Annotated in this window: 54 protein-coding genes and 7 pseudogenes (1 of these 61 cut by a window edge); 25 read left to right on the top strand and 36 right to left on the bottom strand. The window is 67.8% G+C overall.

What is annotated here, in order from left to right:
* From ACWGDB_RS36635 to ACWGDB_RS36620, 4 genes and pseudogenes are all read left to right on the top strand, one after another.
* A protein-coding gene (locus tag ACWGDB_RS36635; RefSeq protein ID WP_453826444.1) for a hypothetical protein crosses the window boundary here: on the top strand, positions 1 to 260 show its 3' portion. Its footprint begins 37 nt before the window's first position; only the last 260 of its 297 coding nucleotides appear in the window; the start codon falls outside the window, past its left edge; the stop codon is at positions 258 to 260.
* A pseudogene (locus ACWGDB_RS36630) lies at positions 173 to 382 on the top strand (hypothetical protein); the annotation flags it as partial. The gene ACWGDB_RS36635 and the pseudogene ACWGDB_RS36630, both read left to right, overlap by 88 nt.
* An 88-nt stretch (positions 383 to 470) precedes the next feature.
* Positions 471 to 605: a hypothetical protein gene (locus ACWGDB_RS36625; RefSeq protein WP_453826442.1), complete on the top strand. Its 135-nt coding sequence runs from the start codon at positions 471 to 473 to the stop codon at positions 603 to 605.
* 569 nt (positions 606 to 1,174) lie between these two features.
* Positions 1,175 to 1,447, top strand: a complete 273-nt coding sequence (locus tag ACWGDB_RS36620; protein ID WP_453826412.1) for a TetR/AcrR family transcriptional regulator C-terminal domain-containing protein — start codon at positions 1,175 to 1,177, stop codon at positions 1,445 to 1,447.
* 93 nt (positions 1,448 to 1,540) lie between these two features.
* Here the strand turns inward: ACWGDB_RS36620 and ACWGDB_RS36615 are convergent, their stop codons facing one another.
* The 4 genes from ACWGDB_RS36615 to ACWGDB_RS36600 all read right to left on the bottom strand — a co-directional run bounded on the left by ACWGDB_RS36615 (position 1,541) and on the right by ACWGDB_RS36600 (position 5,265).
* Positions 1,541 to 3,472, bottom strand: coding sequence for a caspase family protein (locus tag ACWGDB_RS36615; protein WP_453826411.1), 1,932 nt, complete (start codon positions 3,470 to 3,472; stop codon positions 1,541 to 1,543).
* The gene (locus ACWGDB_RS36610; protein WP_453826410.1) at positions 3,459 to 3,845 is read right to left on the bottom strand and encodes an effector-associated constant component EACC1; all 387 of its coding nucleotides are present in this window, start codon (positions 3,843 to 3,845) and stop codon (positions 3,459 to 3,461) included. Before ACWGDB_RS36610 ends, ACWGDB_RS36615 begins: the two co-directional genes overlap by 14 nt.
* A 469-nt stretch (positions 3,846 to 4,314) precedes the next feature.
* Entirely contained in the window at positions 4,315 to 4,860 is a 546-nt protein-coding gene (locus ACWGDB_RS36605; RefSeq protein ID WP_453826409.1) for an AAA family ATPase, read from the bottom strand.
* 108 nt (positions 4,861 to 4,968) lie between these two features.
* Positions 4,969 to 5,265 (bottom strand): amidohydrolase family protein, encoded by a 297-nt coding sequence (locus ACWGDB_RS36600; protein WP_453826408.1) that lies wholly within the window; start codon positions 5,263 to 5,265, stop codon positions 4,969 to 4,971.
* Between the two features lie 137 nt (positions 5,266 to 5,402).
* Here ACWGDB_RS36600 and ACWGDB_RS36595 point away from each other — a divergent pair, with 137 nt between their 5' ends.
* From ACWGDB_RS36595 to ACWGDB_RS36585, 3 genes are all read left to right on the top strand, one after another.
* Entirely contained in the window at positions 5,403 to 5,651 is a 249-nt protein-coding gene (locus ACWGDB_RS36595) for a hypothetical protein (RefSeq protein ID WP_453826407.1), read from the top strand.
* A gap of 260 nt (positions 5,652 to 5,911) precedes the next feature.
* Positions 5,912 to 7,195, top strand: coding sequence for an ATP-grasp domain-containing protein (locus ACWGDB_RS36590; RefSeq protein WP_453826441.1), 1,284 nt, complete (start codon positions 5,912 to 5,914; stop codon positions 7,193 to 7,195).
* Positions 7,196 to 7,244: 49 nt separating this feature from the next.
* A complete protein-coding gene (locus ACWGDB_RS36585; RefSeq protein ID WP_453826406.1) occupies positions 7,245 to 9,281 on the top strand; it encodes a CocE/NonD family hydrolase in 2,037 nt (678 codons plus the stop codon).
* Positions 9,282 to 9,512: 231 nt separating this feature from the next.
* On the opposite strand, the gene ACWGDB_RS36580 is transcribed toward ACWGDB_RS36585, so the two are convergent.
* The 6 genes and pseudogenes from ACWGDB_RS36580 to ACWGDB_RS36555 form a co-directional block, all read right to left on the bottom strand.
* Positions 9,513 to 10,190, bottom strand: coding sequence for an HAD family hydrolase (locus ACWGDB_RS36580; protein WP_453826405.1), 678 nt, complete (start codon positions 10,188 to 10,190; stop codon positions 9,513 to 9,515).
* Positions 10,187 to 11,263, bottom strand: coding sequence for an iron-containing redox enzyme family protein (locus ACWGDB_RS36575; RefSeq protein WP_453826404.1), 1,077 nt, complete (start codon positions 11,261 to 11,263; stop codon positions 10,187 to 10,189). Before ACWGDB_RS36575 ends, ACWGDB_RS36580 begins: the two co-directional genes overlap by 4 nt.
* Complete coding sequence (locus ACWGDB_RS36570; RefSeq protein WP_453826403.1) at positions 11,260 to 11,508, bottom strand: CDGSH iron-sulfur domain-containing protein; 249 nt, start codon at positions 11,506 to 11,508, stop codon at positions 11,260 to 11,262. Before ACWGDB_RS36570 ends, ACWGDB_RS36575 begins: the two co-directional genes overlap by 4 nt.
* Positions 11,492 to 12,187 carry a HemK2/MTQ2 family protein methyltransferase gene (locus ACWGDB_RS36565; protein ID WP_453826402.1) on the bottom strand — a complete coding sequence of 232 codons (696 nt, stop codon included), beginning with the start codon at positions 12,185 to 12,187 and terminating at the stop codon, positions 11,492 to 11,494. Before ACWGDB_RS36565 ends, ACWGDB_RS36570 begins: the two co-directional genes overlap by 17 nt.
* A gap of 222 nt (positions 12,188 to 12,409) precedes the next feature.
* Positions 12,410 to 12,694: pseudogene (locus ACWGDB_RS36560) on the bottom strand (ATP-binding protein); the annotation flags it as partial.
* A gap of 703 nt (positions 12,695 to 13,397) precedes the next feature.
* Positions 13,398 to 14,420, bottom strand: coding sequence for an NAD(P)-dependent alcohol dehydrogenase (locus tag ACWGDB_RS36555; RefSeq protein WP_453826401.1), 1,023 nt, complete (start codon positions 14,418 to 14,420; stop codon positions 13,398 to 13,400).
* 130 nt (positions 14,421 to 14,550) lie between these two features.
* On the opposite strand from ACWGDB_RS36555, the gene ACWGDB_RS36550 reads away from it, so the two are divergent.
* Positions 14,551 to 15,216 (top strand): TetR/AcrR family transcriptional regulator, encoded by a 666-nt coding sequence (locus tag ACWGDB_RS36550; RefSeq protein WP_453826400.1) that lies wholly within the window; start codon positions 14,551 to 14,553, stop codon positions 15,214 to 15,216.
* Between the two features lie 105 nt (positions 15,217 to 15,321).
* On the opposite strand, the gene ACWGDB_RS36545 is transcribed toward ACWGDB_RS36550, so the two are convergent.
* The 4 genes and pseudogenes from ACWGDB_RS36545 to ACWGDB_RS36530 form a co-directional block, all read right to left on the bottom strand.
* A complete protein-coding gene (locus ACWGDB_RS36545) occupies positions 15,322 to 15,495 on the bottom strand; it encodes a hypothetical protein (protein WP_453826399.1) in 174 nt (57 codons plus the stop codon).
* Between the two features lie 65 nt (positions 15,496 to 15,560).
* The gene (locus tag ACWGDB_RS36540) at positions 15,561 to 15,728 is read right to left on the bottom strand and encodes a hypothetical protein (protein ID WP_453826398.1); all 168 of its coding nucleotides are present in this window, start codon (positions 15,726 to 15,728) and stop codon (positions 15,561 to 15,563) included.
* Positions 15,729 to 15,819: 91 nt separating this feature from the next.
* Positions 15,820 to 18,363: pseudogene (locus tag ACWGDB_RS36535) on the bottom strand (ATP/GTP-binding protein).
* Positions 18,364 to 18,452: 89 nt separating this feature from the next.
* Positions 18,453 to 18,983, bottom strand: a complete 531-nt coding sequence (locus ACWGDB_RS36530; protein ID WP_453826397.1) for a hypothetical protein — start codon at positions 18,981 to 18,983, stop codon at positions 18,453 to 18,455.
* Positions 18,984 to 19,219: 236 nt separating this feature from the next.
* Here ACWGDB_RS36530 and ACWGDB_RS36525 point away from each other — a divergent pair, with 236 nt between their 5' ends.
* Positions 19,220 to 19,471, top strand: coding sequence for a hypothetical protein (locus ACWGDB_RS36525; protein ID WP_453826396.1), 252 nt, complete (start codon positions 19,220 to 19,222; stop codon positions 19,469 to 19,471).
* A gap of 261 nt (positions 19,472 to 19,732) precedes the next feature.
* On the opposite strand, the gene ACWGDB_RS36520 is transcribed toward ACWGDB_RS36525, so the two are convergent.
* Positions 19,733 to 19,927: a Tn3 family transposase gene (locus ACWGDB_RS36520; protein ID WP_453826395.1), complete on the bottom strand. Its 195-nt coding sequence runs from the start codon at positions 19,925 to 19,927 to the stop codon at positions 19,733 to 19,735.
* 210 nt (positions 19,928 to 20,137) lie between these two features.
* Here ACWGDB_RS36520 and ACWGDB_RS36515 point away from each other — a divergent pair, with 210 nt between their 5' ends.
* Complete coding sequence (locus ACWGDB_RS36515; protein WP_453826394.1) at positions 20,138 to 21,094, top strand: hypothetical protein; 957 nt, start codon at positions 20,138 to 20,140, stop codon at positions 21,092 to 21,094.
* Positions 21,095 to 21,168: 74 nt separating this feature from the next.
* On the opposite strand, the gene ACWGDB_RS36510 is transcribed toward ACWGDB_RS36515, so the two are convergent.
* From ACWGDB_RS36510 to ACWGDB_RS36500, 3 genes are all read right to left on the bottom strand, one after another.
* Positions 21,169 to 22,623 carry a hypothetical protein gene (locus ACWGDB_RS36510; RefSeq protein WP_453826393.1) on the bottom strand — a complete coding sequence of 485 codons (1,455 nt, stop codon included), beginning with the start codon at positions 22,621 to 22,623 and terminating at the stop codon, positions 21,169 to 21,171.
* Positions 22,624 to 22,660: 37 nt separating this feature from the next.
* A complete protein-coding gene (locus ACWGDB_RS36505; protein ID WP_453826392.1) occupies positions 22,661 to 22,753 on the bottom strand; it encodes a DUF6233 domain-containing protein in 93 nt (30 codons plus the stop codon).
* 188 nt (positions 22,754 to 22,941) lie between these two features.
* Positions 22,942 to 23,541, bottom strand: coding sequence for a transposase (locus ACWGDB_RS36500; protein WP_453826440.1), 600 nt, complete (start codon positions 23,539 to 23,541; stop codon positions 22,942 to 22,944).
* Between the two features lie 89 nt (positions 23,542 to 23,630).
* On the opposite strand from ACWGDB_RS36500, the gene ACWGDB_RS36495 reads away from it, so the two are divergent.
* The gene (locus ACWGDB_RS36495; RefSeq protein ID WP_453826439.1) at positions 23,631 to 24,461 is read left to right on the top strand and encodes a hypothetical protein; all 831 of its coding nucleotides are present in this window, start codon (positions 23,631 to 23,633) and stop codon (positions 24,459 to 24,461) included.
* Positions 24,462 to 24,649: 188 nt separating this feature from the next.
* On the top strand, positions 24,650 to 25,201 hold the full coding sequence (locus ACWGDB_RS36490; protein WP_453826443.1) for a hypothetical protein: 552 nt from the start codon (positions 24,650 to 24,652) through the stop codon (positions 25,199 to 25,201).
* Between the two features lie 78 nt (positions 25,202 to 25,279).
* On the opposite strand, the pseudogene ACWGDB_RS36485 reads toward ACWGDB_RS36490, so the two are convergent.
* Positions 25,280 to 25,389 (bottom strand): annotated as a pseudogene (locus ACWGDB_RS36485) (IS21-like element helper ATPase IstB); the annotation flags it as partial.
* Positions 25,390 to 25,657: 268 nt separating this feature from the next.
* Here ACWGDB_RS36485 and ACWGDB_RS36480 point away from each other — a divergent pair.
* The gene (locus tag ACWGDB_RS36480; RefSeq protein WP_453826391.1) at positions 25,658 to 26,206 is read left to right on the top strand and encodes a DUF4262 domain-containing protein; all 549 of its coding nucleotides are present in this window, start codon (positions 25,658 to 25,660) and stop codon (positions 26,204 to 26,206) included.
* Between the two features lie 45 nt (positions 26,207 to 26,251).
* Here the strand turns inward: ACWGDB_RS36480 and ACWGDB_RS36475 are convergent, their stop codons facing one another.
* From ACWGDB_RS36475 to ACWGDB_RS36465, 3 genes are all read right to left on the bottom strand, one after another.
* Complete coding sequence (locus ACWGDB_RS36475) at positions 26,252 to 26,461, bottom strand: transposase (RefSeq protein ID WP_262375397.1); 210 nt, start codon at positions 26,459 to 26,461, stop codon at positions 26,252 to 26,254.
* On the bottom strand, positions 26,383 to 27,858 hold the full coding sequence (locus tag ACWGDB_RS36470) for an ISL3 family transposase (protein WP_453826438.1): 1,476 nt from the start codon (positions 27,856 to 27,858) through the stop codon (positions 26,383 to 26,385). The genes ACWGDB_RS36475 and ACWGDB_RS36470 overlap by 79 nt, the downstream gene beginning before the upstream one ends.
* 204 nt (positions 27,859 to 28,062) lie before the next feature.
* Positions 28,063 to 29,043 (bottom strand): ArsR family transcriptional regulator, encoded by a 981-nt coding sequence (locus ACWGDB_RS36465; protein ID WP_453826390.1) that lies wholly within the window; start codon positions 29,041 to 29,043, stop codon positions 28,063 to 28,065.
* Between the two features lie 84 nt (positions 29,044 to 29,127).
* Between ACWGDB_RS36465 and ACWGDB_RS36460 the strand changes: the two genes are divergently transcribed.
* The 4 genes from ACWGDB_RS36460 (at position 29,128) to ACWGDB_RS36445 (ending at position 32,935) form a co-directional block, all read left to right on the top strand.
* On the top strand, positions 29,128 to 30,258 hold the full coding sequence (locus ACWGDB_RS36460; protein WP_453826389.1) for an alpha/beta fold hydrolase: 1,131 nt from the start codon (positions 29,128 to 29,130) through the stop codon (positions 30,256 to 30,258).
* A gap of 275 nt (positions 30,259 to 30,533) precedes the next feature.
* Positions 30,534 to 31,052, top strand: coding sequence for a hypothetical protein (locus tag ACWGDB_RS36455; protein WP_453826388.1), 519 nt, complete (start codon positions 30,534 to 30,536; stop codon positions 31,050 to 31,052).
* A 702-nt stretch (positions 31,053 to 31,754) separates the two neighbouring features.
* Complete coding sequence (locus tag ACWGDB_RS36450) at positions 31,755 to 32,099, top strand: PadR family transcriptional regulator (protein WP_453826387.1); 345 nt, start codon at positions 31,755 to 31,757, stop codon at positions 32,097 to 32,099.
* A gap of 86 nt (positions 32,100 to 32,185) precedes the next feature.
* The gene (locus ACWGDB_RS36445; RefSeq protein ID WP_453826386.1) at positions 32,186 to 32,935 is read left to right on the top strand and encodes an HD domain-containing protein; all 750 of its coding nucleotides are present in this window, start codon (positions 32,186 to 32,188) and stop codon (positions 32,933 to 32,935) included.
* A gap of 309 nt (positions 32,936 to 33,244) precedes the next feature.
* Here ACWGDB_RS36445 and ACWGDB_RS36440 read toward each other — a convergent pair whose 3' ends face one another.
* The gene (locus ACWGDB_RS36440) at positions 33,245 to 33,403 is read right to left on the bottom strand and encodes a hypothetical protein (RefSeq protein WP_453826385.1); all 159 of its coding nucleotides are present in this window, start codon (positions 33,401 to 33,403) and stop codon (positions 33,245 to 33,247) included.
* 271 nt (positions 33,404 to 33,674) lie between these two features.
* Here ACWGDB_RS36440 and ACWGDB_RS36435 point away from each other — a divergent pair, with 271 nt between their 5' ends.
* A complete protein-coding gene (locus ACWGDB_RS36435; protein ID WP_453826384.1) occupies positions 33,675 to 34,502 on the top strand; it encodes a glycoside hydrolase domain-containing protein in 828 nt (275 codons plus the stop codon).
* A gap of 1,096 nt (positions 34,503 to 35,598) precedes the next feature.
* Positions 35,599 to 37,341, top strand: a complete 1,743-nt coding sequence (locus tag ACWGDB_RS36430) for a hypothetical protein (protein ID WP_453826383.1) — start codon at positions 35,599 to 35,601, stop codon at positions 37,339 to 37,341.
* Between the two features lie 75 nt (positions 37,342 to 37,416).
* Here ACWGDB_RS36430 and ACWGDB_RS36425 read toward each other — a convergent pair whose 3' ends face one another.
* The gene (locus ACWGDB_RS36425) at positions 37,417 to 38,076 is read right to left on the bottom strand and encodes a hypothetical protein (RefSeq protein ID WP_453826382.1); all 660 of its coding nucleotides are present in this window, start codon (positions 38,074 to 38,076) and stop codon (positions 37,417 to 37,419) included.
* 592 nt (positions 38,077 to 38,668) lie between these two features.
* Entirely contained in the window at positions 38,669 to 39,349 is a 681-nt protein-coding gene (locus tag ACWGDB_RS36420; protein WP_453826381.1) for a hypothetical protein, read from the bottom strand.
* Between the two features lie 392 nt (positions 39,350 to 39,741).
* On the opposite strand from ACWGDB_RS36420, the gene ACWGDB_RS36415 reads away from it, so the two are divergent.
* A complete protein-coding gene (locus ACWGDB_RS36415; protein WP_453826380.1) occupies positions 39,742 to 40,245 on the top strand; it encodes a hypothetical protein in 504 nt (167 codons plus the stop codon).
* A 589-nt stretch (positions 40,246 to 40,834) separates the two neighbouring features.
* Here the strand turns inward: ACWGDB_RS36415 and ACWGDB_RS36410 are convergent.
* The 3 genes and pseudogenes from ACWGDB_RS36410 to ACWGDB_RS36400 all read right to left on the bottom strand — a co-directional run.
* Entirely contained in the window at positions 40,835 to 41,386 is a 552-nt protein-coding gene (locus ACWGDB_RS36410; RefSeq protein ID WP_453826379.1) for a hypothetical protein, read from the bottom strand.
* Between the two features lie 303 nt (positions 41,387 to 41,689).
* Positions 41,690 to 42,648, bottom strand: a pseudogene (locus ACWGDB_RS36405) (IS110 family transposase); the annotation flags it as partial.
* Positions 42,649 to 42,833: 185 nt separating this feature from the next.
* Positions 42,834 to 43,092 (bottom strand): annotated as a pseudogene (locus ACWGDB_RS36400) (replication-relaxation family protein); the annotation flags it as partial.
* A 209-nt stretch (positions 43,093 to 43,301) separates the two neighbouring features.
* Between ACWGDB_RS36400 and ACWGDB_RS36395 the strand changes: the two are divergent.
* Positions 43,302 to 43,715 carry a hypothetical protein gene (locus ACWGDB_RS36395; RefSeq protein ID WP_453826378.1) on the top strand — a complete coding sequence of 138 codons (414 nt, stop codon included), beginning with the start codon at positions 43,302 to 43,304 and terminating at the stop codon, positions 43,713 to 43,715.
* A 24-nt stretch (positions 43,716 to 43,739) separates the two neighbouring features.
* Here the strand turns inward: ACWGDB_RS36395 and ACWGDB_RS36390 are convergent, their stop codons facing one another.
* Positions 43,740 to 44,264 (bottom strand): hypothetical protein, encoded by a 525-nt coding sequence (locus tag ACWGDB_RS36390; protein ID WP_453826377.1) that lies wholly within the window; start codon positions 44,262 to 44,264, stop codon positions 43,740 to 43,742.
* 671 nt (positions 44,265 to 44,935) lie between these two features.
* Here ACWGDB_RS36390 and ACWGDB_RS36385 point away from each other — a divergent pair.
* Positions 44,936 to 46,750: a hypothetical protein gene (locus tag ACWGDB_RS36385; protein WP_453826376.1), complete on the top strand. Its 1,815-nt coding sequence runs from the start codon at positions 44,936 to 44,938 to the stop codon at positions 46,748 to 46,750.
* A 223-nt stretch (positions 46,751 to 46,973) separates the two neighbouring features.
* On the opposite strand, the gene ACWGDB_RS36380 is transcribed toward ACWGDB_RS36385, so the two are convergent.
* The 5 genes from ACWGDB_RS36380 to ACWGDB_RS36360 form a co-directional block, all read right to left on the bottom strand.
* Positions 46,974 to 47,096, bottom strand: a complete 123-nt coding sequence (locus tag ACWGDB_RS36380) for a hypothetical protein (protein ID WP_453826375.1) — start codon at positions 47,094 to 47,096, stop codon at positions 46,974 to 46,976.
* A 97-nt stretch (positions 47,097 to 47,193) separates the two neighbouring features.
* A complete protein-coding gene (locus tag ACWGDB_RS36375) occupies positions 47,194 to 47,340 on the bottom strand; it encodes a hypothetical protein (protein ID WP_453826374.1) in 147 nt (48 codons plus the stop codon).
* A gap of 145 nt (positions 47,341 to 47,485) precedes the next feature.
* Entirely contained in the window at positions 47,486 to 47,671 is a 186-nt protein-coding gene (locus ACWGDB_RS36370; RefSeq protein ID WP_453826373.1) for a hypothetical protein, read from the bottom strand.
* A 426-nt stretch (positions 47,672 to 48,097) separates the two neighbouring features.
* Positions 48,098 to 48,688 (bottom strand): hypothetical protein, encoded by a 591-nt coding sequence (locus tag ACWGDB_RS36365; RefSeq protein WP_453826372.1) that lies wholly within the window; start codon positions 48,686 to 48,688, stop codon positions 48,098 to 48,100.
* A gap of 500 nt (positions 48,689 to 49,188) precedes the next feature.
* Positions 49,189 to 49,833, bottom strand: coding sequence for an isochorismatase family protein (locus ACWGDB_RS36360; RefSeq protein ID WP_453826371.1), 645 nt, complete (start codon positions 49,831 to 49,833; stop codon positions 49,189 to 49,191).
* A gap of 156 nt (positions 49,834 to 49,989) precedes the next feature.
* Here ACWGDB_RS36360 and ACWGDB_RS36355 point away from each other — a divergent pair, with 156 nt between their 5' ends.
* The 3 genes from ACWGDB_RS36355 to ACWGDB_RS36345 all read left to right on the top strand — a co-directional run bounded on the left by ACWGDB_RS36355 (position 49,990) and on the right by ACWGDB_RS36345 (position 55,031).
* Positions 49,990 to 50,967: an ArsR family transcriptional regulator gene (locus ACWGDB_RS36355; protein WP_453826370.1), complete on the top strand. Its 978-nt coding sequence runs from the start codon at positions 49,990 to 49,992 to the stop codon at positions 50,965 to 50,967.
* Positions 50,968 to 51,258: 291 nt separating this feature from the next.
* A complete protein-coding gene (locus ACWGDB_RS36350; RefSeq protein ID WP_453826369.1) occupies positions 51,259 to 54,450 on the top strand; it encodes an RHS repeat-associated core domain-containing protein in 3,192 nt (1,063 codons plus the stop codon).
* 98 nt (positions 54,451 to 54,548) lie between these two features.
* A complete protein-coding gene (locus ACWGDB_RS36345) occupies positions 54,549 to 55,031 on the top strand; it encodes a hypothetical protein (RefSeq protein ID WP_453826368.1) in 483 nt (160 codons plus the stop codon).
* A gap of 161 nt (positions 55,032 to 55,192) precedes the next feature.
* Here the strand turns inward: ACWGDB_RS36345 and ACWGDB_RS36340 are convergent, their stop codons facing one another.
* Together ACWGDB_RS36340 and ACWGDB_RS36335 are read right to left on the bottom strand one after the other, a co-directional pair.
* Positions 55,193 to 55,354 carry a DUF5959 family protein gene (locus ACWGDB_RS36340; RefSeq protein WP_453826367.1) on the bottom strand — a complete coding sequence of 54 codons (162 nt, stop codon included), beginning with the start codon at positions 55,352 to 55,354 and terminating at the stop codon, positions 55,193 to 55,195.
* Positions 55,355 to 55,410: 56 nt separating this feature from the next.
* A pseudogene (locus tag ACWGDB_RS36335) lies at positions 55,411 to 55,510 on the bottom strand (IS481 family transposase); the annotation flags it as partial.

Raw genomic sequence — 55,510 nt, 5'->3', positions numbered from 1 at the left:
ACCGGCGCCAACCACACGGCGACGAGCGCACCGTGCGGTTGCTGCACCCCGACGGCTCATGGGCCCGCGCTACAGCCACCGGGTTCCTCGACTCACCGACCGTCCATCAGAGCGGCACGCGACGGCTGTGGACCACGCTGGAACGCATTCGCAACCGCCTCAACCGGGAGGGATCCCTCCCCGCGTACGGCGCCCGCGTCACCATCACCCCCGACGGCGGGACCACCCTGAAGCGCGGCTCCTGGACCTTCACGCTATAGACCAGCCGTCCAACCTCCCCACGCGCCACCACCGACCCCACGCAGGCCCTCAGCGGCGCCACTCCGGCGTCGGTGACCTCCACGCCACCTGTGCCTCGCCGCTTTCCCGCAACACCACCTTCGGTGAACACCTTGGCCAGGGAATGACCGTCGAGGAGGCCACCCGCTGCCACCAAGCAGACCGCAGAGGGCGTCAAACCCTACAAAGCCATCCTCGAACTGGCCCGCCGCAACGGCGTCGAGATGTCCATCACCGAAGTCGTTGCCGCAGTGCTCGACGGCCGACTCACCGTCGAGGACGCGGCCAGCCACCTGATGTCCCGCACTCCCAAACCCGAGCGTTGAGACGCGACTTCACAGTGCGGTCCCCGACCGCGAGGCGCAGCCAATGGGACCCAGATGTCACCTAAAGTGCAGGGCCTGGGCGCCGGCGCGTGGGCGCCCCGCCACTGGGGCCTGCATGTCGCTGATCCGTCTTCCCAGGACTTACCGTGAGGCCCGGTCAGCACGATCAACACCCGGGGAAACACGGGATACCAGCGCAGCTTCCTTCGCCCCGTGACTTCAATGGTCGGCCGTCGTTAGGGTTCTCCGCGCTGTAACGCCCACGGGCCACGACGTGGAGCCGTGGTGGCACCCATCTAGCCCCGGCCTGACGCCTCTCCCCGGCCACTGCTCCAGGAGCTGGGGTGGAGGCTCCGCGAATCAGGCGACTCGGCCGAAACCAACGGTGGCCTGGTCATGCTCGCAGCGGGGTGAAGTCGACGTCGCGCTTCGTCTCGTACGCCTCCGGGCGGATGCCACGAGCCCCGGTTCGTAGGTCACTGCCACGCCCGGGAGACTTTCCAGCGGCTTGATCATCACGTCCGTGAGCTGCTCGCGGGACATCGGCGTCAGCGAAGAGTGTCTCCGCGATGCAGCGCGGGACCGAGGCTCGGGTGTCTGAGGGAGGCGTCGATGAAGTCGGCCCGGAGAGTGACCAGGACGCCGGGCGCGCCGGCCGGCCGGTCCGAGAGTGCGACGGCTGGAAGACCCGTCGACCGCTCGACGTGGAGGCTAGAACGTTCTGGAGCACCGTCCTCGGCGCGGTGCTGCTCGTCCGCGTCGGGGCACATGGCGCTACCGCCGACCTCGACCTCGACCTCGACGGAGTATCGAGCATTCAACACGAACTCAAGCCCGGCTAGCTCAGAGCGCGCAGAAACGTGGTGGCCTACACGAAACTGCCAGGGGTGATACTACGTCGTCTCCAGGGAGGGCGCGCCTTCTGTGTCGGCTCATCAGGGCGTGCCTCTGACCGACAAAGAGATCGCGCTGCTCCGGGGCTGGGGGATATCGAGAAGTACGGACGCGATTCCCGCGAGCGTCAACACCTTCCAGGGCGTGTATGCGATGCCGTTGGCCATGCGCATGGCTTGTTCGGGATCGGTGGCGGCGACCACGGGTGCGATGTCGGACAACGCCGCTTCCTGGTGATCGATGTCGCCGATCGTGGAGACGACTCTCAGGGCTTGGTCGAGATCCGTGGCGGCGACGGTTTGCGCGATGCGTGCGAGCGCCTCGGCTCGGCGATCGCGATCGCCCGTTCCGTCGGCGATGCGCAACGCTCGATCGGGGTCGGCAGCCGCGATTACTCGTGCGATGGCGACCAGCGCACGCGGATACGCAGGCGTGTCGGTGATCGGGAAGATGAGGCGCAAGGCTCGGTCAGGGTCGATGGTGGCGACGGCTCGCGCGACAGCCGCCAGTTTCCACCCGCTGGGCCGGCTTGCGATGAGGTGATCGGTGATGCGCGACGCTCGGTCGGGATCGGTAGCAGCTACCGTTGCGGCAATCCCTGACATGGCCTCCGTACGCGAGTGTTCCTCGGGAATGTCGGCGGCGATCTGTTCGGCCCTGTCGGGGTTGAACTCGGCGACAGCCTGCGCTATTTCACTCAAGGATTCCGGGCTCCAGCGACGCTTCGGAGTGCCACCGAATATGTACGTATCGACGATGTACATGCCATTGTCGGGGTGGCGCCTCCACCCGGCCTTTGCGATGGCGCCCAATGCCCTGGCTCGATCATGTTCGGGGCTATTCAGTACGAGCTCGAGGGCGCGAAAGACATCGGCGCCGGCGACCACCACGGCTATGTCCGCCAGTGCCGTGTCTCGTCGATCCAGCGGCAGGTTGGCGGCGATGGCGAGTGCCTGGTGCAGGTCGATGGCCGCGACCACCGGTGCGATCGCGGACAGGCAGATGCGCCGCGCCTGCTTGCTCCCCACATCGGATGTGATGCGCAGAGCTTGTTCGATCGCCACGGCACCATGACTTTCGACCAGCACTGTCGCGCCCGGCAGCTTCTGCAGGGTCAGACCTGCAGGTGCGGGGTGACCTGCGAGGCCCGCGTTCGTAAGCACGGCAAGTTGGTTTGCCGACAGCGCCGGTGCAGGAAGCCCGCCAGCAGCTCCGGTTTGCCGGTTACGCACCAGGCCCAACTGGTCTGTCGTACCCGTGCCTCGCTGCTGTGGCGCAGGCAGGCCTTCCCCGCCGAGCCGGGCATGAAGGTGCGCGTAGACGTCCCTCAGCGTCAGCATGGGTCCGGCCTGAGGGCTGCCGTGGCGCAACAGTTCGAGGAATCGTTCGGTGAACGCGGTGTGTTGCTCGCCGGGAAGTACCAGCGCCACGCGATTGGCCGGTGCGGAAGTCAGCGTGAAGGTACCTGAAACCTCCAACTGAGCCAGAACCGCCTGCTCATCGCCGGCCAAGGGTTGACCAATTGCGCGACCGCTGAAACAACTGTCCAGGATCAAGACTCTGTTGCGTGCGGAGCTGTCCAGGAAAGTCTCCCGAATGGCCTCGAACGCCAAGGCTGAATACGCCAACCGGTCCGGTCGCGTTCCGGCCAGGCTCAGGTACAGCCTTCCGAGCCGGTCGAGCAGCCCGTGCCCGCTGTAGTAGACGAGCAGCAAGTCGCTCGCCTGTTCGGCCGCGTCCGCCAACACATCGCCGGTCTCTGCCAGATCGGCTTCCGGGGGCACGGTGACGCAGTGCGCGACATGGAACGCGCCAAGCTCCGGGTCGGTGAAGACCGCTGCCAAGTCAGCCACGTTGTAGGCGACGACCGGCACGTCAGGGAGCCGGTCGTCACGATAGCGCGGCGTACCGATGAGCACGATCCGTGAGTGCTTGGGGTCGAAGGTGCCAAGCCGGGTTCTATCCTGCGTCATTGTCGGTATGCAGCTCTTCTCGAGGCGCATTGAGTGCCTGACGCACCAACTCCTCGACATCGTCAACGCGCTTGGCGTCGATCTCCACCGTGCGCCCATCCGCGGTGCCGCGGACCACGATCCGCACATCGGAGCGGCGCGGCAGCGCCAGGAAGGCCTTGAGTGACGCGGCCAGCACACTCAGCGCCCCGCCACCACCAACGGCGACAATGAGCGCATCCGTGAGCGACCCCAGCTCACCCGGCCTTGGCGTGCCGCTCCCCTTGACCAGGCCCCGCAGCTCAGGTTCCGACCCCAGCCACTGGTACAACGCCGCGAGCCCTTGATCCGAGTCATCGCCCTCAACCGACAACGACAACCGTATATCGGACATCCAGCCCCTCCCGTACTCAGTGACGTGTGATCAGTATCGTGTCTCACGTCCCTAACACAACGGGCCGGCCATTTTGGTCCGTTGGCGCGGACGTACCTATCGCTCAGGACCCTCTACCGAAGTCCATCGCCGACTACGCCGTGCCTGACGACCCCGCAGGCCGTCGTTGGCACCATCGAGGTCCTCGACTTCACCGTGCATCGCCACGACGGCGACACCGGACACGAGCTCACGCTCGCCCAGTGGTGCCCCGAGCCCAACGCACCGCGTACACCGGGTTGACGGCTGTTGGAGGACAAGGAGCGCACCCTGGCATCGCTCCCGACACCGTGCTTGACGCCAGCAGTACCAGCGCTTCTGCCGGCAGACGTCCCGACCGCCCACTCTGGCATTTAATGCACAACGGCATCGTGTCCGATTTGCGGATGAAAGGCTTCTGACCTGGAGTTTCCTTCGGCATGTCTTTGATTCACATGTTCTCGATGACGTCGCATGTGGAGTGCGTGGCGCGGCGTGCCACGTACTCCCCGGCCTTCGTCACGTTCGATGAGAGGTCGGCGACTGAATCGAGCACCAGCCGGTGATCCGTCCAGGGTTCGTACTCGTTCCTTCGCTGCTGCACTGCTTCCCAGGTCGGCTCATCGAAGCCCACGATGCTCCGGGACCGGCGCTCGAGCCGCCGGCGATGGACCTGTATGTCGGAGCACACCACCTCGATGACTGCCGCGGGCACTTGGTGGCGACCGGCCAGCGCTCGCCACTGCTGGCGGGCCGCCTCCACGGCGTTTACGGCGTCGATGATCACGCTCTGACCCAGGGCCAACACACCGTCGGCCACCGTCTCGGCGACAAAGTAGGCGGCCAGCCCTGTGGGCTGGCCGCGGTCCACGCCGGCACGCCACATCGCCGCCTCCACAGGGTCGACCGACACCACCGCAGCGGGCAGTTTCCGTGCCAACTCCTCAGCGATCGAGCTCTTTCCCGCTCCGGGAAGTCCGGCCATAACGATCAGCATGATGGCACTGTCGCATACCCGGCCCTCGGCCCGCCGGTCGAGGCTCGACTGCGTTGGGCACGCCGGGGACATCGGCTGTTACGCCCCGGATGTGGGACATGTGCCGCCCTATCCTTCGCGCTCGACATTGTGCAGCCGACCGCGTGTGACGACCAGTTTGACAGCGCGAAGGGCGGCGATGCTCTGCAGGGGATCGGCGTCAACCACCAGGAGGTCCGCGTCGAACCCGGGAGCCAGGCTGCCGGTGCGTTCCCGCAGGCCGACCGCGCCTGTCGCCTCGGTCGTGGCCAGTGTCAGCATCCGCTCTCGCGGGAATCCCAGATGTTCAAACAGCTCCGGACTTCCGGCGAAATCGTCGAACGGCGCATCGGGGATGCCGGCGTCGGTGCCCGCGATCAGTGGCACCCCTGCGCATCGAGCCACCGGACACGCTCGAGGAGCCGGTCGGCGATCGTCTGACCGTACTTGGCGGCGTAGTTGCGCCAGTCCGCACTATCATCGTCTTCGGGCTCGCGTACTGGGAACTCGACCGCGGTGGTCCCGTGAGCAGGACGCAAGTTGACCGTGGGGAACTGCCGTTGGCCGACTTCCGCTTCTCGCAGGACGGGAACGACGACGCGGTCCAGGAGGTCGCAGACGGCGCCAGTGGCACGTCCGAATGGGTGCCCACACTGGTGGACTACCTGTACGTCTCCGTGACCAACTCTACGGCGTTCAGTCCGACGGACACCATGCCGCTGTCAGCGCGCGCCAAACTCCTGATGAACGTGCAGAGCGTCGCCGCCTCCTGACCTCGCTCCTCGTCATCGCCCGAGCAGTGAGCGTGCTGCACTGAGCTCTCCACGACACAGCCCCCGTTCACGTACGCAGATGCTGTCGGCTCCTCCGGGCGGCTCTGTGACTGCCATGCATACGTACAACTCCTCGTGGGCACCCGCTGGCCGGTAGGTCCGCAGCCGCGTCCTTACGCCTGGCCCAAGTCCGGACCTGATCGTGATTCCCACCGCCCCCTGAAGGAGCACATGTGAGCGAGGACATCTTCGTCATCGGTATGGACGAGGCGAATCTGCCAACCCTGCGTGCGGCTGGTGCCGGGCGCGACTGCCGGTTCCACGGTCTTTTGACCATCGAGGAACTGCAGGGCGGAGAGGTCTCCGTACCGGATCTGCTCGACCGGGCCCGCCGCGTGCTCGATGCGTTCGACGGCACGATCGACGCGATCACGGGCTACTGGGACTTCCCGGTCTCCACCATGGTACCGATCCTCGCCCGCGAGTACGGCACCCGCGCCACCGATCTGGCCTCGATCGTCAAGTGCGAGCACAAGTACTGGAGTCGCCTGGAGCAGCGCGCGGCCGCGCCGGAGGCGGTGCCCGCGTTCGGCCGGGTGGACCTTGACGCGGACGAGCCGCAACTGCCGGATGGCGTCTCCTACCCCCTGTGGCTCAAGCCCGCCCTCTCCTACTCCTCCGAGCTGGCCTTCGGCGTGAAGGACGAGGACGGCTTCCGCGCCGCCGTGCAGGAGATCCGTGCAGGTATCGGCCGCATCGGCCGCCCCTTCGAGTCCGTCATGGAACAGCTGGAACTGCCGCCCGAGATGGCAGACGTCGGAAGCCTGGTCTGTCTCGCCGAGGAGGGCCTTACCGGCATTCAGGTCGCGGTGGAGGGATACGTGCACCAAGGCGAGGTGACCGTCTACGGAGTGCTCGACTCCATCAACTACCCGGGCAGTTCCTCCTTCCTGCGCCACCAGTACCCCTCCATGCTGCCGCAGCAGGTGATCGACCGTCTGCACGACGTGTCCGAGCGGGTGATGCGCCGGATCGGTATGGACGGCGCGACCTTCTCGATCGAGTTCTTCTACGACCCGGGGACGGAGGCCGTGCACATTCTGGAGATCAATCCACGCCACTCCCAGTCGCACGCCGAGCTGTTCGACTTCGTCGACGGCGTGCCCAACCATCACTGCATGCTTTCGCTGGCCCGCGGCGAGTACCCCTGTATGCCGCACAGGGCAGGCCGCTACGCAATGGCCGCCAAGTGGTACCACCGCTGGTTCGCCGACGGTGTGGTGCGCGACGTGCCCGGCCGCGACCGGCTGGATCAGATCGAACGCGACATCCCTGGTGTCCGCGTCGACGTGGCGCCCAGGGAACGGCAGCGCCTGTCCGATCTGTCGCAGCAGGACAGCTACAGCTACGAGTTGGCGCACATCTTCACCGGCGGCGACAGCGAGGAGGAGCTGCGCGAGAAGTACGACCGCTGCGTGGCCGCCCTCGGCCTCTCGTTCGAGGACACCGCGCCTGCCGCCGACCGACAGCCCGACCCGGCCTGAGCGCCCGCACCCCCTGCCCTCGACGCGAAGAAGGAGCCAGACCCCCTCTATGCGCACGGTGACCGACCTTCCGCACAAGGTCCGCGAGGAAGCCCACGTCCGCATCCCGATGTCCGACGGCGTGCACCTGTCCGCCCACATCTGGCGCCCCGTCTCCAGCGACGGGCAGCCTGTACCGGCGGTATTGGAGTACATCCCCTACCGTAAACGCGACCTGTCCTCGGTGCGTGACTCCGTCCACCACCCCTATCTCGCCGGACACGGGTACGCGTGCGTCCGCGTCGATCTGCGCGGCACCGGCGACTCCGAGGGCGTCCTGACCGATGAGTACCTGGAGCGGGAGCAGCAGGACGCCGAAGAGGTCCTGGCCTGGCTCGCGGAGCGCCCCTGGTGCGACGGTGGCACGGGCATGATGGGCATTTCCTGGGGCGCGTTCGCCGCGCTTCAGGTCGCCGCGCGCCGCCCGCCGTCGCTCAAGGCGATCGCCATCGCCTCCTTCACCGACGACCGCTACGCCGACGACATGCACTACATGGGCGGCGCGCTCCTCTCCGACAGCCTGGCCGAAGCGGGCACCATGTTCGCCTACGGCACCTGCCCGCCCGACCCGGAGGTGGTCGGCGGCCGGTGGCGCGACATGTGGCACGAACGCCTGGAGCACACCCGCCCCTGGGTACTGGAATGGCTGCGTCATCAGCGCCGTGACGACTACTGGCGGCACGCCTCGGTCTGCGAGGACTACGCGGCCGTCCGGTGCCCGGTGCTGGCCTCCAGCGGATGGGCCGACGGCTACTCCAACGCGGTCACCCGCTTGCTCGCGCACCTCGACGTTCCCCGCAAGGGGCTGATCGGGCCGTGGTCGCACAAGTTCCCCCACCTGGGCGAGCCGGGCCCCGCCATCGGGTATTTGCAGGAGCTCGTACGCTGGTGGGACCACTGGCTCAAGGGCGCCGACAACGGGGTGATGGACGGCCCCATGCTGCGCACCTGGATGCAGGAGAGCGTGCCTCCCTCCACGTCCTACGCCGAGCGGCCGGGTCGCTGGGTCGCCGAGCCGTCGTGGCCCTCGCCCCACGTACAGGAACGCGTCCACCCGCTCACCCGGCACCGCATCGGGTCGCCGGGGAGCGACAACGGCGCCCCGCGTGGCGTGCTGACGGTGCAATCGCCGCTGTCCGTGGGCCAGTTCGCCGGAAAGTGGGCCTCCTACAACGCCCCGCCGGACCTGCCCTACGACCAGCGCGAGGAGGACGGTGGCTCCTTGGTCTTCGAGACGGAGCCACTGCCGGAGACGCTGGAGATCCTCGGCTCGCCCCGGGTGGATCTGGAGGTGTCGGCCGGCGAACCGGTCGCGATGGTGGCGGCCCGCCTCTCCGACGTGGCCCCCGACGGACGCGCGACCCGCGTCACGTACGGCCTGCTGAACCTGAACCGCCGCGATGGCGGCGACGAACCGACGGTGCTGGAACCGGGTCGTCGGTATCGCGCCAGTGTGCACCTCAACAGCGTCGCCCAGGCGTTTCCCGCGGGCCATCGGATCCGCCTGTCCTTGTCGACCTCCTACTGGCCGCTGGCCTGGCCGCCGCCGCGGCCCGTCCTGCTGGGCGTCCATGAAGGCACCAGCACGCTGGCCCTGCCGGTTCGCCCGATGCAGGACCACGACGCCACGCCGTCCGAGGCGGACCCGTTCGGCCCGCCCGAGGGGACCCCTGCGCTGCCCACCACCCAGGTGACCCCGCCGGAGCAGCGGTGGGAGGTACGCCGCGAACTGGTCACGTACGGGTCCGCCTTGGAGATCGTCAAGGACGCCGGGACGGTCCGCTTCGACGACATCGACCTCAAGGTGGGGCGTCGAGCGGTCGAGCGGTACGGCGTCGTGGCCGACGACTTCACCTCCGCGACCGGAGAGTCCACGTGGACCATGCGTTTCCACCGGGATGACTGGGACACGGAGATCGTCACCCACACCGAACTCTCCTGCGACGAGCAGGATTTTCACGTGTCGGCGACCCTGGATGCGTACGAGGGGCGACGGCGGGTCTTCTCCCGGACGTGGAACGAGTCCGTACCACGCGACCTCCTGTGAGCGGGCGTCGAGGAGAAGGCGCCGAATTTGAACGGCCACGTCTGACGGGGCCCGGGGCGCGGCCGTGAGCGGCCCAGGGGGAGGAGCCCGCGGTCGCGCGTCTCACGGCCGGCAGGCGGGAGCACTGATGAGTCCGGTCCGGGCGGCGCCCTCCTCTCGGGTGGCCGCAGCCCGGACCAGCCTGTGCCGGACGAATCGTCGGCCTGAACAGGCTGACCCTGGCGGCTCTGTTCAGGCCGACGCCTCAGCCCCTCCGAGCGCGCTGCCGTCGAGGTTTCTCAGCAGGTCGGCCGTGTCCGTGTACACCTCCGCGGCCCCTGCGGCCTCCAGTTCGGCGCGGCACACTCCGCCGCTAAGTACGGCGATGGTGTGGACGCCCGCGCGTCGCCCTGCCCGCATGTCCCAGACCGAGTCGCCGACGAAGACGCTGCCGCGGGCCTGGGCTCCCACCAGATCCAGGGCGTGCCGGACCGGATCGGGTGCCGGTTTGCCCGCGTCCACGTCGTCGGCGCTCGCGGTCTCGGTGATCGCCTCGTCCGCGTCGATCGCCGCTCTGAGGGCCTTGAGTTCGGGCCCGCTCGCCGAGGTGGCGAGCACGACGGGGAGACCGTCCGCGTGCAGTCGCCGCAGGAGATCGCGGGCACCGTCGAAGGGGGTGAGGCGCGCGTGCCAGGTGCCGTACAGGGCCTTGTGGCCGGCACTGATGGCGGAGTCCTCGTCCCGGTTCCGGCCCTGGCCCAGCAGGTGCTCCAGCAGGTCGCTCGAGCCGAGACCGATGGCGCCGTGCACCGATGTCATGGAGACGCGGTGGCCTGCCTGGCGCAACGCCTCCCACCAGCACACCGTGTGCAGGTGGTTGGTGTCCACGAGTGTGCCGTCCACGTCGAAGACGGCAGCGTGCGTACTCACGGTGTTTCTCCTTGCGGCGGTGTGTCCGTGTCCTGCAGGGGACGCAGCAGCGCGCTCCGGCCCTGGCGCCATCGGGTCAACAGGTGTTCGCCGAGGCCGCCTTCGAGGAGACCGGTGGAGCTCACGCCGAAGGCGACGTCGCCGTCGAGGTAGGGCTCGGCGTGCAGCAGGCCGTCGACGACCTCGTGGCGCACCACCTGTTCGTGCACCGCGTCGGCTTCGACATGCTCGTCGTAGAACCGCTGGGCCGCCGGGCCTGCGCCCAGTCGCCGCAGGGCGTTGGCCAGCCGGCGCGAGCCGGGCGACGACGTGATCTCGACCGCCGCGAAATGGCCCACCAGGGCGCCGCGCAGGTTTCGGTGCAGACCGAACAGGGACATGAGATTGACCGTGGCGAGGGCGGCCGCCGGGGCGGCGTCGAGGTAGTGGCCGTAGACGGTCTCCAGGTCGAGGTCATTCATCAGGTCCGCGAACAGGTCGGCGTGAATGTCCTCGGCGCGGCCGGCCCCAAACTCGTCGTACTCGATGGCCACCATCGCGGCCTTGGCCCGGCCGTGCAGGCGCGGGACGACCCAGGCGTGGGGGTCGGCTTCCTTGAGGTGGTAGAGGGAGCGCAGGGCGGCGTACTCCCTGAACTGCTCTGTGTTGCCGTCGCGTTCGAGGAAGTGGCTCACGCTGGTGGCCTGGTGACCGACGGGCTCGATCTGCAGGTCGGCCAGCGCTTGGGCGGCGTCCGTCAGCGGCGCCGCGTCGGTGCGCAGCGAGGTGAGGAAGCGTTTCTCAAGTCGGCGTCGCAGCGCCAGCAGGCCCGGATCCCACTCCAGTTCGGGATCGACGCCCTGAAACCCCTGGTAGTGGAGCTCGTAGAGCACGTACAGGGTGAGTTGGAGGTCTTCGCCGTACGGATCGGCGGCGGTGGTTCCGCGCTGCTGCGTCGCGGTGCCGGGAAGGTGGCCGCCGCGCAGTGCGGCGATCACCTGACTGGACAACTCGCCGCGTGGAAAAGGGAGGTCGGGCTGTCGAGCGCGGGATTCCGACGGCCGTGACGGAGCCCTCGGGTGCACAGTCGTCATGTCTCCTCACCTTCGGCGCGGTCCGACCGTCGGGGCGCGGTGGATTCCCGTGCCGCTTTGCGGCGGTGGCTGGTGTCGCACCAGGGAAAGGTACGGCTTCGTCGGCACGTGCAGATCGCGACCTGAAAGCGGCGAGACTCGTGCACCACGCCATCGCCGTCGGTCACCTCGACCGGGCCCTCCACCAGCAGAGGGCCCTCACGGTCGACCCTGATGCGACGCGGGCGTTCAGAGGAGTTCGGCACGGATGACCACCAGCTCTTCCCTCGTCGCTTCCTCGTCGAGCAGCCCCTGGGCGCAGAGCCAGTTCCGGCGTGCGCGCATCACCGGGCCGAACGGCACGAAGAGCCGGTCGATCACCGCCGCCTTCATGCCGAGTCCCTCAAGGTGCTCCAGGGTCTCGTCCTCGCCGCACAGCGCGGAGTGGACCATCAACAGCGTGCCGCCGGGGCGCAGGGCCCGTGCCGCGGCGGCGCAGACCCGGTCGACGACCGTACGACCGGAGCGCCCGCCCTCCCAGGCCACCGCGGCGCCGCGTGGAGGCACAGACCCCGGCGAAGGCACATAGGGCGGATTGCTCAGGGCCAGGTCGAACGTGCCGAGGTCAGGTACCGCGCCGAGGTCGCGGTGCCGAACAGTGACGGCGGCACCGTTGAGCAGAGCGTTCAGGCGCGTCGTCCACACCGCCCGCCACGAGATGTCGACCGCGGTCACCCGCGCCCCGTACCGGGCTGCGGCGAGGGCCAGCGCACCCGAGCCGGTGCCCAGGTCCAGCACGGAGGCGCGTGGGTCGAGGGCCTCGTGGTCGAGGGCCTGCACCAGGAGTGCGGTGTCGTCGTCGGGCGTGTACACGCCTCGAGGCGCCAGCAGACGGCGTCGGCGGGGCAGTTGTGCTGCGCTCTCCGCCCTGGGCTGTGTCGTCATGCGGTGCTCACCACACTGGGGATCACGGAGATCAGAAGCGGACCGTCCTCTCACCTTGCGTCGCCGCGCCACGATCGGCCACTTGGAGCGCGGCGTGACGCACCATGCACGTACGGCGACAGGAGTGCGCCGACAAGTAGGAGTGCCCAGATGACGACAGCTGAACCGCGGTGAAGGCGGCCCAGATGGCGGCCTTCGCAGGCAGACGCTGGCCTCGGTGCCCAGCGCGATCAGGAGGCGGGACTCGCCGGCGCCCGAATCGCCGATCAGGCAGAGCGGCAGACCCCTCTTCACCCATGCGCAGGTCGCCAGGATGTGGACGACCGCAGCGTCGATGTTCCCGTCGGCCTCGAAGTTAAAGGTCCGCAGCGACTTCTCCCGAGGGAACTGCGCCGCCTTGATCCTGCGTTCTGAGCGACGGCGGGCCCGGTCGTCGCACTCGGCCATCAGCAGTTCGGCGAGGAAACCGCGATAGGACATCTGGTCGCGGGCGGCGGCTTCGGCCAGTTTGGGGAACAGGGCGCGGGGTGGGCAGCCGGAGCATGCGGCATACCTGGTCGACGGCTGCGGTCGCGGCCTATTCGGTCAGCCCGCGGTGGCGTTTGAGTGTCACGGCATCTCTCCCTGGATGGCGGGGCGGTCGGCCGGCTGCCGGGCTCGCAGCAGCTGGTCGTAGGCCGCGACAGGGGGGGGGCAGCGGCCGGGTGTCGGGCGGCAGCTGGGCCAGCCGCCGTTCGGTCAGCGAGGTCACGTTCATCCGGTCCGGCTTCGCAGGGACAACCGGAGCCGCGACCTCGTCGGCTTCGGCCGACCTCATCGCCGAGCAACGAGTGCGCCTCGGCGTCGCAGACGGAAGCCGCGCGATGCCGTATCTCCAAATGGGCCCTGTACGCGAAGTCCAAGCGAAAGGCGTAGCTACTAAGATCCGCAAAGATCGTAGTCGAGCAGCTTTCGGCAATCGGCGATGCCGAGTTGCTGGACCAGAACACGTGCGACTTGTGGTCTGGTTCGAGTGATCACCGAACTCCGACCCCGACGCAGCTTGACGTCGTATGGGGAAGCCAGTGTGCACTTCAGTTGGCTGCTCTGCGCTCGGTGGCCGTTTTGGGGTGCTTTGTCGCTGTCGGGTTTGCGGGGCGGTCGGTCGCCAGGCGTGGCGATGCCCAGGAGCTGCTGGTGGGTGGCGTGTTGTCGGCGTCGGTCTTCGGCGTCACTCGCCGGGCAGGGTGAGCGCCAGCTTGCCCGTGACGCGGCCGTCGAGAAGGTGTCGGACGGCTGCGGCGGTCTCAGCGAGCGGGTAGACGCTGTCCACTACAGGGCTGAGTGTGCCCGCGTCGATGAGGGCGGTCAGGTCGCGTAGCCCATCGGAGTGCTCGGAGGAAATGAAGGTACCCAGGTGCTGTCCGGTGAAGGGGGACAGTATCTGTGCGCGCAGTTGCCGGTCTGTGCCGCCGAGCCAGGGGCCGTTCGTCTCGCCGCCGGTGATGACCAGCCTGCCGTGGGGCGTGAGGGCGCGGCGCAGATCCCGCAGACTGCGGTTGCCTGCGATGTCGATGATGGCGTCGTAGCGTCGCGGGCCGGCGAGGAAGTCCTCGCTGGCGTAGTCGATCACGTGGTCGGCGCCCAGTGCCCGTACGGCGTCGAGCTTGGGAGTGCTCGCGACGGCCGTGACCCGGGCATCGAAGGCGTGGGCGAGTTGGACGGCGAAGGTGCCCACGCCGCCGGCGGCTCCTGTGATCAGGACGTGCTGGTCTTCCTGGACCATGCCCTTGTCGCGGACCGCCTGGAGTGCGGTGAGTGCGCTGACCGGTACCGTCGCCGCCTCCTCGAAGGTGAGTGCGGTCGGCTTGGGAGCGATCCTGTCGGGACGGGCGGCGGCGTATTCGGCGAATGCGGCGACTGCCGTGCCGTAGACCTCGTCGCCGGGCGCGAAGCCGGTCACGTCGGAGCCGACCGCCTCGACGAGACCGGCGATGTTGCGGCCGGGGTTGGGGAGCTTCGGCCTGCGCAGCCCGCTCACGGGCCGCACCGCGTACGGCAGACCGGCCATCATGTGCCAGGTGCCCCGGTCCACGCTGGAGGCGCGCACCCGCACCAACACCTGGCCCGGCCCGATGCTGGGCCGGGCGAGCCGCGCCGTGCGCAGCACGGCCTCCGGCTCGGCGCCGTAGTGCTCCTGCATCACGGCCGCCATCGTCTGGGTTCCACCGGTGGTCGCGATCGGCTCGCTCATGTCCGCATCGTCCCTGCTCCGGGTTCCGATACCGCTGCACTTACGACGTAAGTGCTTACGGTGTAAGTACAGCACTTACGGCGTAAGCTCGTCAATGCTGGAAGACCACGAGAGGAAGTGACCATCCCCCGTGACCCGACGAACCCCCCCGCAGCCGACCCGCGAGACGCTCACCCGGCAGCGGGTGCTGCATGCCGCCGTCGAACTCGCCGACACCGGCGGCCTGGAGACGCTGACCATGCGCAAGCTCGGCGAGGCCGTCGGAGTCGAGGCGATGTCTCTGTACAACCACGTGGCCAACAAGGAGGACCTGCTCGACGGCATGGTTGACCTGGTATTCGGCGAGGTCGAACTGCCCACGCCGAGTGACAACTGGCGACAGGCGATGCGGCAGCGGGCCATCTCCATGCGCCTCGTGCTGTCCCGCCACCGCTGGGCAATCGGGCTGATGGAGTCACGTTCCACGCCGGGCCCGGCCACCCTGCGTCACCACGATGCCGTTCTCGGCTGCCTGCGTCAGGGCGGGTTCTCCCTCACCCTGACTGCCCATGCCGTCTCGGTTCTCGACAGCTACATCTACGGGTTCGCCCTGCAGGAGAAGGCCCTGCCCTTCGACACCCCGCAGGAGACCGCCGAACTGGCGGAGTCCATCATGAGCGGTTTCGGCGACGGCGAGTACCCGCACCTGGCCGAGATCGCGACTGCTCACGTCATGCGTCCCGGATACGCCTACAGCGACGAGTTCGAATTCGGACTGGACCTCATCCTCGACGGCCTCCGGCAGATGGCGGGCTGACGAGCTAGCGTCGTGCCCGCGTAGGTTCGCCGGTTTGAATGGGGCTGCGGGCCACCCCGCGCGTGCGCGCCGACGCGCTTCGTCGTCCGGACGCGGTGAGGGGGATCAGCGCACGCGACGCTCCTCAAGTGGTGCGGCGCGCATCCTCTCGCCGTCACTGAAGGGGGCGGAGATCTCCGGTGTCCAGTCCAGGGGAGCGTGCTCGTGACCGCGGCGGCGGGCGTCGGTGACGAAGGCGAGGTGGGTGCGGATTACGGTCAGGGTATGCGGCGTTTTCAACGAGGCAGGGGTGGCCGAGGTGGTCGGGTACGGGGGTCGGCCGGGCAGGGCGGGGAAGTCGCGGTTCAGGCGCGCATATCGCTGGTCAGGTACCAGGCGCGGGTGCGGTTGGGCTTGGGCAGTACGACGTGGTCGGCCAGGCCGTTGCGGCGCAGCTTGTTGAGCGGTGCGGAGACGGTCTGCCGCGCGGCGTCGGGCCGTAGCAGTTGGTGGAGTTGTTGGGTGGTCGCCATGCGGTGCTGGGCGTTTGCGGTAAGGAGCGATGCGGCATCGGCTCCGCCGGGCTCGGCGTATGCCTGGATGGCACGGTCTTGAAGGTGTTGGTCACTGGTATCCCTTGTTCCCGCGGACGGTCGGCATGGCGGTGGTGATGTTCTGGGCGAGGAAGTCATGCACGCGAGCGAGCTGTTGGGCGGCGCGCTCGGTGAGCTGGTTCAGCGGGGCGCTGCCGGCCGTGGCCCGCGCGGCGTGTTCCAGCGCCCTGGCCTGGCCCGGGCGGGCGTAGTCGGCGAAAACGTCGTCCAGATGGGGGCCAGTGATTCGGACGGGGCCGACGCGGCGGCCTTCGACGGTCATCGACATGTAGTGCTCGAACCGGTCCAGGGCGGCGACGACATCCGCGCTCGGACTCTCGCCCCACTCTGCGGTGATCGGGGAGACCGCGGACTGCGAGCCTGCAGTCGAGGCAAGAGTGGAGGCATTCTGCACCAGCGACAGCCGAACCGGGGCGGGGAGGCGGGCCAGTAGCTGGGTCATACCGTGGATGTGGACCTTGTATTTGCGGAAGTCCTCGAACATGGCGGCGATGGTTTCGGGGGGCTCTGTGAGGGTGATCAGTTCGTCGAAGTAGGGGCGGAACGGCACGCGTTGATCTTGCGGGGTGTCCCGCCTTGAGCGCACGGCGCGCAGCAAGTCGCGGGCGAGGAGTGCGGTAATGAGCCGGTCGGTGGGTCCGTTGCCGCCCGGGCACACCCAAACGATCATCCGTGAGTCCATCGCGGCGCGGATGTTGTAGACGCCGGGCCCTTGGCCGAGGAGGCGCGGGTGACGGGGTTGGCGGCGAGGCGGGCGATCGGGTTGAGAATGACGGAGAACGCGTCGGTGGGCAGCGTCGGGAACACGGTCTGCCACCATGCGCGGGTCTCTGCGTCCAGGCGCCCCTCGATGGCGGTGAGCGCCGCCGAACGGAAGGCGGGGTCGGTGAGGAGCGGGCGTATGTGGAAGATGGTGGCCTGGTCGTCGGGCCGTCCGGCCTGGCAGGCGGCGTCGTTGACGGCCACGAGCACCGCCAGGCATGCGGTGAGGATGGTCAGTGCGCGGGGTGCGGTGGTGTCGTCCCAGCCGAGTACGGACGCGTAGGCGTCGGCGGTCGCTTTGACGACCTCGTGGGCCGTCTGGCCTTGGTGCATGCCGATCGGGTTCCAGCAGCTGAGCTGTGGGGCGGGCCCGCTTGGGTTGAGGTCGATGAGGGCGATGCGCTGCATCAGGCGGTCGTGGGCTAGGAAGGGCAGGGCGCGTGGCCAGGAGTCGCGGTGCGGGTCGACGAACATGTGCCCGCCGCCGGCGTGGGCCCATCCGATGGCTTGGGCGAGAGCCCGTTCGGTTTTGCCGCCGCCCGCCTTGCCGACGCCGACTTCGAACAGGGTCTCGGTGGCGTAGGTGGCGACCAGGCGGCGGCCGTCCGGGGTGCGGTAGATCCCTTGCAGCAACAGCGAGGGGTCTGCGCGTTGGAAGGTCGGCAGGTCTGAGGCGAGTAGCGGTAGGCGGCAGTGCACGGTGGGCGGTTGAGCAGTCCGGTCAGTTCCTCCAGTCGGACCCAGTTCGCCCGGGGTGGCTGGCAGTGTCCCAGTTTCCAGCGGCGTTCGAAGCCGCGCCGGCTGGGCCAGCGGTCCGCCCCGATGCGCCAGGGGCCGAGGTTCCAGCCGCGCATCGCCCAGCGGGAGCGGCCGCCGAACACATCGAGCGCGGCCTGGAGTTGGGCGAGGCGGGCCTCGGCGCGGCCTGAGGTGTTGGGAGGCGCACATCACCAGCAGCTGCACCCGCACCAGGTGGTCATCCTCCGCCAACTTGCCCAGCGCCTCGGTCGGATCCACGCGGCCGGGGACGGGTGGCATGACCAGCCGCCGCCCAGCGCCGCCGCCTTGCTTGCCTGCGACCAGCTGTTGCAGCTGCCAGGTCCATGAGTCCTCGTTGCCGGCGGCGTCTTGCCGCATCCAGCGTGCGGCCCGCTGGGCTTCGCGCCGCTCCGCACGGCGCGCCTCCGTCATCAGCTGGATACGGCGTGCCCGCAGCGCCCATTTGGGTGCGCGTTGGATGTCGAGGTGTATCTCGGCGAGATCGCCGAGTTCGGCGCGCAAGTCCGAGATGGCGTCGATGAGCGGCTGGAGCGGGTCGGGGTTGAGCGGGACGTCACGCAGGGGTGCTGTTGGTTTGCCGCGCAGGATGAACTCGGCCCGCACCACCTGGTTGCGGGGCTTGTCGAGGATCGGCCGGGCCTTGCTGACGATGACGTCGGGACCGAACGGTGTGATGGACAGCAGGCGTTGGGCGCTGGCGCGGGGCCCACCACGGCATGGAGGTCGAGGCCCGGGCGAGCTGCACACCTCGGCGGAAGATCTCCTCCGGACCGGGATCGAAGTGCCCCGTAGGCGCCAACTCCAGCGCCATCCACTCGGCTGCAGCCTTCCGTGCCAGAAAACGCATCACCGTCTCGCCCGCCGCCCAGACGGCGATGGCGGCAAGGGCTACCACCCACCAGTAGGTGAGCACCCAGTCGGCGGTGTGAACGATGCCCGGGACGAGGCCGCGTACTTGTCCAGCGGCCGTGTCATCGGCCCGAGCGGTCAGGTACGGGGCTGCGGAGTCCACGTGGACGCTCCCTTTTTCGGGGTGGTGCGGGTGAAGTGCAAGTCGGTGATGCGCAGGTCGGTGAAGGTGCCGCCGCGGTCCATGCCAGCTCACACCAGATGGACCACCGCCTTGTTCGCACTGCCGTCACGGCGGGCGATCGCGGCCTGGATACGGAAGTGAGCGGTGGCGAACGCCGGGGCTACCGCGTGGTCCGGGCCAGGGAAAACCGCTGGCCACTTCGCGCGGCCAACTCCGGTGGCGTCCGCACGCAGCAGCGCACGACCGGTGCTAAGCAACTCCGGCTCGTCGCCGGTGGGAAGGTCGGCGGGCCACGCGTCCTCCAGGTTCTGCTGGATCGCCGGGTCGCCGGCCGTGCCCTCGCCGTGCAACGGCAGAGCGGACGTGAGGGCTGACGGTGTCGATGCCGCGGCCGTCGTCGAGGGGACGGACTCCAGGGCGGCCCTGTGAGGCGGTGGCGCTCGTGCAGATGCCGGGTGAGTGGCCGCGTGCGCGGTCGTCGCCGGCGGGGCCGTTGGCCCGTTACTGCGTGGCACGCCGAGGAGGGCGTGCACGATGGCGAGGACGGCAGTGCTGATGAGCAGCAGCCGGGGTGAGCGTGGTGTAGGTTCCGGACTCATTTGTCGTTCGGTGGCGACGTGACCTGGGGCTTCGAAGTGCAGTCCACGCTTCTTGTCTGGACTTCGTCCGGGTGATCTGTCGCTTTCTGCCGACGTGGGGTCTCGGCTCTCGCGCCGCGGAGAGATTGATGTCGTCGGTTGCCGGGCCACTTCGCTCCCTCCACCTATTGCTTTGACACGGAGTTCTCAGGTGGAGAGCACACAGTTGCCTGGGTGGCGGCGCGTGTCAGATCCGGATGGCTGAGGACGTCGGTACTGTCGATGAACTGGTCGACAGTGCCGATCGTGGGCAGGGAGCGGATCTCCGGGTCGGTGATGCGGGTGGTCAGCGCCGTGCTGAGGCGTTCGGCGTGGAGAACCCGGCCTTGCTGAGGGAACGCGGCGTGGAGGAGGCCGACAGCGACGCACTCGAGGAGGCGAAGAATGCGCACCGCGATCGATACTCCGAAGCACAGATGATCGCCCCGGAGACATACTCAGGCGAGTGAGTGTCGTCACCAAGCCCTGACAAGGTCTACGGCCACGTCAAGCGCTCCTCGAACGCGGTGCCCCCGAACCAGGCGAAACGATGGAGACCGCGGCCCAGGCCCAGTACGAGGTCTGGGAGATGCTCCGGACTATGAGAACTGCTATGCGCCACGACCTCGGTGTGTCGCATGAAGATTGAGAGCTGGCGCTCAGCTCCGTGCGAGCTCTCTTGTCTGCCTCGACCAGCGAAGAACTGATCGAGGCAGAAGTTAGAACGCAAGCTAAATCCCGCCATGGATCTCCCAGCGCAGACCGCGGCTGGCAAGGTAGTCGCAGGCGAAGACGGTACGAACCGCGCGGCCGAGATCTTCGAGGGCCCGGTAGGTGGGGTGCTCGGTGCCGCCGCGGGTGAAGCGCCGCAGGACCTGCTCGGCCTCCGCCGTCCCGAGCCGGAGCGCGGTGGCGTACTTGACCATCTGGTCGTACTGCTACTCGATCAGGTCCCAGCGGATCGGCCAGGTCAGTGAGTCGCCGATGGCCGGCCAGCCGGGCGTGGGGGCTCCGGAGCCGCCGTCGCCAGTACCTGCAGCGGGCACGGCAGTTGGCCCAGAGCGCCCGTGGCTGAGCGTCGGAGTCCTACTGTGTGAGGGCCCGTCCTCCATCCGACCAACGAGGAGCGGCAGGCTGTGAACGTCGAGATACCTGCGGACGTACGAGAGGTCGCCACTCAGCTCGGGGCCGGAGTGCCCTACGCCCTGAGGGTCCTGGCCGGCCAGCTGGCGGATGACCTGGACATGGGCCGACCCTCGGGGACTCCTGGCATCCTCACCGTGAGGGTCGACGGCGATCTGTTCGAGGACTGTCGCGACCTCGCCGTCGGCTACATCCGTGAGGGGGACCGGATCGAGATCCGGTCCGTGAACCGGGTTTCGGCAGCTGAGCCTGCCGCGGACGGAGGGGACGAGGAGCAGGCGGACTGGGAGCAGGAGGAGGTTGCCGGTCCTGCCACCGACGCGGTCACCGTACGGGAGGTGGCTGATGCCTGGGGGCGGATCGCCGGCTGGCTGCAGCACAACGCCCCTGATTCCTACGCTGCGTTGCGCGCAGGTACGAGCCCTGCGGCCATCGCCGCCCTGGAGGAGGACCTCGGTATCCGGATACCCGTCGAGCTGCGTGTTCTGTGGTCGCTGACCGCGGGCGACGACGGGGTTAACGGCTGGGGCTGGGGGTGCCTCCCGCGCAGTGAGGCTCTGATGACCTTGGACGAGGTGGCTTCGGTCTACCAGCTGCAGATGGGCTCCCAGGCCCAGGAGGACGTCCTCAACGCGGACCGCGTCGAGGACGAGCGGATCACACTGTGGAAGCCGACCTGGATTCCGGTCATCGCGCATGGCGCGGCTGACAGCACCTCGGGGCTGTTCCTGGATGCCGCAACCGGCTACCTGGGCCGCTGGACCCGATACAAGGCGGGGCTCGGCGAACAACTCGACACCCTGGTCACTTACCTCGAGGAAGCTGCCGACATGCTCGAGGCCCCGGCGCTGGCCACGCGGGACAAGCCCGGCCTGGTCGGTAACGCCCTGGTGTGGCGCAGCAGGCTGGATGCCGCGCAGAAGGACCGGTGGCGGCCCTTGGCCGACTGACCACGGAGACGAGAAGGGAGCCGGCCTGCGGGCCGGCCCCCTTCCTGCTTCACGTAGTGTCGCTCAGGCCAGGGTCAGCCGATCTTGCGCCATGTGCAGGTCGTCGTGGTCGACGTGCAGTGCTCGTATCCGGGCATGGTGAGGAAGAATCCGTCGCCGTCCAGCATCCGCCAGGTCGGGGCCGGGAACCCGCTGAACGCCCTCCGGTTCTGTTCGAAGGGGATGCCGGCTCGCCCGCACCGCTCCGTACCGCTCGGACCGTTCGTCGCCGTGCGGGTATCCGCGAGGAGGCCGAAGTTTGCCGAGCCGTCGCCCATCTTGTCGGTGAACAACTGGGCGCACTTGCTACCCGACGTCACCTTGTTGACGCTCTTCGGGTAGCCGCCGGATTCGTGGGTCGAGGCCATCGCGTACTCGTCGCAGTCGACTGTCCCTACGGACGCGTCGGTCTTGTGCACGCTCCAGGTGGTGTCGCACACCGTGTTACGGCTGTTGTCCGGCGTCCACGGTTCGCCGTTGCTGTTCTTGACCGTGGTGTCCGGACCCAGGTAGTGCATCAGGGAGTCCCAGCGCTTGGAGCCAGCGTGATCGGGCATCACCTGCTGCATGTACCAGTAGTACGCCCCGGCGGCCGGGTACAGGTTGGTGTCCAGAGTCCAAGTCGTCTTGAAGTACGGCAGCACACAGCCCGGAGCCGAACCCGCGACGAAGTCGTCGCAGCGAGGCGAAAGCTCCCGCACCTCGTCGATCCCAGACGTTCCGAAGTTGGCCGTGTCGGCCGCGGTGTCGCTGGCGTCAACGTTGGCGGTCACCGACCAGCCCAGATCGATGGTCTCCTTGGCTGAGCCGTTCCACTGCGTCGTCACCCGGCCCCACCGGTCGCCGTACGGCGCACTGGTGCCGTCCACGTCCCAGTACGCGCTCGAGCCGGCGTTGTTGTTCTGCCCGTCCGTCCACTTCACGTTCGACGTCACACACGACTGGCACGTCGTCCCGGCGTTCCACTTCATCGTGACGCCTTCCAGCGCCTGGTCGATCGAGACCGGCATGATCGCGATCGCCTGGTCGAACTCCGCGAAATTCGACCCGGACGAGCCCTTGTTCGGGTACGCCTTGATCCGCTGTTCGAAGTCGAGCTCGGCGGTGCCGATCGTCACGTCCCGCCTAGGGTCGACGAAGATCAGCGTCGCAGATCCGATGTTCTTCAGGCATGCGTCGGTGCGGTTCATGTAGTCCTTGCCCACCGGCTTGTCCCAGCACCAGTCGACCAGCTCGACCGCAGGTGCCACCCTTGCTGCCGCGGCTGCTTCTGCTGGAGACTTCCCGGCCTTTCGGGCTTTGGCCTCCTCGGCCTTGCGTACCGCCTCGGCGCGCTTGTTCGCGCGGGCCTTGGACTCCTTGGTGGGAGGGGGCAGCTCGATGCACAGTTGGCGGCCGTCAGCGTCCTGCTTGCCACAGGTGCGCTTCTGCGTGGCTTTCCGCTTCACCGCACCGCTCGCCGTGAAAGCCAGGACGAGCGACTCCTTCAAGCACCACGACGATCGGCGCGCAGGGTCTGCAGGATGGCTAGTCCACGAAACCGAGCACCGTGTCCGGACGGCAGTGCGGACACGGATCCACCCGATCCGCCAGCGCCCGCAGTGTCTGCTCCCGCGTCACGCCTTTTCGACCGCTCTCCCTCGATGTGGTAGCCACCGACGTGCCCGTATGCGGGCGCCACGTGTCGGCTGAGGCTCTGCTCGATCAGCCAGTCCGGCGCAGGCGGGCGGCCCTGCAGTCCGCGTTGCCGCTCGGCTGCGCGGCGTGTATGTGGCTGTTGATGTCAGATGCTGATGCCACGCAGGCAGCTACCTGTGCCTGTTGGCGGCCCGTAGGTGCGTCCTGGTCTTCTCCACTGCGGCGGACAGGTTCTGCAACAGGTGCCAGCGATCGGCAACTTCCAGGGCCGGAGGGGCGGCTTCCCTGACCGCCTTGGTGTAGGCAGTGGCCCGGTCCCGGCAGATGATCTCCGCACCGGGATGCTCCGTGAGCCGGGCCGCGAACGTCCCCGAGGTGCGGTCGGGCAGCACGTCCACGACCCGGCCGGCCGCGACGTCGACCAGCACGGTGCCGTAGGTGCAGCCCTTGCGGAAGGCGAACTCGTCGACCCTCAGCACCTGCGGCGCACGGTCCGGCACCGTCGGCGCGGTCAACAGCCTGAGCAGCCGGGTCCGGCCCGCAACCAGCCGCAGTCGGCGGCACAGTCGCGCGGCCGGACGGCCGCCCAGCTCCACCGCGGTCGACCGCAGCCAGCCTGTCAGCCCGGTGCTGGAGCGGCGGTGCCGCTCGGACAGGCCCAGCACGTGCTCGACGAACGTTTTGCGGGAACAGTTCTTCCGGTCACAGAAGTACCGGCGGACCCGCAGCCGCACTATGACCCGGCGCTGCCCCAACGGCCTTTCATTCAGGGCTCGCTGATACGTGCTGTGTATGCGCCCAGATATGCGCTCGGTCGTCGGTGGAGCCGATCCACAGCGTCCCGTACGGTCGGTCTGTGATGATCAAATCGAGCGACCCACGTAGCCTCGGTCTCCCTGCCCCCGAGGCGCGGTTGCGCTTCGACACGGAATTGCAGGAGATCGGCGGCGGGCCGCGGCGCCGCTTGCTCATGGTCGACGACGAGCCTGCCTTCGAGCTCAGCTTCTACTGCGGAACGTGTCCGTTCCTGTTCCGCCGGCTGGAGTCCGCCAGGGAGAAGTTGTCCCTGGAGGGCATGCAGGAACAGCTCACCGGTGCGCTGGATGATCCGGACGACGGTGGAGTGATCGATGCGTTCGGCACGTTGCTGCCGCGGGGCGAGTACCTTCCACTGCTCCTGAGTGTGGAACCCCAGCTGGTCGTTCCCGGCAAGGAAGGCGACTACTTCAGCGGCGAGCAGGTCACGACGTGGGGGATCGATCAGTTCTGGGGCCTCCCGGAGTACCCTCACACCCCTTACTACCGAACCTTCGAGACCGTCGTGGACGCGGACGCTCACCTCTACGAGTTCGTCGTGCCCATGGTTCCCCCGACGTGGAACGACAGGGAGCGGGTCGAGGAGTACGTGACGCTCATGGGGCAGGGGACAGTCCCCACGGCGGTGGCGATCTCCACGCTCGATCTGTGCGAACCCACCGTCGGGATGCCGATCGACCATTACCAGCACTGGGGTCTGACCCATTTCCTGCTCGACGGCCACCACAAACTGGAGGCAGCTGCTACGGTCGGCCGGCCAGTGCGGATCCTCTCCCTCCTGGCCCTGGGCGATGGCCTGGCCGGAGCGGAAGACTGCGCCCGACTGCCTGCCTTGCGTGCCCGGCCCCGGTCCGCCCGGCCGAGCGGTACCTGAACCAGCGCCGACAATCACGTCCGGGCTGACAACAGCGCACACCCGAGCCAATGAAGCACCAAGCACGTCCGCGGGTCAGCGAGCCGCGGATGGGGAGACAACGGGAGCAGGTCTTGGGATCCCGTGAGCACCGGGTGGGGAATTCAACGAGCCTCATCATCGCGAGCACCGTCTAGGGTGTGGGGGCTATGCGACTTGTCGAGATGGAGATCGCCCGGCATGACTGGCAGAGCATGCTGTGTGGGTGCGGCGGTTCGGCAGAACACCTGGCCCGGGATCTGCTGCAGCTCGCGGGTAGGGGATCTGTGCAGGAACCGAGCCACGTCAGCCTCGAAGAGCACGTCTGGTCTCCAGCGGTTCTGTGGGGGCCGGCTCCTGCAGTGACATCCGTCGCTCTGGCAGTCCTCGCGGACGATGTTGCACCGGCGGCCCGAGAGTGGTTCCTCGACATCATGCAGTGCTTGGTGGCAGGCGAGGGCACGGACGGGGCGTCCGCTCGGCGGGGACTCGACCTCCCGGAACTGTGCCGGGGCCTTGCCCTGCAAGGTCTCGGGCTGCTCTATGAAGAGGTGATGTCGAATCGGTCCCCCGGTACCGTTAGTGCCGCATTCGAGATCCTCACGGTGCTGGAGCCCGACAGGGCTCGCCTGCAGCGTGTTCGGGATATCGCGGCCGATTGGCTGCCCGTGTGCTGCCGAACCGGCCTGTGCGACGACGACCTGCGTGCCCTCGACTGCTGACTTCGCTTGAGTCGTGGGCGGGCGGGGTGGGATCGGCGGAGGCCAGCTGGTCTTGACTGGTTCCTCGGCTCGGGCTCGGGTGCTGGCGAGGCGGTAGGAGTCGGTGCCGGTCTCGATGATGGTGCCGTTGAAGGTGAGGCGGTCGACGTTGGCAGCGAAGAGGCAAGGGGGTCGGTGAAGGTCTTGGTCAAGCGTGCGCCATGAGGCGCTTCGTTGTATCCCCGACGCAGTCGGGATGAACGCCCGACAGCATCCTGCGCGACGCTCTGGCCGCCCGCGCCAAGAGAACCGGAGCCTGAGACAGCGCGAGGGCTGTGCCGTTGACTCTGCTCATGGGTTGTGGGTTCTGGTACAGATCTTGGGGAGCCGTCGCGGAGGGTGACGATGTCGTTCGATGGAAGGGTGGTCACGAACCCCGGCTGCCTGACGTAAACCGTCACCTCGTAGCCTCCGCGCATGATTGATGATCCGTTCCAGTGCCGCTGCGTCCTCTGCCATGACTACGGTGACCGGGATGAAGCGGACCGCGTGGATCTGACGATCATCGAGAATGTGCAGCAGCATGGATGGCACGTCGTGATGGTTCCCGAGGACGAGATCGGTCCTGGATTCGCCTACACGATCGGCCTGTCACACACTTACGGCGCACCCGAGCTCGCCATGTCCGGGCTCGATATCCACGTCATGCACCGCATTCTCAACGGGCTCGGAGCGAAGTCCGCCGCGGGTGCTGTACTGGCTGACGGCCAGAAGCATCCTGACGTTGTCGACGGCCACCAGGTCGCGCTCAGGCAGGTCGATCTCCGCTGGTACCGGACCTTCTTCGGGCAGGCCATCGGGTTCTACCGGCGGCCTCCTTTCCCTGTGCTGCAAGTCGCGTGGCCCGATGTAGATGACCGCTTTCACTGGGAAGAGCAGGCCGAGGAGAGGCATCGGGAGTCGCAGCCTCAGTTGTGGCTGGCACCGGGTGAGCACCCTGTCGGGATCTGGACGACCGAGCTCTGACCTCGAACGTGCCGGCCAGCGACGGAGCAACACTGTCGGCAGGGGCTACTGGAGCAAGATCATTTTGCGGAGTAGTTCGAATCCCGCTCGGCCGTAAAGCTGTCTCTTGATCTTCTTGATGCGGTTGACGGCGCCCTCGATGCTGCCGGAGCTCCAGTCGAGCGTGAGCCCTGCTGTCACGGCGTCGAGATCTCGGAGCAGGTGGAGCGCGAAGCCGGTGAGGCCGGGTAGCTGGCTGGCGTCGACAGCATCGATCCAGGTGGGAGTGTGGAGCCGAGACGGCCTGTGAGTATCTCGCCAAAGTCGCGGATGTGTCCGGCGGCCTTGTCCAGTTCGGGGCAACGGGCCAGGACCTCCTTCAGGCTGGCGCGGTCGTCCTCGCTCAGCGCGGTGGGGTGGCGGGTGAGCCCGCCGGTCAACTGCCGCACCGTCGGCGGACGCGGCGGGGCGTCGGACGGAGCCCCGCGTAACGTTGCGATGTGTGCGCGCACCATTCCGTAGGTGACAGTCGCGTGCTTGGCAATCAGCTCGCTGTGCGGTCGGGTGACGCTGGTGCATCCCTCGGCGAATCGCCGCTCCAAGTAAGGCTTGTAGGGGTCCAGCCTGCTGGGACGGGGCCGGTTGTCGCGGATGGTGTCCTGCCAGCGTGCGGCGTTCGCGTAGCGGAGCACGGTGTTGAGACCCCAGCCCAGGTGCCGGGCGATCGCCCGTGGTGAGTGGCCTTGCGCGAGGAGCTCGTGGACCAGTGCGTGTGCTGCCTTCTTCCGCTCGGCCCGCCGGCCGACGGGCACCGAGTCGTCCTGCGGTCGACCGGAAGCCAGTCGGGTGGCCTCCGGGAGCATGCCGCTGGGCGACGGGTTGCGCAGGCAGTCGCGATGGGCGGCGACGCAGGTCTCCACTGCTCGGCCGAGGCCCTGCCACAGATGGAACCGGTCAGCGACCTGCAGAGCGTCCGGGGCACCGATCCGGGCGCCCTCGGCGTATGCGCCTGCCCGGTGCCGACAGATGATCTCCACGCCGGGGTGGCGGGCCAGCCACGCGGCCAGCGGCCCGGCTTCACGCGTCGGGAGCACATCGACCACACGATGGTCTTCGACGCTGTTCAAGACGGTGGAGTAGGTCTGGCCGCGACGGATCGCGAAGTCGTCCACGCCCAGCACACGCGGCGTGCTGAACCGTGGATCGGGCAATGCCATGACCCTCCGTAACAAAGTCATCCGTCCCGCGCCGAAGCCCAGCTGGGCCGCCAGCCGGGCGCCGGCCCGCCCGGCCAGCGCGAGCCCCACGCGCTCCAGGGCGTGGTTGAGCCGTGTGGTAAACCATGCGTTCGGGGTGGCCAGCCGTGCGAACGGCTCGGCGAACGTCGGGCGCTGGCAGTCCGCCGCTCCGCAGATGAAGCGCCGGACCGTCAGCCGGATAACGAAGCCCTGTTCAGCGAGCGGAAGGTCCTTCAGCCTGCGCTGGTATCGGTCGTGAACTCGGTCCGAGAAGCGGCCGCAGTCTGGGCATGCAGAGCCGGCAGTGCGGCCTCTCGCCGCCGCCTCGACCCTGCCGAACGCGGCCGTAACCCCCTCGACATCCACATCGTCGATCCCGTCGAACACCAGCGAGTCCCAGAACGGTGCGTCGGTCTGCATGACCAGCACGATCACCGTCAAGGAACGACCGCGGCAGGGACAACCAAGGATTTGATGGAGCGTCATTCTCGGCTGCCAGGCGGGTAGGCGTACGCGGTCTCACGGAACCTGCTCCATCACAACCGAACGCAAGGTGACGCTCTGCGTCCGCTCCCCAAGGTCTGTGCCAGAACCGAGTTTTGAAGGCACTGAGGGGCTTGCCGGACGGCTCGAGGTGTTTCAGCCGTCGACCGCGCCGCTGGCCAGCAGCAGCTCCGCCAAGGCCGTCCGCTCATGGTGTACCGAGCGGCCCGTGCGGGTGGTGGTCAGCAGACCGGCGGCGCGCAAGGCCGAGGCATGGGCGGAGGCGGTAGCGGTGCTGACGCCGATATGGCGCGCCAGCCCTGTGGTCGTGCGGGCTTCGTCCAGGGAGTGCAACAGGGCGAGCCGCGTGCGCCCGAGGACTGCGGCGAGGCGCTCGTCCGGTGCGTGGCTCCCGTCTGGGAGGGGCGGCAGTGTCCGTCTTGCCGGGTAGGCGAACGCCACGGGATGGTCTGGCAGGTCCTGGATGAGCGGGCCGCTCCGCCAGTGAAAGGTCGGCCTCAGGATCAGCCCGCGTCCGCCGAGTGGGACCTCCCGCACGCCCTGGGCGCCGCCCTGCAGGGGCCACTCCCAGACCGCGTCACGCAGCCGTGACCCCGGGGCAAGGCCGGCCAGGGCGGCGCCGAGGCCCTGTTCGGCGACGGTTAGGGCATGTCGGGTGAACTCCGCCCGGTGTAGGTGCTGGACCTGCGGCCACACCGGCGCGAGAACCGTCTCGTACGCCGCCCGCTGTGCCCGTCCAAGCGTCCGCCAGGCACCAGCGTCCCCACTATGCAGGGCGCGAATCCACGGCGGAGCCAGACGTCGCGCGTACGCCTGCTCGATTCCGGCCCGCACGAAGTCGGCACGAGCCGCCCTGATCAGCGCGACCCCCTCGTCCATCGTGTCGCCCAGAACGTCGAGGAAAGCGGGGGCCACCCCGCCCGGCACCAGGTCCGCGAGCGGCTCGACCGCCCTGGGCAAGCTCCGCAGCAGCCTGCTCCGCCAGCGCCCGAACAGCAGCGACTCGTCCGCGGCGCCCAGCATCATCAGGGCCGCGTGCAGCTCAGGCACGGGCGAGGGCCACGGCGCGAACCGCACCCGGGCGAAGTCGTCCGCCGTGAAGTGGATCCGGATCATGCACATCTCCCTGCCCCGTGCCAGCTTTTCGGCCCCAGCCGCAAGCTTCGCCCCGACCCAGCGCCCGCCCCCAGGATGCCGTCCATGACCTCCTCCTTCACTCCCGGCCGCCGTCTTATCGCCAAGGGCGCCCTCGCCGGCGCCGCCGCCCTGCTGCTCGGCACCGCTCCGGTCTCCGCCGCCGTCCGCGGCGTGGCCCCACTTGTGCGACTGCGCCTGCCGGCCCCCGGCGGGCCCTACCCCGTCGGAGCCAGCACCCTCTACCTCGTCGACCCGTCCCGCGCCGACCCCTGGGATCCCGGGATCGGCGCACGCGAACTCATGGTCACCGTCCTGCGCCCGGCTGTCCCCGGCCACGGCTTCCCGTACCTCGCGCAGATGACCCTGGGCGCCGCCAACTCCTTCGCCGACCTCGCCCACTGGATCCACGAGCCGCTGCCGCAGACGGGGGTCGACTGGGCGGCCACCCTCACCCACGCCCGGGCCGGCGCCCAGCCCCTGCCCGGCCGGCGCCCCGTGCTGCTCTACAGTCCAGGCGGCGGCGACGCCCGCGTGATGGGCAGCTCCCTCGCGGTCGACCTTGCCTCGCACGGCTGGACGGTGATCACCGTCGACCACCCCGGAGACGCGAGCGAGGTGGAGTTCCCCGACGAGCGGCCCGGTCGCAGACGGGTCCGGGAAACCGTACTGATCGGCCCACCCGACGCGGCAACCTTCCGCACCATGATCGAAACCCGGGTCGCCGACCTCCGCTTCGTCCTCGACGCACTCGGCCTCGACCGGGTCGGCGCCTACGGCCATTCCGCAGGCGGCACGGCGGTAGCGCAGGCGCTCCACGAGGATCGGCGGTTCACCGCCGCCGTCAACCTGGAGGGGTATCTCGACCAGATGGACGGCGAACTCCTCCCGGTGGCCCGGCAGGGCACGGGCCGGCCGCTGCTCCTGGCCGGTACCGACGGCTTCCGCAACGCCCGCCTGGACTACTCCTGGACGGCGCTTCTCGCCCACGGGGGCCCGGTCGTCCGGCGGCAGCTCAACAACACCAACCACTGGGTCTTCACCGACTACGCGGCCATCGCCGCCCAGCTCCAGCAGGCCGGCTTGACGACCGCTGCGGGGCGCGCCGCCATGATCGGCCGGGCCGATCCGCGCATCACAGTGCCCGCCGTTCGCGACCTCGTACGGTCGTTCTTCACCCGCCACCTGCCGAGGTGAGCGGGCACTACAACTGCTCTCCCGGGTACCTCAGCCTACGAATGGCTGCGGTCAGCCGGTAGATCCAAGTGTTCCTGGCAGTCCTGCACACGAGGATCCGCCGCGCTCGCAGGAGACGCCCCTCCCGTCAGCGACGTCATTTTTCGTGAACATACACGGCCCAGCCAGCCATCGGCTGCCTCCCAAACCCGTGCACAAACGTCGTCGTTTGAAGTGAACAAAGCCACCCGGGAGGCGCCGATGCATTGATGTCATGCCACTTCTATGCTCCTGCGATGACGTCTTACGAAGGTACGCACCCCACCGTCCTCGTCCGGTGGGGCCGCCGCCACGCTCAGATCGACGAACAGCTCGCACCCACGATCCAGGCGATCTGGGAGTGCGGGTTCGACACCTTTACCTGCTGCCAGGAGCTCGCCGAGAGCAACGCGGACTGGCCACAGAAGCTGCCGCACATGGCGGATTGGGTTGACTCTCGACGTGGCTGGATGCTCATCGACTTTCCCATCGACAGCGGACTCGCTTTCCTCTCCGCCGTGGCGAACGCCGGCCCGCGCGACGCGTTCTACGTGCGGATGACGCACTGGGCTGCCCCCGGCGCGTGGGACGTGAAAGTCAAGCCGATGGACGCAGCGATATTCAAAGAAGAGATCCCGTCGCAGTTCCGCCTGCAACTGCTGCAGGTGAGCTTCCCGGCCTCCGACCTGCCGGAACTGACCCGGCGCCTCCACGATCACGCCGCAGGCCGCTCGGTGCCGCCCGCCCCCGCCGACTTGAGCACGATCGGCCGCTAGGAGGCGGCCCCGGTCGCCTCCGATTGGGCGCATACCTGGCCGGACGGACCCTAGTGATGCCGGGCGAACTCGAGGCTCTCGGGACTGCCGTGACGATTGCTGGTTCCGGGTTCGCTCTCGCAGCCAAGATTGCGGTCCCGCGCCCGAGCTGACACCGGGGTGGTGCGGGCCCGGCAACTGCCCCGGGCTCGCACCACCGCGTGAACGCGGATCCTCGCCAGGGGCTGTATATGAACCCGCGAGAGGCAGTGCTGGCACGCCGCGTCCCAGCTCCAAGAGCTCAACGGTGAGCGCTTGTGGCATCCACCGTGCGGCAACGCCGTCGGGCCCGCGGGAACGAACAGTCCGGTGCACTCGCAGCACCGTCGCCTACAGTGATCACCCAGCCCGGGGGACTCACTCCAGGATCCCGAGCGAACGTGCAACTCTGCGGGACGTCAGCCGCGTGGCTGCATTCCCGTGCAAGATCGTCGCGTCGGGCGCAACTGCGGGGTGAAACGCCCTAACGTCGTAGCGCCCTGCTCCGACAGGATGGCAGGGTCTGGGCGGCCCTCCATCATGCGCCCTGGTGAGGGCCGCCCCCTGACGCCGGCTCGGCTGCTCAGTGCGGACGTGGAGCTGCTGTGACCGCAGGGGAGAAGTCGGCTCACTGCCAGCGACGAACTCTAGACACCCCGTATATAGGCTATATAGAGTACGAGTATGGGTAGTCCGCGTATGACCCTGCAGACCCAACTGGTCCTGCGGGCCTTGCTGGAAGACCCCGCCAAAGAACGCTACGGCCTCGAGCTGTGCGAACTGGCGGGACTGCCGTCGGGCACGATCTATCCGATCCTCGCCCGCCTGGAACAAGTCGGCTGGGTGGACAGCACCTGGGAAGACCCCGCCGTCCACGAGGAAGCCGGCCGCCCACGCCGCCGCTTCTACCAGATCACCAAAGACGGCGCCGAGCACGCCCGCGACGCCCTCGCACACGCCTACCGCGCCCGCAAACAACCCCTCCCAGGGTGGGCCGCCCGCCCGGTCAGTGATGGGGGAGTGTCGTGACGGCCGCGCGGCGCCGGTTAGCGCCCCGACCGAGCAATCGCCGCTCCGCCCCCCCGTCCCTGGACGGCGTTCTGGCCGTCGTGCGTATGCACCACCCGGACGCCGATACCTCGCTCATCCAGCACGCTCACGATGAGGCTGCCGTCTGGCACGCAGGCCAAACCCGCCGCAGCGGCGACCCGTTCCTCGCTCACTGCCTCGCCGTCGCCGGTATCGTCGCTGACGTCGGCATGCCAGCAGCCGTGATCTGCGCGGCACTGCTTCATGACATCGATGACAGTCCCTGCCCGCCGGGCCGTGTGACGGAGCACTTCGGGCAGGAGATAGCCGATCTGATCTCGGCTGTCCGCACCGCCAAACTCGACGCGATCCCACTCAGTGCCCTCCACTTCGATACAGCAAAGCCGATGGCGCTCCAGCCGACACGCGAGGAGGCCGTGCTGGCCATCCGCCTTGCCGACCGGCTGCACAACATGCGCACCATCGCGTTCGTCGCCCCGACCAGGCGCTATCGCGTCGCCCGTGAAACCCTCGACGTCATCGCACCGTTGGCCCGTGCGGCAGGGCTGACCGACGTGAGCCGAGAACTGCACAAACTCTCCTCGGCCGTCCTGCAGCCCACATCCACCGCCGCGATCGCCACACGCACGCTCACCGTGGTCACCCTGCTGCTGCCCACCCCGACGCGTGCACGCTGGCGCGAGGAATGGCATGCCGAAATCGCCACCCTCCCTGCTCGCGGGACCCGCACGCGCTTCACTCTGCGAGTCCTGCTCAGCACACCCAGGCTGTCGTGGACGCTGCGCCGACCGGCCTTCCGGGAACGGCGATGGTGAGCATCGAGGCCCGGATCGGCGGTGTGCTGGGTGCGTTGGCCGCTTTCGCGACCGCTATGGCACGGGGAGGCATGTCCGCCTGGATGACCGGAGCTCTCACTGTGGGCGCCCTTGTCCTGGTCGCGGTGGTCCTGTTCATCCCCAGTGAGACGCCGGCCCGCCGACTGGGCCAGCTGATCCAGGCATGGCGCATCCCCGCAGACGCTCCCATCAGGCCAGAGCCGGTGCCGTCCCATGTGGCCCCAACCCCGCCTTCCCGAGACGCCGGATGACAGCGGCGCCCATGCCGCGAGATGCGCCGTGCCCGCGTTACCCGCTTCCGTACGGCGCCTTGGGGCGCACCTCCGGGCGGCGAAGGCTGCGGGTGCGCGAGGCGCCCTGGCAGGGTTTCGGCTCCATGCCCGCCAGGGCGACTTCGTCCAGACGGTGCGCGACGACCTCGAAGCCGAGGGTCTCGCGGGTGACCATCGCGTTGCAGCGGACTGTCGCCTGGGCTGCGGGCAGGAACCTTCCTGTCGCCCAAGCGCGTTGCCCCCTTACGTGATCAGCGTCTGGCTGCGTATCGAGCTCTCTGACCTGTAGATCTTGGATAGGGTGCGGTGCGCTCCGTCTACCGGAGCTCAACTGCGCCGCTGCGGAAGCGTCGAGGGCTGCAGCAACCTGTGGGACGCCGTCGCCGTCGCAGGCCTCCGCCGGGCGCATCGTGTGGTCTCGGCCGCGATCCGAATGGGGTGGGGTTATGTCCAGACACCGGCTGTCCAAGAGAGGCCGATACATAGCGTGGGCCACGACGGGTGTTGTCGTAGTCGCCGGTGCCGGGAGCGCGGCGCAGACGTCCATGGCCGCCGCGAGCTGGCCGGCGCAGAAGACGTACACGGGCAGGGCGTTCGACACGTGCACGGCCCCTTCCCTTGCCGCGATGAAGGCGTGGAAGACCGGTTTTTACGGTGCCGTCGCTGTCTACATTGGCGGGAAGAACCGCGGCTGCGCCCAGCCCAACCTCACTGCGTCCTGGGTGAAGTCGGTCAGCGCCGCCGGCTGGAAGCTGATCCCGCTCTACGTCGGAGCCCAGCCGCCCTGCCAGACGAGTAGGAACCCGGAGAGGTTCACCGCGTCCACGGCTGCTTCCGTCGGGGCGAGCAACGCCAAGGACGCCGTTGCCAAGGCGACCGCACTCGGCATGAAGCCCGGCAGCGCCATCTACCTCAACATGGAGTCGTACGACATCACGAACAAGGAGTGCAACGACGCCACCCTGACGTACGTGCGCTCCTTCACCAAGACCCTGCGGGCCAAGACGTACCGCGCCGGCTACTACGGCTTCAGCAGCTCCAGCGCCAAGGCCGTCGCCATCGCCAAGGACCGGACCGACCTGCCGGGCAACCTCTGGTACGCGCTGTGGAACAACAAGAACACCACCACCGCCGACTGGCCCTGGGACCCCAAGCTGTACACGAACCACAGCCGCGCCCACCAGTACATGGTCAACAGCAAGGAAACCCGCGGCGGCCACACCATCACCGTCGACCGCAACGCCTGGGATGCCCCGGTCGCCATCACCGGATAAGGGTCGCGGTCCTGGCGGTCTCGGGCGTGGCGCTCCAGGACAAGAGCTCGGTGAGCGCCGCCGTCTTCCGACCACGGGGGCCTGGACAGTACACAGTCTGTCCAGGCCCCACCACTTGGTTCCGAATTCTTCAACGACTGGAACGGCACAGCGGCCAATTCGGGACCATTGCTCCGGAGCAGGCTGTGGCGAGCAGCCTCGTGGTGTGGCTGCTCGCCCACCTTGTGCGACACCCTGGCCGACCAGCCCCGGCGCCACGGACCTCGTCACACTGGACGCCTTCGACTTCCCTGGCCGCCGAGACCGGCTGACGGCACAACACCTCCGCGCGCTTCGCAGGTCGACGCGGGCCAGGTCCACGCCGTCGGCGTCTGTTCGCCGACCTGGCGGCCGTACTCGCCGACCGCGCCTATGTCGGAGCTGACCCCTGGCTGACCACACCGATCAGACGGCTTGCTCACCAGGACCTCACCGTGACCCAGCGGACGATCAACAGGGCCCCATCTCCTCGCGCACGCTGCGCAGTTCACCGGCTGTTCCCCTACGGGCCGCCACCAGCGGCAGGTTAGAGGGTTTGCGCGGTGGCCGTAGGCGCGGGCGATGGCAGTGCTGGTGCGTGGACACCTTTGCAGGGTCTTCACGCTGCCTCGTACAACCGTGCGACAGATCACTTCCGTTAGCTCCGGTTAAACACGAACTGCCCCAAGTTGGGCTCGTTGCTTGGTGATGATCACGCCGCATAGGAAAGGGGGCGGCGCGACACATCCAGCAACGTCCTGCCCCCGGTTCGAGGGGAGGGCAGGGCCCGAAGGGACATGTCTTGTTTGAAGGGTTAAGAACCAGAAGAAAGCACGCTCTCTCGCGGATAGCCGTCGGTACGGCGGCCATGCTGCTGTTCAGTGCCGGCGGTGTGGCCAACGCGGTCGAGACGGCTCCGGCCGCCAATCCCGACCCCAACGCCGCCCCTTCGACCCGGCCCGCTGCCGGGCCGGAGAAGGCCACGCGTGCGGCTGCCGCGGGGGCGCGGCCGGTGTCGGGGAAGAGCCCGACGGCTGCGCCTCTGTCGCGGAATGCTGCGCCTGGCGGGTTCCAGCGGGTGACGTCTCAGAAGGTCCAGCTCAAGAACAAGGTGACCGACGCGGACGGGGACAAGTCGACGCTGACGTTTGAGGTCTGGACCGCGGATGCGGCAGGCAGTCCGCTGAAGAAGGTGAGCATCGCCGACAACGAGTGGGGTGTCATCGTCTCGCCCTACGTGGCGTCGGGGACGACGGTCACGGTGGATGTGCCGGTCGGCAAGCTGGCGCTGAACACGAACTATGTCTTTCACACGTCGGCGTTCGACGGCTCCCTGTACGAAACGTCGTGGTCGCCGTGGGCGAAGTTCCGTGTCGAGCTGCCGGTGGACCTGACGCTGCCGACGCCCAACTACAGTGCGCCCGATCCGACGTCGCTGAACACGCCGCCGAACTACTACCAGACGAAGCCGCTGGGCACGGCCGGTACGCCGCTGTCTGCGCGCTCGTCGAAGTCGGCGGTGGAGCAGTGCAGCGAGGCGGATGCGGACGGCCGTCAGGTGTGCTTCGGCAAGTCGACGCCGGTGGCCAAGGGCAAGGCGCCCAAGAGCGGGGCGAAGACCGCGGGTGTGGCGACGGCCGGGGTGGAGTGGTGTAACACCGACTTCGAAAGCATCCTCGCTACCCGGTTCATCGAGTGCGATGTCAGGTCGGTGCCGATCTACATCCGTATGGACGGCGCGATCCAGGCCACTGCTCACTTCATGTTCCTGCGGATGCTTCAGGTCGATGGGCAGAACAGCTTCACCGAGCACCTGACGATCGAGCCCGCGCAGCAGATTCCTCCCGCGTTCCGTGAGATCAACTTCGTAGGTGTGGAGCACCTGTGCCAGGGGTCGTGTACGCCGCATGAGCCCGATAGCAGCGCGTGGAAGGGCAAGACGTGGTGGGTGCCGGGTGAGATGCATTCCGCGTCGCTGACCACCTCGTACACGTGGGACGCCTCGGTTGCCGGGAAGACGTACCTATACCAGCCGGATGTGAAGATCGACGCGAACATTCTGCCTGCGGACGGGAGGATCCGCCCGTTCATGACCGGCTACCAGTGGTCTTTGGACTACGACGGCGGCACGGAGGATCTCGACCAGATCCGTTGCGACACCACCAACGCCGGGACGGGCACGGGCTGTGTGTTCGTCAATCACGCGCCCACCTACATCTTCAACGCCAAGGCCTTCCCCCAGGCCGCAGCGCACGCGTGGCTGATCCAGAAGGCCACTCCCAAGCACCCGGGTTCGATGGCTGATCAAAAGCCCCTGTACTACATGGGCGACAGTGCGCAGAACTCCCGTAACCGTAACCGGATCTGCCCCACCGGGTGGGCCGCGGCGAACGGGGACGCCTCCGCCCTGGTGGACGCGGCCGACACGCTGAACTGTGACGAGTTCGCGTTCGCCTCCTCCTACAACAGCGGCGGAATGTCGTCCGCTGAGGGCGGCCTGAACCCCGCCCTGCTCCCGGGCGGGACCACGCCGACGGGTGCGGCCTGTATTGGCACCTACGCCAAGAAGCACGGCAGCATGGTCCACCTGTTCTCCCTGAACGGCACCGACCCCACGTTCAGCGAGGTGTGCGGCCGGTCGGCTATCTCCGGCATGCACAACCAGGAATCCATGGGCAACCACTTCGCGACGTTCATGCGGGACATGCGGATCATGGACAAGGATGCGTACTGGCTGGACACGCGGATGGATGACGGCGGCACCTGCACGTACGGCACCGGCGGCGGTCAGCCGGTGATCTGCAAGCTGGCCGCGAAATAACACCCCTGGCCTCAACGGCAGCGGCCCCCACCCTTCGATCAGGGTGGGGGCCGCTCTCACGTGCACGGCAAGCGGTCAGGCCGGGGCGATGAGGACGCTGGGAAGGTCGCCGGCCTTCACGGCGTCCTGGTCGATGGCCACGCCCGTGTAGACGCCCACGGCGGCGAACACCAGCTCGGGCAGGCGCTCACCATGCTCCTCGAAGTACGCGACGACCTCGGCCTCACTGGCCTCCGGCATTGACGGAAACACCGCGCCCGCGGCGCTGAGGGCGGCATCAAGGTCCGAGCCCTGCCCGGTGTCAGTGCCGAAGTCAGCCCGGTACGCGCAGGCACCGGGCGCATGGATGATCAGGGCCGGAGGACTGAAACGGTTGGCGGTCAGGCAGAGGATCTCTTCGCCCTCGCAGGGAACCATCGACTCGACCTTGCCTTGATAGCCAGTCGCCCAGGTTGCCATGCCCCAGTTCTCCAGCACATACGTCCACTCACCGCACGTGCCGTACATGGCGCGGTTGAGGTGAGGGGCCGGCTGTCCCGGCTGCCCGGCCGGTGCGCGCAGTTCCCTGCATGGGGTGCGCGCGGCCAGCTCGTCGAGGTCGGCGCCCAGGTTGATAAGGAACTCGTCCGTCTCCACGCCTCGGGCCAGGGTCAGCGAGATGCCGCCGAGCATGCCGGGCACAGCCGATGAAGGGGTGTGGTGGTGTACGCCAATCCACGCGATGCCGTCACTCATGCCGGTCAGACTATCGGCCCGGTGTGCGGCGGTTCTGGTCGTGGCACGTGCCGGTACAAGGGGTGCGGCCGGGGTGTGATTCTGCGCACCGGTCGCAAGCATGTCCGTAGCAGCCTCTGCGACCGTCAGTTCGTCAGCCTCCAGGAGGCGATCGCGCAGATAACGACGCCGACCGGAATTCCCTTCCGGGCCGGGCCCACTGATTCTTGTCGGCCATGGACACTGCGTAACGGCAGGTTGAGCGCATGTGGCGCATGAAGGCGTGCTAGCCGGCCGGTCACTCACCAGACCCAGGCTGCTGTCCATGGGTTAAGCGGTTGAGCGGCTTTGCCAACGCAGGACAGGGCGATGTCGCGTCGCGGCCCGGCAGGGGAACCGCGGCCAAGCGGATTCCGCACACGGCCTGGCAACTGAGCGCTCATCAGCACCCAGCCGACGAGAGCGATGCACAGAGTTGCGTACAGGTGGCGGCTGACTACGTTCCCCCTGCTGGAGGCCGCACACCAGCAGCGCGGCGACGGTCCCATCGTTCTGGTGGGGGACAGCTTGAACACCTACGTCAAGCAGCAGCGATGGGTGCAAGTCCCGGTGGTCAGGGAGTGGCTGTCGCTTTCAGGGCGGCTTCTATCTTCGTCACCTGCCGGATGACCACATCTGTCGGGAGTACCGGCATGAGTTCCGCCTTCTTCTGCTTCGGCAGTGTGCTGCCGAAGGTCTCGTTGATGTTGAACCAGGCGAGGACGTCACCGCTGCGCACGAGCCCGTACACCGTGTGGTTCTCAATCCCGTTCATGGAGAACTCCATGTTCACCCTGAGCGACTCGTCGCCTGATTCCAGTGGTTCTCCGAGCGAGAGCTTCGCGCGCACCGAGTGGACGGACTTGTAGACCACCGACGGGCACGCATTGAGTGACTTTTCAACCGAAGCGAATACCTGCTTGGCCTGACCGGGGCGGTAGCTGGTCAGTGCCACCGATTTGGTTCCTACGCTGTTTGCGGGGTCACTCAGGTGGAACCGTGTGTAGCCCACTGCGCCGTCTGCCCAGCCGTGGAGGAGCAGCTTCATCGCGGGCAGACAGATCTCTGGCGTGGTTGTGGTCACCGCCGTCTTCATGTCCGCCGGTGTTTCGTTGCCCAGCGCTACTCCGTAGCCGCTCGCTTCGCCCTCGGCCAGTCTCGCGGCTTCCAGGTCCTTTTGACTGAGTGTGCGAGCTTGGGCGGGGGCAGGCTTGGGGCTGGATGCCTGCGACGCGCATCCGCTCGCTGCCGACACGGCAAGGATCATCACCGACGTCGCTGCCCAGAGTCTTCGCCGAACAGGCCCGATGGGCCCGCTGCCCCTACGCGAACTGCGAAACATCCCAGCCCCTCCCGAACAATTGGGTCGAGAGCATAAGCCAAGCGTCGGCGTCGCAGTCCTGGCGGGATGCAGAAGGGCCGCAGAAGGTGCAAGCGCGGATCCTGGCGGCGCGGTGGCCTCCCGTGTCACGACACGCCTCCCGTCCTGCTGACGATGGGCTCTGTGCGGGCGGCTTCCTCCCGATTACCTGCGGAAACTGCGGCCAGGATCTTGACATGTGCAGATCTCGCGCGGGTACAGTGCCTCCACTTTGATCATCTTGTGACTCCCGGGTGGGGATTCTGTGGAGTCGGGGGAGGCATGGGATGAGCACGTCGATGTGGCGTCACGGGGTCGGGAAGACGTTCATGGCCGCGGTCGCTGTGGCCGTCGTGGGGGGTGTGTTGCCGTCCAGCGTTTCGGCTCACGCGGTGGCGGCCGGCGGCGCAGCGACATCGCCCGCTGCCCAGGCGTCGGATGCCATTCCCGCACAGGCTGAGGCCGCGTCCACTCTTGCTGCCCAGACGGGCGAGCCCGTGGAGGTGCTGTTTGAGCGCACCGAGTACTCCGAGGTGTTCGCTCAGCCGGACGGCAGCTTCAAGCTGACGCAGTCGACCGCCCCACAGCGGGTGCGGACGTCGGACAGGTCGTGGAAGCCGGTCGATGTCACGCTGGCCAAGCGTGCCGATGGCCGCATCGCGCCGAAGGCGACTTCGACCCGCAGGAAGGCGCAACGCTGTTCGCCATTCTCTGGCGCGGCGACGGCGGCCTGGACGTCCAGTACAACCCTCACCAGCAGATCCTGTTCCTGCAGCCCTTCGACGATGTGACGGGGGAGTGGCCAGAGTCCTACTCCCTGCTGGACGACAGCATTGAAGTCGCCGTCGCTCCCTCCGGGCAGCAGGCGGTCACCACCGTCGCCGCCGCTGTCGGAGAAGCCGGGCTGCTCGATGCCACCCGTGTGCGGGGGCCGACTCCGCACCGCCCGAGGCCAAGCAGGAGTTCACCCTGCGCCGAATCCGCCGGATCTTCCAGCCGGCTGCTGTCTTCCGCAACTGCCGCTGCCGGATGTGCTCCAGGAAGTCACCGAGAATGAATGGCTCAACGCCTACCTGGAGTGGGTTGTCGTGATGACGGGCTGGGACGTCGCGCCTGACATCGTTCCCGACGCGGCTGCCCTGGGCGTCGCGGCCTGGTGCTGGCGCAACAACACCGCGGTGGAAGACCATCATCTCGAATCAGACCCTATTCAGCCGGAGTTAGAGAGGGAAGGTGTGCGCATGACACCCTGCGCAGGATCCTTCCTACGCAGGGTGTCCGACCGTGACCTATGGCATGGCCCTGACGTTGTTCAGCGGCCCTGGCATGTTGGCTTCCAAAGGCCCCAGTTGGTCAGGGTTCTGGGCCCCTTGGACGTCTTCAAGCGGCCCCGGGAGATTGGCTTCCGCTGGGACCACTTGAAGCATGTGCCGAGATGAGATACCTCGTTTCGTCGCTCCTGCGCGTGGTGGGAACTTCCTCGGCAAGCTGGCCGGCGAGCCGTTGGATTGCAGAACGGATGCCCTGGCCGTAGCCGTCGTCGTTGAGTGCGTCGAGGTGCTCTTGGGCCTGGGCCAGGTGTGTGCGGGCCTGGGTAGTGTCTCCGAGTTTGTGGAAGTCCGCTGCGAGGTTGAGGTGTAGGGACGGGTAGAAACCGCGGATGGCCAAGGACGAGTCGTGCTGCTTGGCCCGGTCGTCGGTCACTGACGCTGCGGCGTCCAGGGCGTGCAGGTCCCAGGCCAGTTCGTCCTGCGGGTACTCCTGGAGGTCGGCCATGTAGTGGGCGAGGACGCAGCGGTGGAAGGGATCGCCGTCTGAGGCGATCTCTTCCCAGATCTCGGTGAACCTGTGCCGAGCACCGTCGAGGTCGCCTGTGTGCTGCAGCGTCATGGCTTCCTCGATGCGCTTCATGGGCTTGTCCTCGGTGGTCATGGCAGCCTCTCCGTCGCTCGTCAGTGATCGCGCGGAATCGTAGGGCCAGCCACTGACAATGGACCGGGACCATCGTCTTTATCCGTCCGCCACGGCTACTTTCCGAGTCTGCGGGTTTGCGGCTCGGCCGGTGGTGTCCTGCGTGTCGGCCCGACCTCGGGCCTTGGCAAGGCGATAGGACTCGGTTCCGATCTCGATGAGGGTGGCGTTGAAGGTGAGCCGGTCCACGATCGCCGTGCAGAGCCTCCAGATCAGCCCGCAACCAGGCATCGACCGTCTTCTTGTACGGCTCCATCCGAGGTGACCTCCGCACCGGGTCGCCGGTGCGAGTCCGGCGTAAGCGGCGAGGTGGCCTGCGGTCGGGAAGGTGCTGCCGTCACCGACCTCAATGAGGATCCTGGCTCCGGTCCTGACGCCGACTCCCGGCATGGACGTCAGGACCTTCGAAAGAGGGTGAGCCTCCAGGAGTTCCTCGATCCGCCCGGCCAGGAGCTTCCGCTGATCAAGCACGGCGGTCAGGGACCCGGCCAGGCTCGGGACGATCAAAGCGGCCGCCTCGGTGCCGGGAACGGTGACGGTCTGCTCGTCCAGGGCGGTGAAGACGTCCTCGATCAGCCGCTCGGCCATCCTCGGGGCCTTGGGCCGTAACAGCGTGACCAGCCGACGCCTGCCGGCCTTGCGGATCTGGGCCGGTGAACCGAACCGCTCCAGCAAGGTCAGGACGGCCGGGTGCTGGAGCCGCGGCCCCAGCACCCGCTCCAGCGACGGATGGGTCTGGGTCAGCAGGCCGTGGAGCCGGTTGGCGACGCGGGTCGCCTCGCCGGCCAGGTCGTCGTCGAACCCGACGATCATCTCCAGCTCGGCGATGGTCTCGTCCTCGCTGTCGATCGCACGCAGCGTGTGAGGCATCGCGCGGGCGGCGTCGGCGATGATGAACGCGTCCTTCGCGTCGGTCTTGGCCTCGCCCGGGTAGAGGTCGGCGATCCGCCGCATCGTGAGGCCCGGAAGGTAGGCGACCGGGCAGCCCATGTCCCTCGCAACCGCCAGCGGCAGGGCACCGATCGAGGCCGGCTGGTCGACCACGACCAGACCGTTCCGTGCTTGGACTTCAGCTTCGCGAACAGCTCGCGGAGCTTGGGCTCCGTGTTGGGCAGGCGCTTGTCGAAGGCCTTCTTGCCGGCCGGGGTGACGGCGGTGGCGTGGTGTTCGCCCTTGCCGACGTCCAGGCCGAGGAAGACGTCGACGTCGCTGGTGTCGATCACGTGCAGGCCCCTCCGCTCACGCTTTCGTCCGGCCTTGCCTCGGCACCGAGCTGCCACACCCACGTTACGGAGAGCTCTACCGGCTCGGGTAAGCCGGTGCTCAAGCCCCTCATCAGCGGTCCGTCGATGCCTCCGGGCCCGGTGACACCACCCCCCGGATCATCAACCGCAACAAGGGGGGGAAGTCATGCCGGACCCGAAGGCCGGAGGCCCCATTGCGGAGCCACGAAAAAGGTAACGGGGACTTCGCGGGCGCGGGCGGCGACGAGTGGGTGCTGTGCGGCCATCGCCTGCAGGTCGCTGATCCGATTCCTCAGCGTGGCCCGGGAGGCGCCGGTGAGTACGAAAGGACGCGAGGGTGGATGGGGTACCAGCGCAGCCACGCCGGACCGGCGGAAGGCAGCCTGTGGCGGCCGATGGGTTGGGTTCGTACCGGAACAGTCTGCAGCCGCCGGGTCAGACGTCGCCGGTACACCGGGGGATGGTGGCGCTGAGGTTCGGAGTTCCCCAAACCGGCTGCTGCGGACATGGGGTGGTGAGCGCAGGCGTGTTCACCCCCGGGCTCCACTTCCCGGAAGGCCGTGTGATGCCGCAACTGCCCTGCCCGTCAGGCTAGGGGCGTCTCGTAGATCAGGCCGCGTACCCTCGGCTGGGTGCCTCGCCATTCGAAGAAGTCCCGCCGGCTGGTCGCCAACGGGCGCGTGTACATGTGGACGATGCGCCATAGCCACCGAAGGGGCGCCGACGGCCGGTCCGTGGACTGCCGCCAAGTCCTGACCCTGTCCCCGCAACCGGCCGGCACCGGCGGCCCGCTGCGCATTGTCTTTGCCGCCGGTCCCGGCCGGTACGTCCCGGGCGGCGCCCCCTTCGGCTCCGGGGACGTGGGCTTCATCCGGGGTGTGGACCTAAACCTGCACGAGCCGGGCGCCGTCCGGGCTTTGCTCGACGTGGCATTGGCCGGTGGGTGGCAGCCAGGGGAGCGGCGGGCGGTGGAGGTCGACGGCTGGTGCCTGCTGGAGCCGGCGGCCGCCGCGCGAGCCGGGGACACCAGCCCCGAGGGCCCGTAGGGGGTGGCTCCTCTTCTCCTGACTTCATTGATCCTGAGACGAGCCCACCTGTCCCGTCGGCCGCAGCGGACGTCGTCGTGTCCACCACACCGGCTGCCTACGACCGCGGGGCACCAGGCCATGTACTTCCTGCTGATAGTGGCGCAACCACGCGAACGCGTCGGCCGACGCCGGCACTTGCTGCACCGCCCGCGTGCCCTTGCGCACCACACTGATCAGCTGCTGGCCGGGGCCGACATCGCGCAGCCGGACGCCGATCAGCTCCGAGGCCCGTACTCTGGTGGAGACCCAGAACGCGACCAGGGCCCGGTCACGGTTCGAGGGCAGCGCGGCGAACAGCGCGTTGAACCACTCGTCGGGAATCGAGCGCGGGATCCGCCACGGAATGCTGGGGCGATAGCGCCCCACCCGCTCCGGCTTCCAGTCGTCCATCGGGTTTCGGTGCGCGTGCGCCCGGTCGGCGCGGCGCGACAGGTCCAGCGGGAACGAGTTGAACAGCGGGCCGGACCCCGCGTCGCGGTGGATGTCGTAGAAGCGCCGCAACACCATCTCGCTGTGCGCGACGGTTGTCGGGGCGTAGCCGGGCCCAGCTGACGGCGCCCGAGGCGCTTGTCCCAAGAAACGCCCACTGCCTGCAGGAACCGCCACGACCGGAGCACATCCATCCCGTAGAAACGGACCGTCGACGACGCCTTCCCCGCCGCCAACAACTCCTGGAAGTAGACCGCGACCGCTTCCACGGTCACACCGTCCGGGTCGACGAGCCGATACGGCTCGTACCGATCGCCGGTCTCCACCAGGCGGCCCCACCAAGGAACCACCAACGTCGGCAGATCCCGCTCGGGAGCATCGTCCATCACGACCGGTGACCGTAGGGACCGCACGCAGCATCCACCCCCTGAACTGCCGAATCCCCACCGCTCGTTCAGTCAACGGGGCGTGTTCATGTGCGCAGGGGGTGCCGTAGGGGTGCCCGCAGGTGCCGGGTTCGACCTTGCGGCGCTCGAAGTGCTTTCGGAACTCGTCCCATCTCCAGCTCGGTGGGTTCTGCGGTATCCGGCGGCCGGGGGCGTCGCATTCGCCCGGCACGTCGCCGAAAAGCGACCCCGCCGCCTGCCGGAAGCGCTGACGCCTCATAGATCTACCTCTGGCGGCTTCGGGGCTTCCCTCGGCGGTACCTCCGCTGTCGATGTCAGTGCAATGCCCTACCTTCGGGTCACATGAACGCCAACTACCCAGCCCGGGAAACCTATTACGCGGGCAAGGACGCGCCACAGGGCACGCCCGCCCATTCTCTGTACGTATGGATCGAGTACCTGCATGAGCTGATGAACCAGCTGTGCGACCGGTTCACCGCCGGGGGCTGGGAGCACGACTTCTCGATCGACTCGCTGCAGGTCCTGGAGCGCGACCTCGCCACCCGGTACGGGGCCGGTGACGGCACGGACGAGGCCGCCATGGTCATGGAGTCCCTGGCGGGCTACTTCGGAGAGGTGCTCCTCAGGGCGGGCGGCGGGCGCTGGGTGTGGCAGGAGCGTGCGGGGGCCGGGGGGTTGCCCGCCGTACAGCCGGATCCTGCGCTCGGCCTGGAACCCATCGTTCCGATGCTGCTCGTCGGCCAGGCGGTCTACGAAAAGACACGGAACATCTTCACCACCGTCGCGCTGCGCCTGCGCAAGGCGGTCGTGGACCACGCGGCGGCGCACCCCGGGTGGACGCCGGAGCGCGTCCGTACGCCGTGGGTGCGACGCCATGAACTGGAGGCGTACGACACCGGGTGGCGCCGGTGGCCGGACACGTGCCTCTACCACTACCGCACCTGGTGGGCGGACAGAGCCGGCGGGGGCATCGAGCGCTGGAACTTTCAGGCCGACTCGCTCGACGCCCTGGAGAAGCTGCTGCGCCAACGTCTCGGGACGGTCGCGAAGTACGACAAGGTCGCGGGCCGGGACTTTTGGACCATGACCGCCTGGTACATCGGTGAGTACGTTGTCCGCCACAAGGGCGCCAGCTGGCAGTACCGCACGTCCAACCCCCAGGCGCCGCCCGGGACGTGGTACGGCAAGGACTCCTACTGGACGGACTCCGCGTTCGTCGCCCAGCCGCTCCGCTACGACGGCCACACCGAGCACCCTGGCGACATGGCGCGTGACGTTCTCATGGGCGCGAGCCTGCGTGAGGTCGTGGACCGCTTTCCCTGTGCCCTCGACAGGCCCGGGCACGCTCACCCCGCGTCGCCTGGCCCAGCAGACGCCGCCGAGCCCTGGCCCGAGGCCCTGTGGCCGCTCGTAGCCCCGGAGCACCTTCCGCCACCCCTCACACCTCGGCAGCTTCAGGAACTGGACGAAGAAGCACGGCAGTTGAAGGCCGATCCCGATCTCAGGCCCCGATACGAGGTGAAGCCTGGACGGGTCACCTACACACGGATGGCCGAAGTCCTCGTCGACCTCGGCATGATCACTCAGGAGAAGGCCCGCGGCGTCCTGCACGACTTCAAGGACTACGCGCACGACACACTGGACGATTCCCATGACATCGCCCACACCCTCGAGGAGTTCGGCGTGGCCGTCAGTATCCACGCCGATGACGTCGACTACGCCAACGAGCACTACGCCTGGCTCCTGGACAAGGCCGCGGCACTCACCGGAGGGAAGGTCACCGTCACGAACTATCGCTTCGTCTTCGACAAGGACGACGAGGACGACGAGGATGACAAGGACAACACGGACGACAAGGACGGGGAGTACGAGGAGTACCAGGAGGAGGACGGTCGCGGGACGCTGTACTTCGACCGCAACGGCGAGGAGCTCTCCTTCTACATAGAGCAGGAGTCGAACGACTACCTCGACATGGGCGCGGCCCAGGCCGCCATCGAAGCGCTCAGCCCCGACGACGACCCCCGGTCCTTCCGCTGTGTCGACAACGGCCCCAAGAAGCCGGCCGGCACCACGGACGACATCATGGTCCTGGCGACGGCCGACCAACGCGCGGGAATCCGCCGGCGCTTCGGCATCGAGTTCCACGAACCGTGGTGAGGCGGCCGTCGCCCTCTCCTGTGCGTCGGTACGGCCCGCCCCGCGGCGGGGTGACTTCGAAAACGCCCCGAACATAACCGGGCTGGAGCAAGTCCTACTCACATCACGTACGGCCCTGTACGCGGAAGCAATCGCTGCTGCGGCAGGGGCCGGACAGGGCGGGCCTGCCCGGCCGCGGTGGCTACTCCCAGGACCGTGGTAGCGCGTTCCACGGGGCTGTTAGTCAGTCCGGCGGGTTGGTGAGGAACCTCTCCACCAGCCGGGCCGTGATGGACTGGGCGGCGCCCTGGCCTATTGCGGCGGCCGGGCCAGTAGCAACCGCGGGCTGCGGCGGCGAGGGTGGCATCCCGGCGGGGCTACCGATCGCCTCCCAGAGGCTCTGGCACGCGCGGCACCCGCAGGAATATCCATGTCACCGTCGGGTGTGAACCCGATGCTCACGATCAGATGTCCGCCAGTTCCCGTAGTGAACGCATCGCCGGGTTCCAGGCCAGTGCCGGATAGTGGAGTTCGAGGCATTCCACACCATCGGTGATGAACGACCGGACCCCGGACACGTATGCGTCGAACGAGCAGCTGGGATGCGGCATCGGAACACCGCGCGAAGAGGTGAGCTGCACCTGATCACCCGCGAGTTTCAGTCGGATGACGTAGGTGTTCTCCGTGAAATTGATCTCCGTCGCCCCATCGGACCGTAGTTTTGCAGCGAGTACCCCAAAGTGAACATGATGTCGATCAATGGAGGCCGAGCGGACGAGAGGAAGCGTGACCGTCCACGACGAAGTCGACCGGGTACTCGAAGAAGGCATAACGCAGATCCGTCGCACTGATGGTTGCCAGATCGACTCGGCCGGCCTGCCAGGCCTTCTCGTAGCCAGACCCGATGTCCCCGCTGCTGTCCGGCGTGAACTTGATCTTCAAGGATTTCTTCCGTCTTCTCTGGTGAGGTCGGTGTCCGCCGGGGGCGGTCGCGGCGGCGCTGATCCGCTTCGCGTCCGCCCCCGGCACGGGCGGTGATCTACATGGGGTGCGCGGTTCGCAGGGAACCGTCGTCGTTGAGGATTACCCTGATACCCGTCGAGACCCCGCCGCCGTAATCTTCCGCGAGCCTTCCAACCGTCTTGCCGGGGCCGAAATTGTTGCCCTGCGGCATGTCATCGCCGGCCGGCCACTGCCGCATCCGGTGCGCACGACGGTCGGCGCGATCGTCGCCGCTCGCCTGCGCGCCGCCCAGGCCTACCCGCTGCTCGCCGTCGCGGCCGCCTACCGCAACGAGCCCGTGCCCGATGATGGGTTCGCGGTCGCGCCGACGAGGCGCACGAGGGCGGCGCCGACGGGCCTTCGGGGTTATGACGCTGGGCGTGGCGGATCATCGAAGGGCGGTAGGACCCCAGTCCACGTCAGGTGACTCGGTGCTCCGTTGGGTGCCTGAAGCGAATCACGAGCGTACTTCTCGGTCCGTTTGAGCTGCTCCCGTATCTGTTCTTCGAACCGAGCCAGGTGAGGATCCAGCGTGTCAGTGCCCTCCCCTTGCCCAACGAAGTAGCTGCTGAACATTCCAAAGGTCAGCAGGGTTTCGCTGATGAGATCCGCGACGGTCTCGTCAGCCTCCAGGCGTGCGGTCATCATTACCGTGTTGAGCTCTTCGAGGGTCTCCGTGAAGCGTCGCCTTTCCGCTTCTCGCTCCTCCCGGTTCATGAACCGGCGGTTGTACATGGCGACCGTCATGTCGCGGTGAAGCCCTCGACACGTGCCGAGCAACTGCACGTACGCCTCACGTCGAAGCTGACGAAGCCACTGTGCATGAGCGGCTTCTGCGGTCCTGTCAGCTTGATACTTAGCCCCCTGCAGGGCGATCCTGGCGGCGCCCCAGGCTCCACCGGCGCCGAGAGCGGCACCACCAAGAGCGCCGATCAACCCCGCTATCGCTGCGTCCATGTCTCCCCCCGCGGTGAAACGCCTCAGTTCTCGGACGTGGCCCTCTTCAAGTGCCGGCACAGACGCCGAGCCGCGCTCTTGCGGCCTGCTCCGGCAGGTTCTTTGGTTCAGGCATGGCTTCTGTTGTAGCAGTCACGTGCAGGGACTGCGCGGTCCTGCCGCACATGGCAGGCAGAGCCCCACCGGCGCAACGAGGCCCGCTGCCCCGTTACGGTTCCGATCGCGCGGGAACGTCCGGGGAGCGTTTAACCGCCCCGCAAACGCTCCTGGCCTACATCCCGACAGCCGTCACGGCCGGCTTCCTACCGAGCCCGACCCCGAGCTCCCGCTGCCCGGCCACGAGTTCCGCCGCCGCATCAACAGGGGCAGGCTTCCTCCTCAGCGACGTAAGACGCGCCGAGAACCGGCGCAGCCGGCTGGCGTGGGCTGAGGTCGAAGCGGCGAGCCCGCCCCCTCCGCCGCCGGTCACCACCGGAGGCCCGGTGCTCCCCCGGCCGTCGCTACCGTCCGTATGCCGCCGACAGCTGTCCCACCAGGGTGGCGAACGGCATGTCGAGGGCGCCGTACACCGCCGGTGCCTGCGGGTGGGCGTTGTCGGCCAGCATCTCGACGGCGAGAGTGGCGTAGTCACTGACGATGACGCCAGCCTGCTGCAGACGCAGGAGGCCGGTTTCGCGCTTGGTGGCGGAGAAGGTACCCGAGGCGTCGACGGCGACGTAGGCGGTGTGGCCCGCGGCAGTCGACGCGATGGCCGGGAAGGCTGCGCAGACCTCAAGGGAGACACCGGCGATCAGGATCCGGTCGCGGCCGGTCTCCTCGATCGCGGTGCGGACGCGGTCGTCGTGCCAGGCGTTCACCGTGCTGCGGTCGATCACCTCCAGCTTGTCCGGCAGAACCGCCTGGAGTTCGGGGATGAGGGGGCCCCACATGCTGTCGGCCGCGGTGGTGGTGACGACGACGGGGACGTCGAGGGCGAAGGCAGCCTCGGCGAGGGCGGCCACGTTGTGCTTGAGCTCGCTGGCGCTGATGTCGCGGACGCCGGTGAACAGTCCGATTTGGTGATCCACCAGCAGGAGAACGGCGTTGTCCGCGGTGAGCGGGGAGTGGCATCGGCTCTCGGGTCGGTTCTCGAGTCGGTTCTGCATGGTGAAGTCCTTCCAGGTTGTGGTGGGTCGGGTCGCTTTTCACCGCCGTCACGGCGGAGGATGGGCACGAGGACAGAGGGGGACGGAGCGTGTCGTGAGGACGGCCATGGCGACGATGGTTGACCAGCAGTCCGGCGACTCGTAAATGTTTCAGTCGTGGCTGAATCCTCGTACGCCGAATTCGACTTCACCTCCGCCGACCTCGCCCGGCTGAGGTTCGCCTTCTCGCCCGTGTTCGAGGCGGTGGCGAGCCTGCGTACGCTGCAGGACCCGGCCCGGCACGCGTTGCACCTGCCGTGGGTGCGGGCCGTGCGGCCCCGGCTCGCCGGGCTGGATCTGCGGCTGCTGTTCGCGCTCGCCCCCCTCGGCCCCTACTTCGTCGACTTCCTGACGCCGCCGCCGGCTGGTCCGCTGCCGGACGTCACCGCAGAACTGGATCTCGCCGCCGGGGCGGACCCGTACGTGGCGGCCCGTGAGGCGGCAAGGCTCCCGGGGGCCGACTCCCAGCCTGTACGGGAGTTCCTCGCCGACCCGGCCGCCGGTGTGGCCCGCGCAGCGGCAGAGCTGCGCCTGTACTGGGACACGGCACTGGAACCGTTCTGGCCGCGCGTCCGCGGTTTGATCGAGACGGAAGTGCTGCGCCGAGCACGGCAGTTGACGCGCGAAGGTGCCGGGGTGATGTTCAACGACCTGCATGCGAACATCACCTGGGACGACAGTCTCCTGCGGGTGCGGACGGGCGCCTGGCGGCGCACGGGCCCCCTCGACGGCGACGGCATGATCCTCATACCGAGCGTCTTCCACTGGCCGGACACGGCCGTAATGGCCGAGCCGTACCAGCCCCTCCTGGTCTACCCCACCCCCGGCGTGGCCACGGTCTGGTCACAGGGGGCCGTGCCGACCACCGAGGCGCTCAGCGCTCTCATCGGCCGCACCCGCGCCCGAATCCTGGTCACCCTGAACGAGTCGGCGACCACGAGCATCCTGGCGCGCCGCCTGTCGATGACACCTGGCGCGGTCAGCCAGCACCTCAAGGTGCTGTGCGAAAGCGGACTGGTGGCCCGCAACCGCAGCGGCCGTGAGGTCTTCTACGCGCGCTCCCCGCTGGGGGACTCGCTGTGCGCGGCGTCATGAGAGTTCGGCCCCGTGGTCGGCGACCAGAACGCGATCAGCATCGTCGACGGAGACGGAACCACCCACCACCCGGACGATCAAGGAATGCTTCCAGTCGGCGACCGCCTCGGCCGCGCGACCGCCACAACCCTGCCCGACTACACCCCACCCGGCGGCGCCGCCGCCCTGACGGCGACGACCCGTATCACCTACAACGCGCTGAGCCTGCCCGCCACGGTCACCGACCCGCTGGGCCGCGTCACCCGCTACGGCTATGACCAATTCGGCCAGCTGACCAGCACGACGGACCCGGTGGCCGACGCGGCCGCCGCCCTGGCCGCCTCCGAAGCCGACCCCGACCTGCTCACCTCTGCAAGCACTGACGGCGGCGGCATCACCCGCTCCACCTGGACCCCCACCGGCCTCCAGCTCTCCCTCACCGATCCGACCGGCGCCCGCACCGAGGCGACCTACGACGAACTGGGCCGACAGATCACGGCGACCACGGTCGAGCGCTCCCCGAGCCTGCAGAACCTGACCAGCCGCTACACCTGGGACGACGCGAGCAACCAGACCTCGTTCACGAGCCCGGGCGGCATCACCACCTCCGCCACCTGCAATCCGGCCGGGGAGACCAAGACCATCACCGACCCGGCCGGCACGACCCGCTTCGACTACGACGGGCTTGGCCGTCAGACCGAGACCACCGACGCCACCAACCGCCGCACGTCCACCATCTACGACGCCCTCGGTAACCCCACCGCCACCACCGACTACGGCACCGGCAGCACCGCTCAGCGCACCAAGGCCGCCGAATACAATGCCGACGGCAACCGCACCGCGGTCATCTCCGCCCAAACCCAGGCCCGCACCACATACACATACGACGCGCTGGGCCGGATGACCAAGCAGGTGGAGCCGGTCTCCGCCACCGACTCCATCACCACGGCCTTCGGCTACGACGCCGCAGGCAACCGCACCGGGCTGACCGACGGACGCGGCAACAAGACCATCTACACCTTCAACAGCTGGGACCTGCCCGAGTCGACGACCGAACCCTCCACAACCGCACACCCGAACCCGGGTGACCGCACCTGGACCACCATCTACGACAAGGCCGCACAACCGGTCACGGAGCTGCTGCCCGGCGGGGTCAAGCGCGAGCACACCTACGACGGCCTGGGCCGCCTCGTCCACGAAACCGGCAGCGGCGCGGAAGCAGCCACCACCGACCGCACCCTGGACTACGACCTCGCGGGCCGCCTCACCGCGACTGGCACAGCCGACGGCCTGACCCGCAACACCTACATCTACAACGACCGCGGCCAGCTCCTCACCGCCACCGGCCCCGGCGGCACATCCAGCTACGCCTACAGCGCCGACGGCAACATGACCAAGCGAACAACCGAGGCAGGAACCACCAACTACGGCTACGACAGCGCCGGCCGGATCGACTGGGTCTGGGACTCCATCACCAACAACGACATCTGGTACGACTTCGACGCCGCCGGCCGCCCCCGCCTGGAGCAGTACGCAACCAAGCCCGAAGGCGCAACTTCCTACACCGTCACGGCCAAGCGCACCTACACCTACGACGACCTCGGCCGTCTCAAGGGTGACAACGTCACGAGCCCTGACGGAGCTACCACCGTCGCGTCGACGACCTACGGCTACGACCTCGACGACAACTCGACGTCCAAGAAGACGACGGGCACGGCGGGAGCCGGTGACAACACCTACGGCTACGACTACGCCGGACGTTTGACATCGTGGACGAAGGGCGCGGCGACCACGGCCTACGAATGGGACGCTTCAGGCAACCGCACCAAGGCCGGCGCGGCAGCGGCTACATTCGACGCCCGCAACCGCCAACTGAGCGACGGGACAAAGCAGTTCACGTACACCGCCCGCGGCACGCTGGCATCGGTGAACACCGGTACCGCGCGAGCCCTGACCTTCGACGCCTTCGAACGCAAGATCACCGACGGCTCCGCGACCTACACCTATGACTCCCTCGACCGCGTCCAGACTCGCGGCGCGACTACCTTCACCTACGACGGAGGCTCCAACCGCCTCGCCAACGACGGCTCCACCAGCTACAACCGCACCCCCGAAGGTGCGCTGCTCTCCCTGGCCACCGGAAGCACCAAACAGTGGGCAGTCACCGACAAGCACACCGACCTGGCCGCCGGCCTCAACCCTGACGCCGTCCAGGTGACCGGCTCAACCTCCTACGATCCATTCGGCACGGAAACCGCCACCACCGGCACCACCCCCGCCGTCGGCTACCAGTCCGGCTGGACCGACCCGACCACCGGCGACGTCAACATGGCAGCCCGCTGGTACCAGCCGGGCACCGGCTCCTTCACCTCCCGCGACACCTGGCTGCTTGACCCGGTCCCGTCCTCGGAGGCCAACCGCTACACCTACGTCGGCGGTGATCCGCTCGATGCAACAGATCCCACCGGGCACGCACGGCATCACGAAATGGGCAGCGGCTGGGGATCGGTCGGCACGCTGGGCAGGGGAGGCACCCAGAGCTCATTCTCCGGACGTGTCACCCGTCCGAACACCCGTGCCACAACCCGCAGTGCAGGCAGGGGGCAGAGCCGTGCGCAAAGCCGCTCGCAGTCCAACCGCTTCCAACGCCAACACGGTTCCGCAAGCCGTCCCTACGGCGTGCGCTCGTATGCCCGCCCGGGAACCACGCGGGGCACCGGCCGACCGGCTACATTCCGTTCCTCCGGGCGCCCGAACTATGGCACCGTCCACCGCGGCAACGCGCCCTACCGTCCGAGCGGCACTCCCCGCGGATCCACCAACGTCAAGCCGCCCAAGCCCCCTACCCCGCAGAACCCCAACCGGGGTCCCAAGCCCACACCGGTGCCTGCGAGACCAGCGCCCAAGCCTCGGGTCGATGTTGTACGCATTCAGCGGAGTTCCTTGGAAACGGCTGTAGTGGTGGACCAGCGGGTGTTCACAGAGATGGCCGGAGCGGGAGTTTCGTTCGCGCCGAGCGACCTGACTGCCTTGGAGGTAGAGCTTGTCCAGGCTGAGGCGGGTGGAGGCGATGCCGCTTCTGTTGAAGGGCCGGACCGTGACCGCGGAAACCGCTGCGACACCGGAGCGGCCTTCAGCCCCGGAGGCAACATCGCCTACTTGCCCCGCAGAGAGCACGCGGGCGAATGTGTTGCTACTGGTGCCTTCGCCAACCTGACGAAGGCGGACTACACGACACCTCCCCGTCCGTCCTTGGGCTTTGCGCTTCCGGGCCTGCGCGATCTACCGAGAGACAACCGAGCGCGTGGACATCTGATTGGATACGCGATGGGCGGCTCAAACGGGGACACTAGGAACTTCATCCCGATGTATCAAACGGCTAATGACCGCATGTACAAGCAAGCTGAGGACATCGTAGTGAAATCGATCAAGAAAGGTGGGCGGCAGTTCGTGCACGTAACACCGTATACGGTGATCCGAATTCGGTTATCCCCACTAAGGTAAGGTTCTTGTCGTTTGGCACCGAGGATGTGCGTTGTGAATTTGAAAACAACGCGGCAGCCACTTACAAATGTTGGTGAATTGTAGGAATCGAGTGTGTAATGTCATCGATCGGACAGTTGAAAGGCATCTTGGGGAAATCTCCATGGAGTGAGGAGAGAAGTTTTGATGTGGTGGAAACGGATTTGGGGGTGACTCTGCCTGAGGAAGTTAAGGTGGTTTGTTCGCTGTACGGAGATGTGCTGATCTCTGATTTCATCTTCATCTTCGGCCCTGAATTTATGGTGGAGAAGGGTGTGTGGATGAGTGATTTCGTCCGCGACGGCCATCCTGAGATTCCTCGAGGTGTGCTTCCCGACGGTGGCGGGAAGCTTCACTGGGGGCATTCAATTGAAGGAGACAAGTTCTTCCTAGAAAATCGCGGCGGTGGGAGATGGACTGTATCGGCATTTCGAAGGAACTGGGCCGACTGGTATGAGTCTGACGAGACGCTCAGCGACTGGCTTGTGGGAGTTTTCGAGGGGCGCATCGCAGCGGACTGGATGCCGGAGTGGCCTCAACAGCATCGAATGGAGGTGGACTGATCAGTCACGATCGGTGGCCAGGGCGGGCCTGCCTGTCCCATCGGGGATGGGGGAATGCCAGGAGGGACTGGCCGCCGGTTACTGAACTCGAACTCGTGAGGCCGGCTCGGCGGCGGGAGCGGTCCTGCTCAGGTCTGGCGGGTTGGCCGCCATTTGGTAGGTCATGGGGGCCGTCTCCACGACCTCGCTGGGCAGGTGTGCCGGACCTGCTCAAGTCGGTCGTGGTGTTCGCCTATCCAATTCCCCTGCGGCTGGATCCACAGCATGGCGCTGAGGCGGTCGGGATCGTGGATCGTTACTGACAGGGAGCGGTCCTCGTGCATATGGAGGACGAGACTCAGCCCGCGATCCCCACCGATGCTCGCGCCCGTGCCGGGGGCTAGGTGTATTGACCCGCGGGGTTGTTGACGCGGGTGATGGGTGGCTGGCCGCCGAGGGCGGTGTGGCACCGGTGGTGGTTGTAGGTGTGCAGGAAGTCT

This window comes from Streptomyces sp. NPDC055013, from assembly GCF_053608645.1.
The sequence above is the reverse complement of the archived record's forward strand: the minus strand, read 5'-3'. Positions and strand labels throughout refer to the sequence as shown.

Excerpts from the sequence above, each read along its gene's own strand:
- ACWGDB_RS36620 (WP_453826412.1), top strand. The coding sequence starts at position 1,175 with ATGCAGCGCGGGACCGAGGCTCGGGTGTCTGAGGGAGGCGTCGATGAA.
- ACWGDB_RS36615 (WP_453826411.1), bottom strand. The coding sequence starts at position 3,472 with ATGACGCAGGATAGAACCCGGCTTGGCACCTTCGACCCCAAGCACTCA.
- ACWGDB_RS36610 (WP_453826410.1), bottom strand. The coding sequence starts at position 3,845 with ATGTCCGATATACGGTTGTCGTTGTCGGTTGAGGGCGATGACTCGGAT.
- ACWGDB_RS36605 (WP_453826409.1), bottom strand. The coding sequence starts at position 4,860 with ATGCTGATCGTTATGGCCGGACTTCCCGGAGCGGGAAAGAGCTCGATC.
- ACWGDB_RS36590 (WP_453826441.1), top strand. The coding sequence starts at position 5,912 with ATGGACGAGGCGAATCTGCCAACCCTGCGTGCGGCTGGTGCCGGGCGC.
- ACWGDB_RS36585 (WP_453826406.1), top strand. The coding sequence starts at position 7,245 with ATGCGCACGGTGACCGACCTTCCGCACAAGGTCCGCGAGGAAGCCCAC.
- ACWGDB_RS36575 (WP_453826404.1), bottom strand. The coding sequence starts at position 11,263 with ATGACGACTGTGCACCCGAGGGCTCCGTCACGGCCGTCGGAATCCCGC.
- ACWGDB_RS36565 (WP_453826402.1), bottom strand. The coding sequence starts at position 12,187 with ATGACGACACAGCCCAGGGCGGAGAGCGCAGCACAACTGCCCCGCCGA.
- ACWGDB_RS36555 (WP_453826401.1), bottom strand. The coding sequence starts at position 14,420 with ATGAGCGAGCCGATCGCGACCACCGGTGGAACCCAGACGATGGCGGCC.
- ACWGDB_RS36540 (WP_453826398.1), bottom strand. The coding sequence starts at position 15,728 with ATGGCGACCACCCAACAACTCCACCAACTGCTACGGCCCGACGCCGCG.
- ACWGDB_RS36530 (WP_453826397.1), bottom strand. The coding sequence starts at position 18,983 with ATGAGTCCGGAACCTACACCACGCTCACCCCGGCTGCTGCTCATCAGC.
- ACWGDB_RS36525 (WP_453826396.1), top strand. The coding sequence starts at position 19,220 with ATGGCTGAGGACGTCGGTACTGTCGATGAACTGGTCGACAGTGCCGAT.
- ACWGDB_RS36520 (WP_453826395.1), bottom strand. The coding sequence starts at position 19,927 with ATGGTCAAGTACGCCACCGCGCTCCGGCTCGGGACGGCGGAGGCCGAG.
- ACWGDB_RS36495 (WP_453826439.1), top strand. The coding sequence starts at position 23,631 with ATGATCAAATCGAGCGACCCACGTAGCCTCGGTCTCCCTGCCCCCGAG.
- ACWGDB_RS36490 (WP_453826443.1), top strand. The coding sequence starts at position 24,650 with ATGCGACTTGTCGAGATGGAGATCGCCCGGCATGACTGGCAGAGCATG.
- ACWGDB_RS36480 (WP_453826391.1), top strand. The coding sequence starts at position 25,658 with ATGATTGATGATCCGTTCCAGTGCCGCTGCGTCCTCTGCCATGACTAC.
- ACWGDB_RS36465 (WP_453826390.1), bottom strand. The coding sequence starts at position 29,043 with ATGATCCGGATCCACTTCACGGCGGACGACTTCGCCCGGGTGCGGTTC.
- ACWGDB_RS36460 (WP_453826389.1), top strand. The coding sequence starts at position 29,128 with ATGACCTCCTCCTTCACTCCCGGCCGCCGTCTTATCGCCAAGGGCGCC.
- ACWGDB_RS36455 (WP_453826388.1), top strand. The coding sequence starts at position 30,534 with ATGACGTCTTACGAAGGTACGCACCCCACCGTCCTCGTCCGGTGGGGC.
- ACWGDB_RS36450 (WP_453826387.1), top strand. The coding sequence starts at position 31,755 with ATGGGTAGTCCGCGTATGACCCTGCAGACCCAACTGGTCCTGCGGGCC.
- ACWGDB_RS36445 (WP_453826386.1), top strand. The coding sequence starts at position 32,186 with ATGCACCACCCGGACGCCGATACCTCGCTCATCCAGCACGCTCACGAT.
- ACWGDB_RS36440 (WP_453826385.1), bottom strand. The coding sequence starts at position 33,403 with ATGGTCACCCGCGAGACCCTCGGCTTCGAGGTCGTCGCGCACCGTCTG.
- ACWGDB_RS36435 (WP_453826384.1), top strand. The coding sequence starts at position 33,675 with ATGTCCAGACACCGGCTGTCCAAGAGAGGCCGATACATAGCGTGGGCC.
- ACWGDB_RS36425 (WP_453826382.1), bottom strand. The coding sequence starts at position 38,076 with ATGAGTGACGGCATCGCGTGGATTGGCGTACACCACCACACCCCTTCA.
- ACWGDB_RS36415 (WP_453826380.1), top strand. The coding sequence starts at position 39,742 with ATGAGCACGTCGATGTGGCGTCACGGGGTCGGGAAGACGTTCATGGCC.
- ACWGDB_RS36410 (WP_453826379.1), bottom strand. The coding sequence starts at position 41,386 with ATGACCACCGAGGACAAGCCCATGAAGCGCATCGAGGAAGCCATGACG.
- ACWGDB_RS36390 (WP_453826377.1), bottom strand. The coding sequence starts at position 44,264 with ATGGTGTTGCGGCGCTTCTACGACATCCACCGCGACGCGGGGTCCGGC.
- ACWGDB_RS36385 (WP_453826376.1), top strand. The coding sequence starts at position 44,936 with ATGAACGCCAACTACCCAGCCCGGGAAACCTATTACGCGGGCAAGGAC.
- ACWGDB_RS36380 (WP_453826375.1), bottom strand. The coding sequence starts at position 47,096 with ATGCCACCCTCGCCGCCGCAGCCCGCGGTTGCTACTGGCCCGGCCGCC.
- ACWGDB_RS36375 (WP_453826374.1), bottom strand. The coding sequence starts at position 47,340 with ATGCCGCATCCCAGCTGCTCGTTCGACGCATACGTGTCCGGGGTCCGG.
- ACWGDB_RS36365 (WP_453826372.1), bottom strand. The coding sequence starts at position 48,688 with ATGGACGCAGCGATAGCGGGGTTGATCGGCGCTCTTGGTGGTGCCGCT.
- ACWGDB_RS36360 (WP_453826371.1), bottom strand. The coding sequence starts at position 49,833 with ATGCAGAACCGACTCGAGAACCGACCCGAGAGCCGATGCCACTCCCCG.
- ACWGDB_RS36345 (WP_453826368.1), top strand. The coding sequence starts at position 54,549 with ATGTCATCGATCGGACAGTTGAAAGGCATCTTGGGGAAATCTCCATGG.
- ACWGDB_RS36340 (WP_453826367.1), bottom strand. The coding sequence starts at position 55,354 with ATGCACGAGGACCGCTCCCTGTCAGTAACGATCCACGATCCCGACCGC.